59 protein-coding genes (2 of these 59 only partly in view) are annotated in these 56,657 nt (G+C 62.8%); 15 read left to right on the forward strand and 44 right to left on the reverse strand.

The window, feature by feature from the left end:
• The 3 genes in view from T5B8_RS00275 to flgB are tightly spaced (at most 26 nt apart) and all read right to left on the reverse strand, a layout consistent with a single transcriptional unit that may run on beyond the window.
• Positions 1–214, reverse strand: partial view of a flagellar hook assembly protein FlgD gene (locus T5B8_RS00275; protein ID WP_353175204.1) — the beginning only. The gene continues 464 nt to the left of window position 1, outside the view; 214 of the gene's 678 nt are visible here — the first part of the coding sequence; it begins with the start codon at positions 212–214; the stop codon falls past the left edge of the window.
• Between the two features lie 18 nt (positions 215–232).
• Positions 233–637, reverse strand: a complete 405-nt coding sequence (gene flgC, locus T5B8_RS00280) for a flagellar basal body rod protein FlgC (protein WP_353175206.1) — start codon at positions 635–637, stop codon at positions 233–235.
• A gap of 26 nt (positions 638–663) precedes the next feature.
• The gene (gene flgB, locus T5B8_RS00285) at positions 664–1,086 is read right to left on the reverse strand and encodes a flagellar basal body rod protein FlgB (RefSeq protein WP_353175208.1); all 423 of its coding nucleotides are present in this window, start codon (positions 1,084–1,086) and stop codon (positions 664–666) included.
• Positions 1,087–1,267: 181 nt separating this feature from the next.
• On the opposite strand from flgB, the gene flgA reads away from it, so the two are divergent.
• From flgA to T5B8_RS00300, 3 genes are all read left to right on the forward strand, one after another.
• Entirely contained in the window at positions 1,268–1,972 is a 705-nt protein-coding gene (flgA, locus tag T5B8_RS00290; RefSeq protein WP_353175209.1) for a flagellar basal body P-ring formation chaperone FlgA, read from the forward strand.
• Between the two features lie 115 nt (positions 1,973–2,087).
• Entirely contained in the window at positions 2,088–2,363 is a 276-nt protein-coding gene (gene flgM, locus T5B8_RS00295) for a flagellar biosynthesis anti-sigma factor FlgM (protein WP_353175211.1), read from the forward strand.
• Between the two features lie 13 nt (positions 2,364–2,376).
• Positions 2,377–2,838, forward strand: coding sequence for a flagella synthesis protein FlgN (locus T5B8_RS00300; protein ID WP_353175213.1), 462 nt, complete (start codon positions 2,377–2,379; stop codon positions 2,836–2,838).
• Positions 2,839–3,760: 922 nt separating this feature from the next.
• Here the strand turns inward: T5B8_RS00300 and T5B8_RS00305 are convergent.
• The 22 genes from T5B8_RS00305 to T5B8_RS00410 form a co-directional block, all read right to left on the reverse strand.
• On the reverse strand, positions 3,761–4,207 hold the full coding sequence (locus T5B8_RS00305; RefSeq protein ID WP_353175214.1) for a flagellar protein FlhE: 447 nt from the start codon (positions 4,205–4,207) through the stop codon (positions 3,761–3,763).
• 10 nt (positions 4,208–4,217) lie between these two features.
• Positions 4,218–6,302 carry a flagellar biosynthesis protein FlhA gene (flhA, locus tag T5B8_RS00310; RefSeq protein ID WP_353175216.1) on the reverse strand — a complete coding sequence of 695 codons (2,085 nt, stop codon included), beginning with the start codon at positions 6,300–6,302 and terminating at the stop codon, positions 4,218–4,220.
• The gene (gene flhB / locus T5B8_RS00315; protein ID WP_353175218.1) at positions 6,299–7,447 is read right to left on the reverse strand and encodes a flagellar biosynthesis protein FlhB; all 1,149 of its coding nucleotides are present in this window, start codon (positions 7,445–7,447) and stop codon (positions 6,299–6,301) included. The genes flhA and flhB overlap by 4 nt, the downstream gene beginning before the upstream one ends.
• Before the next feature lie 190 nt (positions 7,448–7,637).
• Positions 7,638–8,312, reverse strand: a complete 675-nt coding sequence (gene cheZ / locus T5B8_RS00320) for a protein phosphatase CheZ (protein ID WP_353175220.1) — start codon at positions 8,310–8,312, stop codon at positions 7,638–7,640.
• Between the two features lie 33 nt (positions 8,313–8,345).
• On the reverse strand, positions 8,346–8,735 hold the full coding sequence (gene cheY, locus T5B8_RS00325; RefSeq protein ID WP_293627655.1) for a chemotaxis response regulator CheY: 390 nt from the start codon (positions 8,733–8,735) through the stop codon (positions 8,346–8,348).
• An 80-nt stretch (positions 8,736–8,815) separates the two neighbouring features.
• The gene (locus T5B8_RS00330) at positions 8,816–9,889 is read right to left on the reverse strand and encodes a protein-glutamate methylesterase/protein-glutamine glutaminase (protein ID WP_353175222.1); all 1,074 of its coding nucleotides are present in this window, start codon (positions 9,887–9,889) and stop codon (positions 8,816–8,818) included.
• Entirely contained in the window at positions 9,886–10,542 is a 657-nt protein-coding gene (locus T5B8_RS00335; protein ID WP_353175224.1) for a chemoreceptor glutamine deamidase CheD, read from the reverse strand. Before T5B8_RS00335 ends, T5B8_RS00330 begins: the two co-directional genes overlap by 4 nt.
• Positions 10,539–11,405, reverse strand: a complete 867-nt coding sequence (locus T5B8_RS00340; protein ID WP_353175226.1) for a CheR family methyltransferase — start codon at positions 11,403–11,405, stop codon at positions 10,539–10,541. The genes T5B8_RS00335 and T5B8_RS00340 overlap by 4 nt, the downstream gene beginning before the upstream one ends.
• 522 nt (positions 11,406–11,927) lie before the next feature.
• Complete coding sequence (locus T5B8_RS00345; protein WP_353175228.1) at positions 11,928–12,428, reverse strand: chemotaxis protein CheW; 501 nt, start codon at positions 12,426–12,428, stop codon at positions 11,928–11,930.
• Positions 12,429–12,464: 36 nt separating this feature from the next.
• Positions 12,465–14,564: a chemotaxis protein CheA gene (gene cheA, locus T5B8_RS00350; RefSeq protein WP_353175230.1), complete on the reverse strand. Its 2,100-nt coding sequence runs from the start codon at positions 14,562–14,564 to the stop codon at positions 12,465–12,467.
• 120 nt (positions 14,565–14,684) lie between these two features.
• On the reverse strand, positions 14,685–15,641 hold the full coding sequence (gene motB / locus T5B8_RS00355; RefSeq protein ID WP_353175232.1) for a flagellar motor protein MotB: 957 nt from the start codon (positions 15,639–15,641) through the stop codon (positions 14,685–14,687).
• Positions 15,638–16,519, reverse strand: a complete 882-nt coding sequence (gene motA / locus T5B8_RS00360; RefSeq protein WP_353175233.1) for a flagellar motor stator protein MotA — start codon at positions 16,517–16,519, stop codon at positions 15,638–15,640. Before motA ends, motB begins: the two co-directional genes overlap by 4 nt.
• 125 nt (positions 16,520–16,644) lie before the next feature.
• The gene (gene flhC, locus T5B8_RS00365; protein ID WP_353175235.1) at positions 16,645–17,199 is read right to left on the reverse strand and encodes a flagellar transcriptional regulator FlhC; all 555 of its coding nucleotides are present in this window, start codon (positions 17,197–17,199) and stop codon (positions 16,645–16,647) included.
• 12 nt (positions 17,200–17,211) lie between these two features.
• The gene (flhD, locus tag T5B8_RS00370; RefSeq protein ID WP_353175236.1) at positions 17,212–17,670 is read right to left on the reverse strand and encodes a flagellar transcriptional regulator FlhD; all 459 of its coding nucleotides are present in this window, start codon (positions 17,668–17,670) and stop codon (positions 17,212–17,214) included.
• 360 nt (positions 17,671–18,030) lie between these two features.
• A complete protein-coding gene (locus T5B8_RS00375; protein WP_353175238.1) occupies positions 18,031–18,327 on the reverse strand; it encodes an EscU/YscU/HrcU family type III secretion system export apparatus switch protein in 297 nt (98 codons plus the stop codon).
• Positions 18,324–19,463, reverse strand: a complete 1,140-nt coding sequence (gene fliK / locus T5B8_RS00380) for a flagellar hook-length control protein FliK (RefSeq protein ID WP_353175240.1) — start codon at positions 19,461–19,463, stop codon at positions 18,324–18,326. Before fliK ends, T5B8_RS00375 begins: the two co-directional genes overlap by 4 nt.
• Positions 19,464–19,490: 27 nt before the next feature.
• Positions 19,491–19,832: a flagellar protein FliT gene (gene fliT / locus T5B8_RS00385; RefSeq protein WP_353175242.1), complete on the reverse strand. Its 342-nt coding sequence runs from the start codon at positions 19,830–19,832 to the stop codon at positions 19,491–19,493.
• 5 nt (positions 19,833–19,837) lie between these two features.
• Entirely contained in the window at positions 19,838–20,299 is a 462-nt protein-coding gene (gene fliS / locus T5B8_RS00390; RefSeq protein ID WP_353175244.1) for a flagellar export chaperone FliS, read from the reverse strand.
• A 31-nt stretch (positions 20,300–20,330) separates the two neighbouring features.
• Positions 20,331–21,740 (reverse strand): flagellar filament capping protein FliD, encoded by a 1,410-nt coding sequence (fliD, locus tag T5B8_RS00395; protein ID WP_353175245.1) that lies wholly within the window; start codon positions 21,738–21,740, stop codon positions 20,331–20,333.
• 144 nt (positions 21,741–21,884) lie between these two features.
• On the reverse strand, positions 21,885–22,274 hold the full coding sequence (locus T5B8_RS00400; protein WP_353175247.1) for a hypothetical protein: 390 nt from the start codon (positions 22,272–22,274) through the stop codon (positions 21,885–21,887).
• Between the two features lie 115 nt (positions 22,275–22,389).
• A complete protein-coding gene (locus tag T5B8_RS00405) occupies positions 22,390–22,800 on the reverse strand; it encodes a hypothetical protein (RefSeq protein WP_353175249.1) in 411 nt (136 codons plus the stop codon).
• The gene (locus T5B8_RS00410; protein ID WP_353175251.1) at positions 22,797–23,171 is read right to left on the reverse strand and encodes a hypothetical protein; all 375 of its coding nucleotides are present in this window, start codon (positions 23,169–23,171) and stop codon (positions 22,797–22,799) included. Before T5B8_RS00410 ends, T5B8_RS00405 begins: the two co-directional genes overlap by 4 nt.
• Positions 23,172–23,299: 128 nt before the next feature.
• On the opposite strand from T5B8_RS00410, the gene T5B8_RS00415 reads away from it, so the two are divergent.
• Genes T5B8_RS00415 through T5B8_RS00425 form a run of 3 tightly spaced genes read left to right on the forward strand, consistent with a single transcriptional unit; the run spans position 23,300 to position 25,511 of the window.
• The gene (locus tag T5B8_RS00415) at positions 23,300–24,145 is read left to right on the forward strand and encodes a uroporphyrinogen-III synthase (protein WP_353175252.1); all 846 of its coding nucleotides are present in this window, start codon (positions 23,300–23,302) and stop codon (positions 24,143–24,145) included.
• Positions 24,146–24,184: 39 nt separating this feature from the next.
• Positions 24,185–24,631, forward strand: coding sequence for a DUF3429 domain-containing protein (locus tag T5B8_RS00420; protein ID WP_353175254.1), 447 nt, complete (start codon positions 24,185–24,187; stop codon positions 24,629–24,631).
• Positions 24,624–25,511, forward strand: a complete 888-nt coding sequence (locus tag T5B8_RS00425; protein ID WP_353175256.1) for an alpha/beta fold hydrolase — start codon at positions 24,624–24,626, stop codon at positions 25,509–25,511. Before T5B8_RS00420 ends, T5B8_RS00425 begins: the two co-directional genes overlap by 8 nt.
• A 117-nt stretch (positions 25,512–25,628) precedes the next feature.
• On the opposite strand, the gene T5B8_RS00430 is transcribed toward T5B8_RS00425, so the two are convergent.
• On the reverse strand, positions 25,629–26,993 hold the full coding sequence (locus tag T5B8_RS00430) for a 3-oxoacyl-ACP reductase (RefSeq protein WP_353175258.1): 1,365 nt from the start codon (positions 26,991–26,993) through the stop codon (positions 25,629–25,631).
• A gap of 294 nt (positions 26,994–27,287) precedes the next feature.
• On the opposite strand from T5B8_RS00430, the gene T5B8_RS00435 reads away from it, so the two are divergent.
• Together T5B8_RS00435 and T5B8_RS00440 are read left to right on the forward strand one after the other, a co-directional pair.
• Positions 27,288–27,503, forward strand: a complete 216-nt coding sequence (locus T5B8_RS00435) for a hypothetical protein (protein ID WP_353175260.1) — start codon at positions 27,288–27,290, stop codon at positions 27,501–27,503.
• Positions 27,500–28,618 carry a hypothetical protein gene (locus T5B8_RS00440; RefSeq protein WP_353175262.1) on the forward strand — a complete coding sequence of 373 codons (1,119 nt, stop codon included), beginning with the start codon at positions 27,500–27,502 and terminating at the stop codon, positions 28,616–28,618. The genes T5B8_RS00435 and T5B8_RS00440 overlap by 4 nt, the downstream gene beginning before the upstream one ends.
• Here the strand turns inward: T5B8_RS00440 and T5B8_RS00445 are convergent.
• The 4 genes from T5B8_RS00445 to T5B8_RS00460 are packed head-to-tail and all read right to left on the reverse strand — an operon-like array spanning position 28,615 to position 33,981.
• The gene (locus T5B8_RS00445) at positions 28,615–28,893 is read right to left on the reverse strand and encodes an acyl-CoA-binding protein (RefSeq protein ID WP_353175263.1); all 279 of its coding nucleotides are present in this window, start codon (positions 28,891–28,893) and stop codon (positions 28,615–28,617) included. The two genes, T5B8_RS00440 and T5B8_RS00445, sit on opposite strands and share 4 nt — an antisense overlap.
• Positions 28,894–28,918: 25 nt before the next feature.
• Positions 28,919–30,220 (reverse strand): alpha/beta hydrolase, encoded by a 1,302-nt coding sequence (locus tag T5B8_RS00450; RefSeq protein ID WP_353175264.1) that lies wholly within the window; start codon positions 30,218–30,220, stop codon positions 28,919–28,921.
• A gap of 6 nt (positions 30,221–30,226) precedes the next feature.
• A complete protein-coding gene (locus T5B8_RS00455) occupies positions 30,227–31,486 on the reverse strand; it encodes a serine hydrolase domain-containing protein (protein WP_353175265.1) in 1,260 nt (419 codons plus the stop codon).
• Entirely contained in the window at positions 31,483–33,981 is a 2,499-nt protein-coding gene (locus tag T5B8_RS00460; RefSeq protein ID WP_353175266.1) for an acyl-CoA dehydrogenase, read from the reverse strand. Before T5B8_RS00460 ends, T5B8_RS00455 begins: the two co-directional genes overlap by 4 nt.
• A gap of 145 nt (positions 33,982–34,126) precedes the next feature.
• On the opposite strand from T5B8_RS00460, the gene T5B8_RS00465 reads away from it, so the two are divergent.
• Positions 34,127–34,837, forward strand: coding sequence for a TetR/AcrR family transcriptional regulator (locus tag T5B8_RS00465; RefSeq protein ID WP_353175268.1), 711 nt, complete (start codon positions 34,127–34,129; stop codon positions 34,835–34,837).
• 261 nt (positions 34,838–35,098) lie between these two features.
• On the opposite strand, the gene T5B8_RS00470 is transcribed toward T5B8_RS00465, so the two are convergent.
• The 7 genes from T5B8_RS00470 to T5B8_RS00500 form a co-directional block, all read right to left on the reverse strand.
• Positions 35,099–36,931: a long-chain-acyl-CoA synthetase gene (locus T5B8_RS00470; RefSeq protein ID WP_353175270.1), complete on the reverse strand. Its 1,833-nt coding sequence runs from the start codon at positions 36,929–36,931 to the stop codon at positions 35,099–35,101.
• A 103-nt stretch (positions 36,932–37,034) separates the two neighbouring features.
• A complete protein-coding gene (locus T5B8_RS00475) occupies positions 37,035–37,775 on the reverse strand; it encodes an Abi-alpha family protein (protein ID WP_353175271.1) in 741 nt (246 codons plus the stop codon).
• Between the two features lie 55 nt (positions 37,776–37,830).
• Positions 37,831–39,099 carry a DUF445 domain-containing protein gene (locus T5B8_RS00480; RefSeq protein ID WP_353175273.1) on the reverse strand — a complete coding sequence of 423 codons (1,269 nt, stop codon included), beginning with the start codon at positions 39,097–39,099 and terminating at the stop codon, positions 37,831–37,833.
• A 202-nt stretch (positions 39,100–39,301) separates the two neighbouring features.
• Complete coding sequence (locus T5B8_RS00485; protein ID WP_353175275.1) at positions 39,302–40,729, reverse strand: TolC family outer membrane protein; 1,428 nt, start codon at positions 40,727–40,729, stop codon at positions 39,302–39,304.
• Positions 40,726–43,851: an efflux RND transporter permease subunit gene (locus tag T5B8_RS00490; RefSeq protein ID WP_353175277.1), complete on the reverse strand. Its 3,126-nt coding sequence runs from the start codon at positions 43,849–43,851 to the stop codon at positions 40,726–40,728. The genes T5B8_RS00485 and T5B8_RS00490 overlap by 4 nt, the downstream gene beginning before the upstream one ends.
• Positions 43,848–45,005: an efflux RND transporter periplasmic adaptor subunit gene (locus T5B8_RS00495; RefSeq protein WP_353175279.1), complete on the reverse strand. Its 1,158-nt coding sequence runs from the start codon at positions 45,003–45,005 to the stop codon at positions 43,848–43,850. Before T5B8_RS00495 ends, T5B8_RS00490 begins: the two co-directional genes overlap by 4 nt.
• Entirely contained in the window at positions 45,002–45,487 is a 486-nt protein-coding gene (locus T5B8_RS00500; RefSeq protein WP_353175280.1) for a GbsR/MarR family transcriptional regulator, read from the reverse strand. The genes T5B8_RS00495 and T5B8_RS00500 overlap by 4 nt, the downstream gene beginning before the upstream one ends.
• 151 nt (positions 45,488–45,638) lie before the next feature.
• Here T5B8_RS00500 and T5B8_RS00505 point away from each other — a divergent pair, with 151 nt between their 5' ends.
• Both T5B8_RS00505 and T5B8_RS00510 read left to right on the forward strand, forming a co-directional pair.
• Positions 45,639–46,739 (forward strand): permease, encoded by a 1,101-nt coding sequence (locus T5B8_RS00505; RefSeq protein ID WP_353175282.1) that lies wholly within the window; start codon positions 45,639–45,641, stop codon positions 46,737–46,739.
• A 117-nt stretch (positions 46,740–46,856) separates the two neighbouring features.
• On the forward strand, positions 46,857–47,531 hold the full coding sequence (locus tag T5B8_RS00510) for an HAD-IA family hydrolase (RefSeq protein ID WP_353175283.1): 675 nt from the start codon (positions 46,857–46,859) through the stop codon (positions 47,529–47,531).
• 59 nt (positions 47,532–47,590) lie between these two features.
• Here the strand turns inward: T5B8_RS00510 and T5B8_RS00515 are convergent, their stop codons facing one another.
• Both T5B8_RS00515 and crcB read right to left on the reverse strand, forming a co-directional pair.
• On the reverse strand, positions 47,591–47,884 hold the full coding sequence (locus T5B8_RS00515) for a DUF190 domain-containing protein (protein ID WP_353175284.1): 294 nt from the start codon (positions 47,882–47,884) through the stop codon (positions 47,591–47,593).
• Positions 47,885–47,924: 40 nt separating this feature from the next.
• Positions 47,925–48,320, reverse strand: a complete 396-nt coding sequence (gene crcB, locus T5B8_RS00520) for a fluoride efflux transporter CrcB (RefSeq protein WP_502950757.1) — start codon at positions 48,318–48,320, stop codon at positions 47,925–47,927.
• A 179-nt stretch (positions 48,321–48,499) separates the two neighbouring features.
• Here crcB and T5B8_RS00525 point away from each other — a divergent pair, with 179 nt between their 5' ends.
• Complete coding sequence (locus T5B8_RS00525) at positions 48,500–48,940, forward strand: hypothetical protein (protein WP_353175286.1); 441 nt, start codon at positions 48,500–48,502, stop codon at positions 48,938–48,940.
• A gap of 93 nt (positions 48,941–49,033) precedes the next feature.
• On the opposite strand, the gene cyoD is transcribed toward T5B8_RS00525, so the two are convergent.
• The 5 genes from cyoD to T5B8_RS00550 form a co-directional block, all read right to left on the reverse strand.
• Positions 49,034–49,372 (reverse strand): cytochrome o ubiquinol oxidase subunit IV, encoded by a 339-nt coding sequence (gene cyoD, locus T5B8_RS00530; RefSeq protein ID WP_353175288.1) that lies wholly within the window; start codon positions 49,370–49,372, stop codon positions 49,034–49,036.
• Positions 49,372–49,986: a cytochrome o ubiquinol oxidase subunit III gene (gene cyoC / locus T5B8_RS00535; RefSeq protein WP_353175290.1), complete on the reverse strand. Its 615-nt coding sequence runs from the start codon at positions 49,984–49,986 to the stop codon at positions 49,372–49,374. Before cyoC ends, cyoD begins: the two co-directional genes overlap by 1 nt.
• Positions 49,987–50,020: 34 nt before the next feature.
• Positions 50,021–52,096 (reverse strand): cbb3-type cytochrome c oxidase subunit I, encoded by a 2,076-nt coding sequence (locus T5B8_RS00540; RefSeq protein ID WP_353175292.1) that lies wholly within the window; start codon positions 52,094–52,096, stop codon positions 50,021–50,023.
• A 21-nt stretch (positions 52,097–52,117) separates the two neighbouring features.
• Positions 52,118–53,050: a ubiquinol oxidase subunit II gene (gene cyoA, locus T5B8_RS00545; RefSeq protein WP_353175293.1), complete on the reverse strand. Its 933-nt coding sequence runs from the start codon at positions 53,048–53,050 to the stop codon at positions 52,118–52,120.
• A gap of 227 nt (positions 53,051–53,277) precedes the next feature.
• On the reverse strand, positions 53,278–54,258 hold the full coding sequence (locus T5B8_RS00550) for a YeiH family protein (RefSeq protein ID WP_353175294.1): 981 nt from the start codon (positions 54,256–54,258) through the stop codon (positions 53,278–53,280).
• 173 nt (positions 54,259–54,431) lie between these two features.
• Here T5B8_RS00550 and T5B8_RS00555 point away from each other — a divergent pair, with 173 nt between their 5' ends.
• The 3 genes from T5B8_RS00555 to T5B8_RS00565 all read left to right on the forward strand — a co-directional run.
• Positions 54,432–55,352 (forward strand): LysR substrate-binding domain-containing protein, encoded by a 921-nt coding sequence (locus T5B8_RS00555; RefSeq protein WP_353175295.1) that lies wholly within the window; start codon positions 54,432–54,434, stop codon positions 55,350–55,352.
• A gap of 77 nt (positions 55,353–55,429) precedes the next feature.
• Positions 55,430–56,017: a PRC-barrel domain-containing protein gene (locus tag T5B8_RS00560; protein ID WP_353175297.1), complete on the forward strand. Its 588-nt coding sequence runs from the start codon at positions 55,430–55,432 to the stop codon at positions 56,015–56,017.
• 195 nt (positions 56,018–56,212) lie between these two features.
• Positions 56,213–56,657, forward strand: partial view of a DsbA family protein gene (locus tag T5B8_RS00565; RefSeq protein WP_353175299.1) — the 5' portion only. 269 nt of this gene lie beyond the right edge of the window; the window shows 445 of its 714 coding nt (coding positions 1–445); its start codon is at positions 56,213–56,215; its stop codon lies off the right edge, out of view.

The following is a 56,657-nucleotide window of genomic DNA, read 5'->3' on the forward strand; positions in this document are numbered from 1 at the left end:
TGAGATCGTTGATGCCACTCACGGTGTTGATCTGCGCGATCTGCGAGGTCACCTGAGAGTTGTCCATCGGGTTGAGTGGGTCCTGGTTCTGCATCTGTGCAACCAGCAGGGTCATGAACTGCTCGCTCATGTCCTTGGCACGCGTGCGCGATGCCGCGCCGGTGGCGCTGGCGGCCCCGGCGGCGTTGACGGAACCCAGAATATCGGTAGGCATGACGTTTGAACCTTGTTGTTATTCGCCGAGCGACAACGTACGCAGCGCCAGCTCCTTGCCGGTGTTGAGCACTTCGATGTTCGCCTGGTAGGAACGCGAGGACGAGATCATGTTGATCATCTCGTCGGTGGGATTGACGTTGGGCATTTCGACATAGCCGGCGTCGTCGGCCAGCGCATGCCCCGGGTTGTATTCCTTGCGAAACGGCGCATCGCTTTCCAGGACATTGGATACGCGCACGCCGCCGATGCCCTCGGCCGCGCCGGCCTCGAGCTCGAACCTGACCTGCTTGGCCCGGTACGGCTCGCCGTTCGGACCGGCCACGCTGTCGGCGTTGGCCATGTTGCTGGCCGCGACGTTCATGCGCTGTGCCTGGGCGGTCAGCGCCGAGCCGGCAGTATTGAAAAGATTGGAAATCGACATGCTTATCCCTCGTGGTTAAACGCCAATTAGCGCTCGGGCTGCATCGCAGCGCGCAGTCCCTTGATCTGCGAACCGAGAATCTGGAGATTGGCGCGGTAGTGCACGGCGTTGTTCATGAATTCGACGCGCTCGACGTCCATATCCACCGTGTTGCCATCCAGACTCGGCTGGGCGGCATTGCGATAGGCCAGCTGCGTGCCTTCGAGGCTGCCCGGGCTCGACGCGCCGATATGCCCGGCCGCGGTCGTCTTCAAGGGCACGGCCGGCGTGCCGTTATTACCGGCAGCACCGAGAACACGATCGAGCTCGGCACGAAAATCGAAATCGCGCGCCTTGTACCCGGGCGTATCGGCGTTGGCGATATTCGCGGCCAGCACATCCTGGCGCTTGTCGCGCATGTCCAGCGCCTGCTTGTAGAAACTCAGCGATGCTTCGAGTCGGTCGAGCATGATGACGGCCCCCGTGATGGCCTACAGGTGGTTTTGCGAGGCTCATACTAAGAGCGCCGTACGCCAGCCGATGGACAGAACAGGCACCGATTTGGGCGCTATTTCGGCGGATGGTGCGCGCGCATGCCTCTCTACAATGCGCCAACATCAGCTCCCGAGCGCCTTACGAGCCTGCATACGAATGAACCCGGTCGCCCTTGTCCGCACAGCACGCATCGCGCCACGGCTATTGGCCGCGGTGGTGCTGGTGTGCGTGGCGATAGCGGCGCAGGCCGACGACGCCGACATGCAGCAGTTGATCGGCGACTATCTACGCGCACAGGCGCCCGGCACGGGCGATGTCGAGATTTCGGTGGCCATGCCGAGCGTGTCGATGCCCGTATGCCACGACCCGCGCCCGTTTCTGCCTTCACGTAACCCGCGCATCGCCGGCAATATCACCGTGGGCGTGCAATGCCCGGGGGATCGCCCGGCGACCCGTTATTTTCAGGCGCGCGTGACCGTGATCTCGGATTACTACGTCGCCGCGCGCGATCTGTCACCGGGCGATGTGCTTGGCGCGGCGGATATCCGGCGCGAACAGGGCGACCTGTCGCGCCTGCCGCCCAACGTCGCCACCCGGCCCGATTCACTGATCGGCATGTCGGTGAGCCGACGCGTAGCCGCCGGGCGCCCCCTGGGCGGGGCCATGGTGCGCGAGCCGATTGCGATCAAGCGCGGTGAGCAGGTGCGCGTGGTGGCCGTGGGGCCCGGTTTTTCGATTACCACCGAGGGCAAGGCCCTCAATGCCGCGCCGCTGGGCGGCGATGTGCGCGTCAGCACCCGCGAGGGTTCCATTGTCATCGGTCGGAGCACGAACGAGAATACGGTAACGATCACGCGTTGATCCGTCGCGCGCTAAATCGACGATCGGGATTAAAGAAAAAAAACCGTTCGCCGATGTTTGCGCCATGGCACGCACAATCGTTTCCGAATAAACGGAACGTTCGAGGAATACCGCCGTGAACATCGACCCGACACAAAACACCCCGCGCATCGTCCCGAGCGAAACGCGCGATATCAAAAAGACCGACGAGGCCAAGCCCGGCGCCCAGGCGCCTGCCGCGTCGGCCCGGTTTCAGGCGTCCGGCATTTCGGACGCATCGCAGGATATCGACATGGCCCGCGTCAATGAGATTCGCGACGCGATCAGCCAGGGCAAGCTCGAAATCCGTTCCGACAAGATCGCCGACGGCCTGATTGCCAGCGCCCAGGCATTGGTTTCCGGCAAGTCATAACCAGGACAACAGCATGAACGACCCCTTCGCGCTCAATCTGCAACAGCATCACGACGCCCTGGGCGAGTTCATGACCCTGCTCGAATCCGAGCAGTCGTTGTTCACCGACGCGCCGGTCGCCGTCGACGCGTTGTCGCGGTTGACCGAGCGCAAGGCCGCCCAGGCCAAGGCCCTGGAACAGCTCGATGGCCAACGGCGTGCGCTGCTGGCCGAACGCGGCTATGACACGGATCGCGATGGCGCCCGCCGCCTGGCCGCGACCCTGGATTGCGAAGCGCTCTGGCAGGCACTGCTCACGCGTATCGAAGCCGTGCGCGCGCAAAACCAGATCAACGGGCTGGCGATCGAAACGCGCCTGGACCACACCAACCGCACGCTGGCGTTTCTGCAGCGCGCGACCGGCCAGACGCTCTACGGCCCGAACGGACGCACACGCGCATTCGGCAGCAATCACAGCCTGCGCAGCGGCGTCTAGAAATCGGGGCGGCTCGGGCCGGGGCCGAGGCGCCCGGCCGCTGGCGCGTATGCGCTTGCGCTCGTCACTCTGAATCAACGAAGAACGCCGGCACAGGGCCGGCGTTTATTTTTCGATGACGTTGAAAACAGCTGACCACGTCAGCTGTTTTCGGTGCCCCGATTAATAAAACAGCCGCCAAGCCCTGTCTTGATTATGTACAAAGTTCAGCATGCAGCGTGAACAGCGGACAGCCTGGGCTTAGACCTGACTTGCGCCTTATTCGCGTTTATTTGCGGACTGATTTCTTCACGCGACAGGCAATCAAGGCACAGAAGCTTGTCCGCGAATGAACGCCAATAAACGCGAATAAAGGCAAAAGGCCGGACGAGCGTTTCGCAGATTTCGAAGGCGACGCAAGACTGCAGCGTCGCCCCCGTGCGCCGGAAAACGCGTTCTTCCATTGGCGTGTATTCGCGTTTATTTGCGGACTGATTTCTTCAAACGACAGGCAGCCAAGACAAAGAAGGGCTTGTCCGCGAATGAACGCGAAGACACGCGAATAAGGCGAAAGACAGATCGCTCGAGACCGCGTGCCTCGCTGTTCGCGCCGCATGCGTAACTGTTTGCATAATCAATCGCTGCCTTGCACCTATGTTTATTGGCGCGCATTCGCGGACCGGTTTGCTCGTTTGAAGACGAAAGACCGCGGATGCCGCCGTTTGTGTGACCGACGGCGTCGCGCCAGTTCGCCGACACAGCGACAGGCGCTGATTCGTCGTGCGACCGAGCAGGCATCCTGGTTGCACACGGGCGCAGACAAACGCAGACAAGGCGCCAGGCGATCGCCGAAAACGCGCATGATCTGATGTTCACGCCGCGGGATGACGTCTGTACATAATTCAGCGCACGGCTGGTGCCCGGGCGTCGGATAAAAAAGGGCCTACTCGAAGTTCACCATCAGGCTCAGCCGATCGCCGGCCAGCGGCGTACGCGCGGCCGGCGGGCCGTCGATTCGAAAATAGAATCGAAACGCGGTTGCCACGGGCAAGCCGGAAAAGGCCATAGTCTGGCCATGGGGGCGCGATGCGTCAACGCACCGCCCCCCGCCGCATAGCTGTACCGCCAGTGCGCGCGGGCGCCATCCACGATAGTTGTAACGCCAGTTCACGCGCGTGATCGCCGCACCTGCCAGTGGTGTGTCCCGGCTCGGCAGCAGCGGGCCGAGCGCGTAGCGAAACCCCTGTTGCGAAAGCGTCGGCGCCTGGCTCTCGGCTACCCAGCGGCCGGCTGCCATGGCCGGCTTCGCGAAGCCGGCCAGCGCCTGAGCCAGGATCAGAAGCGCGCCGATCGCGGCGATTCGTACGGCGCTGTGTACAACATCCGCCATCGGCGAACGATTAGCGCCCGCCGATGAGCATGTTCACGCGCACGCTGCGATCGTCGGGGATTTCGTTTTGCGACAGCACCACGAGCTGGCGCATGCGTCGACGCAGAAAACGCGTGAGCAGCGGGCGTAGTTCGTGTTGCACCACCAGCACCGGCGGCAGACCGCGCTCTTCCTGACGGGCGACCGAGTTCTCGACCTGCTGGACGAGCGTATCGGCCAGGCCCGGCTCCATGCCACCGCCATTGTGCAGCGCCTGCATGAGCATCTGTTCGAGCTTGGCGTCGAGGGTCATGACTTCCAGCTGCGGCGCCGCGCCGTACCAGTGCTGCACGATCGAGCGACCCAGTGCCAGACGCACTCCCGCGGTGAGCTCGTTGACGTCCTGGGTATGGCCGGCATTGACCGCCAGCACATCCAGAATCCGGCGCATGTCGCGGATCGAGACATCTTCTTCGAGCAGGTTCTGCAGGATGCTCGTGACCGTGCTCAACGGCACCAGCTTGGGTACCACGTCGTCGACCAGCGCCGGGTTGTCGTTTTTCACCCGGTCCAGCAAGGCCTGGGTTTCGCTGCGGCCGAGCATGTCGCTGGCGTGCTGGGCCAGCAGATGATTGATGTGGGTGGCGATCACGGTCGAGGCATCGACCACGGTAAAGCCCTGCATCTCGGCCTGTTCGCGATGACCTTCCTCGATCCAGACCGCGGGCAGGCCGAAGGCCGGATCGGTGCCGGCCCGGCCTTCGAGCGTGCCGTGCGCCTGGCCGGGGTCGATCGCCAGCCATTGCCCGGGATAGGCTTCGCCGCGACCGATCTCGACGCCGTTGAGCGCGAGGCTGTAACTGTGCGGCTGGAACTCCAGGTTGTCGCGAATATGCACCACCGGCGGCAGAAAGCCGATCTCCTGGGCGAACTTCTTGCGCACACCCTTGATGCGCTTGAGCAGTTCGCCATCCTGATGGGCGTCGACCAGCGGGATCAGCCGATAGCCGACCTCCAGGCTCAAGGGATCGACCAGCTGCACGTCGTCCCAGCTGGCTTCCTTGGTTTCTGCGGTCACCGGCGGTGCCGGCGCTTTTTGCACGGCCTCGGCCTCGGCTTCGCGGGCCTGCTTTTGCAGGTACCAGCCCAGACCGCCCAGCAGCGCGGTGAAGAATAGAAACACCAGATTCGGCATACCCGGCACCAGCCCGAGCATGCCGAGCACGCCGGCCGAAAGAAACAGCACCTGCGGATTGGTGAACAGCTGGGCGAGCATCTGCTGGCCGACGTCCTGATCGGTACTCACCCGCGATACGGTCACGCCGGCCGCGGTGGAGATCACCAGCGCCGGCACCTGGGCGACCAGACCGTCGCCGATGGTCAGCAGGGTATAGGTACGCGCGGCCTCACTGGCCGACAGACCATGCTCGCCCATGCCGATGATCAGCCCGCCGATGAGGTTGATCACCATGATCAGAATGCCGGCGATGGCGTCGCCACGCACGAACTTGCTGGCACCATCCATGGAGCCGAAGAAATCGGCTTCCTGGGCGATTTCCTGGCGGCGTTCCTTGGCCTGCTGTTCGTCGATCAAACCGGCATTGAGATCGGCATCGATGGCCATCTGCTTGCCCGGCATGGCATCCAGGGTGAAGCGCGCGCCCACTTCGGCAATACGTCCCGCGCCCTTGGTGATGACCATGAAGTTGATCACGATCAGAATACCGAACACGACCAGACCGACCGCGAAATTGCCGCCGACCAGGAACTGGCCGAACGCCTCGATCACCTGCCCGGCCGCACCTGCGCCGGAATGCCCGTTCATGAGCACGACACGCGTCGACGCGACGTTGAGCGACAGGCGCAACAACGTGGCAAACAGCAACACGGTGGGAAACGCGGCAAAATCCAGGGGCTTCTGGGTGAACATCGCCACCAGCAGCACCATGATCGACAGCGCGATATTGAAGGTGAAGAACAGATCCAGCACGAACGGCGGCAACGGCAGGATCATCATCGCCATGATCATGATGATCAGTACCGGGCCAGCCAGCATCTTGTACTGGCTGCCACCGTCCGCGCCGAGGCGGCCCAACATCGTGTTTAAAGCGTTCATGCGTTCGTGTCTGGTTCGTCCGGGTCGAGGCCCGGGGGCACGGCGATCGCCGTGGGTTTGACCGGCGCCACGCCGCCGGCTTGTTCATAGCGCTTGAGCTGGAACACCCAGGCCAGCACCTCGGCGACCGCGGTATACAGCGCGGCCGGAATTTCCGTATCGAGATCGCCGTGGCGATAGAGCGCGCGCGCCAGCGGCGGCGCTTCGAGCAGGGGCACGCCCGACTCGGCGCCCAGTTCGCGAATCTTGGCAGCGACATTGTCGGCGCCCTTGGCGACCACGCGCGGCGCGTTCATCTCGCCGTCGCGATACGACAGGGCGACCGCATAGTGGGTCGGGTTGGTCACGATGACGTCAGCGGTGGGCACCTCGCTCATCATACGTCCGCGTGCCATCGCCTGTTGCTGCTGACGAATCTTGGCCTTGAGCTGCGGGTCGCCTTCGGATTCCTTGTGTTCGTCCTTGATCTCCTGACGGCTCATGCGCAGCTTCTTGTGATGGCTCCACAGCTGGTAGGGCACGTCGATGCCGACCACCACGGTAAACGCCAGCAGCATGAACGCACAGCAGGTCACGATCAGCGTCAGCGCATGCAGCAGTGCCCCATTGCCCTGCTCCTTGGCCAGCACCAGCAACTCGTCGAGATGGGTATAGACGAACCAGGCCGCGACCGAGCCGATGAGCACCGACTTCGCGATCGCCTTGACGAGCTCGATAACACCCTGCGACGAGAATATCCGGCCCAGCCCCTTGATGGGATCGAGCTTCTTGGCATCGAACTTGATGGATTTGGGCGAGAACAGCCAGCCGCCGAGCAGCGTCGGCGCCAGCAGTGCCACGGCCACCAGTGGCAGCGTGATCGGCGCGAGCGCGCCGAGCGTGGTCAAGACCTGCGCCCATTGATGATCGAGCAGCCGCGAGCTGTCCATGGCCATGGCCGCGTCGAAACGCATGCTCGCCTGCATGACGGTCATCATCTGGCTGCCCATCCAGCCCGACAGCATCCACAGGCTGGCCAGGCCCACACACAACAGCATGAACGTCGCCAGCTCGCGCGAACGCGGAACCTGGCCATCCTCTCGCGCCTTTTCCAGGCGCCGCGGGGTTGCCGGTTCTGTTTTTTCGGCGTCGCTTTCGTTGGACATGCCTTACCCGATGGGGTGCTGGCCTGATGACACAGCCAGCAGCCGAAGTTTCGAGTAAGCATTATGCAAAGCGTGCACGCGCGCCGATTGCGCGAACAGCGGCGTTAATGGGCGCTTATCATCGGATGAGCACCGCGAAAGCGCCGGTCACCCGGCGTCGCGGCGCGGTGTGACCGGCTTGAAGCAGGCGTTAAAAGCCGAGGCTATCGAGCAAGTCGTCGACCTGGGCCTGGTCGGTCACGATCTCGGTGTTGCCCTCGGTCTGGATCTGCGGACCGTTGAGCAGCGACGAATTCTCGCCCTTTTTCTCACGCAGTTCGGCTTCACGGCCACGCACGCGATCTTCCGGCAGATACTGCAACAGCACGTCGATCAACTGTTTTTCGATATCGCGGATCACGACCACGAGCTTCTTGATCACCTGCCCGGTCAGATCCTGGAAATCCTGCGCCATCATGATGTCGTGCAGCTGGCCCTGGGTGGCCTGGGTTTGCTGTGGCACCCATTGCAGATAACTACGCGTATCGCGGACCAGTTCGCGCGCATCGGCGAGTTCGATCGGTGCATCGAACCACGTTTGCCAGCGCCCATCGAGCTTGACGGCACGGTTTTCGATTTCGGTTTGCAACGGCTGTGCGACTTCGATCGAAGACAACGCGGTTTCGGCCGCCTGTTCGGTCATGCTGGCGATATAGTTGAGCCGGTCGCGCGCGTCGGGGATCGCGTCTGCGGCTTTTTCCACCTCGCGATCCAGGCCGAGTTCGCGCATGCTTTCGTTCAAAGCGCGCGTGAGCTGACCGATACGATCGATCAGTTCTCCTGCCTGCTCGGGTGCGGCCTGATCGGCCGGATTCGTATTTTCCATGATGCTGGCTTCTCCTGCCCGTCGGGCACGCGCTTACATGCCGAGTTTGTCGAAGATACGCTCGAGTTTTTCTTCCAGCGTCGCGGCAGAAAACGGCTTGACCACGTAGCCGCTGGCGCCCGCCTGGGCTGCCGCGACGATGTTTTCCTTCTTCGCTTCGGCGGTGACCATCAGCACGGGTAGATGCTTGAGCGTATCACTTGCCCGAATACGCTTGAGCATTTCCAGCCCGTCCAGATTGGGCATGTTCCAGTCCGATACGACGAACTGGAATTTGCCGGTATTGAGCTTTTCCAATGCCTCGGCGCCGTCTTCGGCTTCTTCGACGTTGTTGTAGCCCAGCTCCTTGAGCAGGTTGCGCACGATCCGGCGCATCGTGGAAAAGTCGTCGACGACGAGGAAATTGAGGTTCTTGTCCGCCATGGCGATATCTCGGTTTTGTTGACTGGCCTGTGGATGAGTGAAGCGTTGTGAATACTGGCCGGGTCGGCGCCCGGCGCCTGTTAGATGCGCAGCGCGCGACTGTCCGGCCCGCCCAGCAGGCCTAGTGCGTGTCTTGCCATGTCGTCGATGGAAACCACCGACTGCGCGGCACCGATGGCGATGGCTTCGCGCGGCATGCCGAATACGACGCAGCTGGCTTCGTCCTGTGCGAGCGTGGCCGCGCCGGCTTCACGCATCTGCAATAGCCCCTGCGCGCCGTCCTTGCCCATGCCGGTCATGAGAATGCCGATTGCATTACGCCCGGCATGCTTGGCGGCCGATTCGAACAGCACATCGACCGACGGCCGATGTCGGTTGACGGGCGGGCCGGCTTCCAGCGCCACGACATAGTTCGCGCCGCTGCGCGACAGCCGCAGATGCTGTTCGCCGCCGGGCGCGATATAGGCCCGTCCGGGCAGTACACGCTCGCCGTGCTCGGCTTCCTTGACCTGGATCCGGCACAGCGAATCCATGCGCCGGGCAAACGAGCCCGTGAAACCGCCCGGCATATGCTGGGTGATCAAAATCGCTGGTGCATCGGCCGGCATGGGTTCGAGAAACTCGCGAATCGCTTCCGTACCGCCGGTCGATGCGCCCACGATGAACAGCTTTTCGCTGGAGACCCGCGGGGCCACCAGCGGCTGGGCACCGGCGGGCCTGGGGGTCGGCCGGCGCAGGGTAGCGCGCGCCGCGCCGCGAATCTTTTCCACGATTTCGTGGCCGCTTTCGATCAGGCCGCGATTGAGATCGAGCTTGGGCTTGGTCACGAAATCGACCGCGCCCAGTTCGAGTGCCTGCAAGGTGATATCCGAGCCGCGCGCGGTCAGCGACGACAGCATGATCACCGGCATCGGCCGCAATCGCATGAGCTTGCCGAGAAAGTCCAGCCCGTCCATGCGCGGCATTTCGACATCGAGCGTGAGCACGTCGGGATTGTGTTTCTTGATCAGCTCGCGGGCCACCAACGGATCGGGCGCACTGGCCACCATTTCCATATCGTCTTCGTTATTGACGATCTCGGTGACGAGTTTGCGAATCAAGGCCGAATCGTCGACACACAACACACGAATCGGTCGTTTGGCCGTCGTATTCACGATGTCGTCTCCTTACCCGTGCTGGCCGAGGTCGTTGTGGCCGACAGCACACCTGCCACCGGCAGTACCGGCGCCAGCTTGTTGGCCAACACGACATCCTGGGCAACCATACGGCGTTCGCCGCCGCGCAAGCGGCGCAGCTGAACCCGACCGGTGGCCGGAAAATAATGCACCTGGCGGGCACAATCGCCCTTGAGTTCCTGCGACAGCACGTCAATGCCGCAGCCGTCGAGGTACGCCAGGATGAAATCGGAATTGGCAATCCCCACCCGCGCGGCCTGCACGCCGCTCATGAGCATCGCGCCGCCAAAGACTTTTGCCTCGATACGCTCGCGACGCGCGCCCTGTCGGTAGAGCGCCTCCAGCAGCGTATCCATCGCATAGTCGCCATAACGCATGGATTGCGCTTCGCTCGGGGCAACATCGGGCCCGGCCGCGGGCAGCATGAAGTGATTGAGCCCACCCACCCCGGCAACCGGGTCGCGCAGGCAGGCCGCCACGCAGGAGCCGAGTACGGTGGTCAGCACTACGTCTTCACGGGTGATCGCGTATTCATTGGGCAGTACGCGAATGGCATCCATGCCATGGCGCTGATCGAAATAGGTATGGGTCGAGCCGTTCTGAATCGACCGGGCGCCGTCACGCATGCTCATGCCGACACCTTGCCCGTACGCGTGCCCTTGCCCGCGACGCGCTCGTAGACGGTGTGGCTACGCAGACGAAATGACTGGGTGATGTTGGAAAAATTCTCCGAATGGCCGGCGAACAACAGGCCGTCTTCGCGCAGCAGACCGGCGAAGCGCTCCAGCAGACGCGCTTGGGTGGCCTTGTCGAAATAGATCATCAGATTGCGACAGAAGATCACATCGAGCGGGCCTTCGATATCCCAGCTGGCGTCCAGCAGGTTGAGCGCCCGGAAGGTGATGTTCTGGGAAAGGCTCGGCTGCACACGCACCATGCCTGCGCGCTCGCCGGTGCCCTTCAAGAAAAAGCGTTGTAGCCGCTCCGGGGGCATCTTGCTGACATCGTTCATCGAATAGATGCCGCGGCGCGCGACTTCGATGGCACGGGTATCGATATCGGTGGCCAGAATACTGGCCGGCGCGCGGCCCGGGGCCTGGGCTTCCGCCAGGGTGATCGCGATCGAATACGGCTCTTCGCCCGTCGAGGCCGCGCAGGTCCAGACCTTGAGCGGCGCGCTGCGCGCCTTGGCGTGGGCCGCGAGCAGCGGAAAATGATGGGCTTCGCGAAAGAACGAGGTGAGGTTGGTCGTCAACGCATTGACGAACTCTTCCCATTCCGGATGGTTGGCATCGGCCTGCAGCATGGCCAGATAATCGTGAAAGCGCGTATGCCCGAGTACGCGGATACGCTTGGCCAGGCGGCTATAGACCATCTCCGTTTTGTGCGGCGCCAACGAGATGCCGGCGCGCGCATGAATCATGCGCCGTACGCACTCGAAGTCTTCCGACGTCAGTAATAGATCACGTTCGTTTCGAACAGCCAGCACGGGCAAGCCCTCCTAGAAGATGGCGAGGCCCGTGCCATGAACCAGCGCTGCAATGCGGCTGGATTGAGGCAGAAATTCGGACCTGTAGCTAGGATCGACCGACCGCGTTTTTTCTTTAATACGTCGTTTTTTCAGACCCTTAGGGGCTATTGCTGTTTCCCGTGAGTTCGCGCCGAGCGCTGCTGGCGGCCAGAGGAAATGTCGTGCCCTTGTACAGCGATTCCGCGTAACGGCGCTAGACCCCTGTATTGCCGACATATCTTCACATTAACCGGCGCTCGCCGCGACGGTCGGGGCCGCGCCTGGAAGCATTGACGCAGGGCGCCCTACGCGTTGCGCGTCCGGGGCGCGGCGCGACGACACAGGGACGCGCGCGTTGCAGGGGCTACGTTGGTGCCCCCACAACGGCGCGCGCATGGCGTCGACAGCCGCTGGAACAAAAAACGCCGCACCGTACGCGGCGCAGCGTTGTCCGGCATCGTTTCGGATGTGTTCTGGCACGGCGTCGAACCGTGCCACGGCTCAGGTTCAGGCGACCGCCTCGACCTCGTCCACGAGCGCGAGCTCGCGGCTGCTCATCATGCGATCGATATCCACCAGGATGAGCATGCGATCGTCGACGCTGCCCAGGCCCAGTACGTGTTCCGTGGCGGCACTCACGCCGAAATCCGGCGCCGGCTTGATCTGTTCGGGCGTGAGCGTGAGTACGTCGGAGACGCTGTCCACGACCACGCCGACAACGCGTTCGCCCACGTTGAGCACGATCACGACTGTATGCTGGTCGTAGGCCGCATTTTCCAGACCGAACTTGATCCGGGCGTCGATGATGGGAACGATGCTGCCGCGCAGGTTGGTTACGCCCTTGACGAAATCCGGCACGTTGGCAATACGCGTGACCTGATTGTAGCCGCGGATTTCCTGGACCTTGAGGATATCCACGCCGTACTCTTCGCCGCCGAGCGCGAATACCAGTACTTCCATATCCGCGGTGGCATCGCGCGGGGCTTCGTTAGCAATGACTTCAGCCATGTCGTTTACTCCGTGTAACGTCCATGTAGAAAGGAATCAGACCGGCGCTACCTGCCGTGCCTGGGTTTCGCTCTGACGGCCTGCGCGTGACAGCGCAACCACGTCGAGAATCAGCGCGACGCTGCCGTCGCCGAGGATCGTGGCCGCGGAAATACCCACGACCTTGCGATAGTTGGTTTCCAGGTTCTTGACCACGACCTGGCGTTGACCGAGCAACTCGTCGACGAGCACGGCGTAATGCCGGCCCTCGCTTTCGATCACCATGACGATGCCGCGCAGCACATCGGTCTGCGCGCCATCGATATCGAATACGCGATGCATTTCGACCAGCGGCAGATATTCGCCGCGCACATAGACCAGCTGCGTATCCTGCGACACGCGCTTGAGCTGGTCGGATTGAACCTGCATCGATTCCTTGATCGCGCCCAGCGGCATGATGAACACCTCTTCGCCCACGCGAATGAGCATGCCGTCCATGATCGCCAGCGTCAGCGGCAGCACGATCCGAATGGTCGTCCCCTCGCCGGCCGCGGAACGAATATCCACGTGGCCGCCAAGCTCCTGGATGTTGCGCTTGACCACATCCATGCCCACGCCGCGCCCGGACACGTCGGTGACCGCTTCCGCGGTGGAGAAACCGGGCGCGAAGATCAGCTGCCAGACTTCGTCATCGCTCATCGAATCGCTGACCGCGAGGCCGTTCTGGCGCGCCTTGGCCAGAATGCGTTCGCGATTGAGACCGGCGCCGTCGTCGGAAATATCGATGAGAATACTGCCGCCCTGATGCTGGGCCGCCAGGGTCAGCGTGCCGGCCGCGGGCTTGCCGGCCGCCTTGCGGCGTTCCGGTGTTTCGATACCGTGATCCAGGCTGTTGCGCACCAGATGGGTCATCGGGTCCATGATGCGTTCGATCAGCCCCTTGTCGAGTTCGGTCGATTCGCCCTCGGTGACCAGGTTGATTTCCTTGCCCAGCTTGCCGCTGAGATCACGCACCAAACGCGGGAAGCGGTTGAAGGCGTAGTCCATGGGCATCATGCGCACCGACATCACCGCTTCCTGCAGGTCGCGGGCATTGCGTTGCAGTTGGTTCAGACCTTCAAGCAGCGCGCCGTGCGCTTCGCTGTCGAGTCCGCCGATGGTCTGTTCCAGCATCGACTGGGTAATGACCAGTTCGCCAACGAGGTTGATGATTTCGTCGACCTTCTCGGTCGATACGCGCAGGGAACTGGATTCGCTCGACGACTTGCCCGACGCCTTGGACTTGGCCGCGGGCGCGGCTTTCTTGTCTTCCGGTGCGGATGCCGCCTCTTGCGTGTTCTGGGCTGCCGCGGCCGCTTGCGTGCCGGGTGTGCGTTCTGCCGCCACCGCTTCACTGGCCGCCTGGGCGACCGCAGTTTCGGCCTGCTCGGTATCGGTGTCCTGGGCCGGCGCGGTGGTGTCGCTATCGGCCGTCGCCGCACCAGCGAAATGCAGCTGGTCCTCGTCGACAACGAAACACAGCACCGACGAGATATCCGCTGCCTCGGCCGGCTGTGCGAGGGTGACGGTCAGCGTATCGCCTTCGAAGGTCTGGCTTTCGATATCGCCGAACAGCCCAAGCTCTTCGACGAGCGTGGCGGACTGGCTTTCTTCGATACCGCTGATCGCCACAACGCGCACCGAACCGGCCGGCGCTTGCTGTGCGTCCGGCTCGGCATCGGTCGGCGCCGCGCTGGCAGCCGACTCGCCTGTGGCCAGCGCCGCACTGCCCTTTTCGTCGAGCGTGCGCAGGCGCTGGGCGATGTCTTCGTAGGCCTGTTGATCGGGTTCGCTGGACGCGCGGTAGGCATCGATCTGCCCGGCGAGCACATCGCGGCATTCGAGAAACAGATCTACCGCCGTACGATCGAGCACGAGTTCGCCGTGACGGGCGCGATCGAGCAGGTTTTCCAGCAGGTGGGTGGTTTCCTGCAGATGCGTGAAACCGAACGTGCCGGCACCGCCCTTGATCGAATGCGCGGCCCGGAAGATCGCGTTCAGATCTTCGCTATCCGGCGTATCGATATCCAGGTTGATGAGCAGGCGCTCCATTTCGTCGAGCAGTTCGTCTGCCTCGTCGAAGAAGGTCTGGTAGAACTCGGCGATATCTAGTGTCATGCCTGGTTATTCCGCTGTCGCTCGTGGTCGGACTCAAAAAACCGATGTCTCAAGACATATCGTTCAATCGGCGCGTTGCTTTAGTGTTCGACCGAACATGAATTACGCTTACCCGCCCGTTTAGCCGGACTGGGCGTCTTTTTCCGAATCTTTGACCTTGACCATGGTTGTAGCGTCGCCGCTTTCGCTGCCCGACTGCGGCGCGGCGTCAGCCTCGGCTTCCGCAGACAGGGTTGTGGTCGGCGGCGCGCTTTCCTGCTCTATACGATGTTGTGCGTTTTCGTTGAGCACGAGAATGCTGATACGCCGGTTTGCCGGGGCGGCCGACGACTCGACGCCTGCCCGGCTCGCGGTCGCCGCCGCGCCGATGACGCGCAAGAGTTTGTCGGGCTGCATGCCGCCCTGAATGAGCGCACGCCGCGCCGCATTGGCGCGATCGGCCGATAACTCCCAGTTGCTGTAGCGCCGATCGCCGGTGGCAAAGCGCAGATCGTCGGTATGCCCGGTCAGCGTAATGGGGTTGGGAAATTCGTTGAGTTTGGGCCCGACCTTGGACAACACATCGCGAATATACGGGGCCAGCTCGGAACTGCCGAGCGCGAACATGGGCCGTTTATTGCTGTCGCTGATCTGAATGAGCAGGCCGTCTTCGACCACCTTGAGACTCAGCTGGGAGCTGAGCTCGTCAAGCGCCGGGTCGGCATGAATCATCGACTCCAGGCTGCGCTGCAGATCACGCAGCGGACGGTGGCTGGGCCGGTAATTGGTGGCATTGGGCGAGGTCAGTGATACCTCGCCTTCCGAATGCATGGGATCGTCGCCGCCGCCGGGAATAGCGCTGTTGCTGGCCGAGGCCTTGTCCCCGCCCATCATCGCGACCTTGAGCGGGGTCCGAAAGTACTCGCCGACTTCTTCGCGTTCGGCTGCACTCAAGCCCGACAACAGCCACATGACCAGAAAGAACGCCATCATTGCGGTCATGAAGTCGGCATAGGCGATCTTCCACGCCCCATGAGTGCCGTGATTCGCCGCCTTCTTGCGGCGGATGACGATCGGGCGTTTGTGTGCCTCGCTCACGAGGACGCCTGGGCGGTCCCGCCGGATTTCACGCTGCGTACGTGTTCTTCGAGCTCATTGAAGGACGGACGCTCGGACGAGAACAGCGCCTTGCGGCCGAACTCGATCGACAGCGGCGGCGCATAGCCATTGAGATTGGCCAGCAGCGTGACCTTCACGCTCTGCATGATCTTGACGACTTCCTCGACCTGCGAGCGCACGCGTGCAGCCAGCGGACTGACGAAACCGTAGGCCAACAGAATGCCCAGGAAGGTACCCACCATGGCATGGGCGATCAGCGGGCCGATTTCCGACGGGTCGAGTGCGGCCGAGCCCAGCGCGTGGACCACGCCCATGACCGCTGCGACGATACCGAAGGCCGGCAACGAGTCGCCCATCGCCGCCAGACCGTGGGCCGGCACTTCCGCTTCGTGCTGGAAGGTTTCGATCTCGTGGTCCATCAACGCCTCGATCTCGAAGGCGTCCATGTTGCCGCTGATCATCAGGCGCAGATAATCGGTAAGAAAATCCATGATCAGCTTGTCTTCGACCAGCTTCGGATAGGCGGAGAACAGCGTGCTTTCGCGCGGATTCTCGATATCCTGCTCGAGCGACATCATGCCCGACTGGCGTGCCTTGGCCAGCAGCAGGTAGAGCAGCGTCATCAGATCGACACAGATTTCCTTGGAATACTGCGAGCCGCGCAGCAGCTTGGGCAACACACGCACCGTGGCGCCGATTCCCTTGCCATTGTTCGCGGCCACGAACGCGCCGATACCCGCGCCGAAGATGATCACCAGTTCCGCCGGCTGGTACAGCGCGCCCATATGCCCGCCGACCATGGCATAGCCGCCAAGCACGGACCCGATGACGATGACGTAACCCAAGAATATAAGCACTGTCGCCTTCCCTGATGGAGTGGCCGTAAAAACACGTAAACCCGCAATCTCTAGGAAGGGTTAGCGGCCGACAGGGCCAGAGCTTGAATGAATCGCTGGCGCCGGAAGGCGCAGACAGCGCGCGCTTATGCTTTCTTCTTGCGCTTTTTCGCGTTCTTGAGCGTCTTGCCGGCACGCGAGGGCGGCTGGCAGATTCCGCACACGAAATCCTGATCGAGGCTGTATGCACGATTGACGAACTTGCCGTGGCAGCGGTTGCATACCGACAGCGTCATCATGTCGCTTTCGAAAAAGCGCACCAGCATCCACGCCCGGGTCAGGCTGAGCACCGGCTTGCCGTCATCCTGCAATGGCGTCTGCTCGTTATACAGACGATAGGCGTTGACCACCGCTTCCATGCGGCTGCGCTCCTTGCGCCGGCGCAGGTAGCAGTAGGTGTTGTAGAACAGCGACGAATGGATGTTGGGCAGCCAGGTGACATACCAGTCGGTCGAAAACGGCAGCATGCCCTTGGGCGGCGAGACACCGTGGATTTCCTTGTACAGATTGATTAACCGACGACGACTGATATCGGTTTCGGTCTGCAGTACCTGCAGGCGTGCGCCGAGCTCGATGAGCTCGATGGCCAGCCCGATCTGCTTGGCCTCGTCTATAACGCTTTTGTTCGTCGTTGGACTCATGCGGCTCGTCGATTACCCTTCGCCGCTACCGTTTTTACGCTGCGCCTCGCGGTCGGCCTCGCGACGCGGCTGACCACGACGTGCCGGGGCATCGGCCTCGTCCGGACCGTCCGTGCTACGCCGGTCGCCGGCCGCGCGTCGTTCACCGGTACGACGATCGCTCTTTCGCTTGTTCTGCGACGACAGCAGAATCCCGGCATGCAGGCGGCGCATATCGTCGTCACGCGGCGCATCGATCAGCGCGAACAGCTGGTCGGCGCTATCGAGTGAAAAATGGCATAGCAACTGGTTGCAACGGGCCAGCTTCGCGAGATCGGCTACCGGGATCTGGCTGAGCAGGTCGGCCATGTCCTCGTCGATCTTCAGGCGAAACATCGCCAGCTCGCGATCGGTATTGATCAGCCGCTGCATCAGAATCAGATAGGACAGATTCAGATCGCGGACGTCATCGAGTAGATGATCAACACTCATTTTATCTCCCCTACCAAAACGCCCGTCGCTAACAAGCGTACCGTGAAACGGGCAGCAGACGTCGCGAAAGCCTGCCGTGAAACGACAGCGTTACCCGTACTGACGGCGCGTCACCCTCGTGCGCCGGCCGGGCAGGCCCGAACCGCTGTAAGCCTGTGTTTTCCGTCTCGAAAGAATGCCCGCCTCTCGGTGCCTTTTCTGAAACGCCGTATCTTTAAAAATGCAACAGCGCGTGGGAAAAAGCAAAGACACAGCGTATCGCACTGTCGTCGATTAACGACATTCCTTTATTCTATATTGGATTGTGCGCGATTGATACGAACGAAATGTGAACGTTACGCCGCAGTGTTGCGCTCGATTCTACGATTTCGCGTCAGCAGCGTTTTCCAGCCGGTAGACCCATGCCAGCAGTTCCGCCACGGCCACATAGAGTTCGGGGGGAATACGATCGTCCAGATCGACACGCATGAGCAGACGGACCAGCTCGGGCGAGCGGTGTACGTGCAGGCCGTGTTTTTCGGCCCGATCCATGATGGATTGCGCGATATCGCCATAACCCTTGGCGACCACGCGTGGCGCGTCATCCTGTTCGGCATAGCGCAGGGCGACGACGCTGGCGCGTTCGTCGCGGGACTGAGAGCGATCGACAGCACTCATTCGACCGCTTCCTCGATAAGTTCGACATGGGCACGATCGAAACCGGCCTGTTCGAACCGCGCCTTCAGTTCGCCGGTGGCGGGCGCGAGTGTGGCCGCGCCCTGCGCGCTCGAAGCAAAGGCATAAACCTCGATCGCCCCACCGGCGAGATTGAGCGCGATCTCCACCGGCCCGAGACGCGGCAACTCCAGACGCAGGCGGGTCGAAAACGACGCCTCGCCTTGCTCGTCCTGGCCGCGTCGCGGCGTACCGTCATCGCCGTGCTCATGGATCTCCCATTGCATGTCGACGCCGGGCCAGGCATCACCGTGCCAGCGAAAGACCGAATTGCTCAGCACATCCAGCTGCTGGCGAACCACCGATAGCAGACGCTCGTCGACGACATCGCCGCGCGCACCTTCACCGCGCGCCTGGGCGGCCGCCGTATCGAACGTACCCGGGGCCAGCAACGCGTTGGCGCTGGCATTCGCCAAACTCTGGCGCGTGTTCGTGGCAGGCGCATGGGTCGACGACGCCCGCGCATCGCCCTGCGAGGCCGGATTGTGCGACTTCTGATTCTGCGGCTCCTGCAGCAGTTCGGCGAGCGGTCGCTGGCCATCGAACCACTTGCTCAGATGGGATTCGTAGAACAACCCGCTGTGTGCGACCTGCTGACCGAGAATAGCCGCCAGAATGGGCGTGGCCGGCACCCGGGCGGCACCGAAAAGCGCGGCTGCATGCGCAGGCGTGGTATGGGCCACCGGCGCCGGGCGACGTGCGAGCAGCGACGCAATCAAGCCGCCCTCGCGGCTGAACTGGGCGCGGGCGGACTCGGCATGAGGCCCCGCCGGCGGCTGCTTGGCCGCCGGCAGATAACGCGTGCCGGTCGCGATCTCGCGCGCGCCGGGCTGTTCGCCCGTACGACGCGCGCCGCCGCCCTGGGTGGACAGATCGGCCTCACCCGAGCCGCGTGCACGCGTGGCATCGGCCCCGGTGCCCGGCGTCGGCCGATCGAAGCCGTCGGTGCGTACGCTGACCACCGGATCCACCGGCCCGAGCGGGATATTGACCCGCGCACCGGTAAAACGCGCCATGTCCGCACGGCGCCCTAACACCTGCGGCAACAGCGTATCGAGCATCGGCGTGATCGTGCTCACGGTCGCCTATCTATCTTTAAATGCTGACTAGCAGACCGCGTTCTTTTCATACGCGTTTTTGACCCGCCGCTGGGAACGCGCCTGAGAAAGCGCGCCCGACAACTCGTCCATACGCTGCTGGAGCCGTTCGCGCAGTTCCTGTTCGCTGGCCGCGATCTGGATCAGTACGGCGCGCTTGGCTTCACGAAACGCATCGTTGACGGCCACGTCGTATTCGATATTCATCAGCGCTTCCACCTGACACAGGTGTTCGCTTTTCATTTCGACCAGATTTTCCCACTCGCCTGCAACCGCGATCTCGATCATCTTCTTGTTGAGATCGAGAAGCGCACAATAGCCGGCGACGATATCCTGCTGCTGCTGGTTCATGTCCCTCAAGCCTGTTGTAGTGCGTAAGCCGAAGCGGTCGCGGCCGTGGGCGCGGCACTGGCCGTCGCCGGGGCGGCACCGTTACCGATCTGTTTCCAGGCCGAACCAATGTCGTCGAGCAGCGTATCCACGTGCGCGATCAGCGCGGTATCGCTCTTGATGTTGGCCCGGATCAGGGTACGGGTCATGTAATCGTATAGCGAATCCAGCCGTTCGGCGATCTCGCCGCCGCGCTCGATATCGAGCGCGGCACGCAGGCCGAGTTCGATGATATCGATCGCCTTGGACAACGCCTGGCCCTTGCCAGCGGAATCGCCTTGCGAAATAGCCCACTGGGCCCGCCCGAGGGCGCTGCGCGCGCCGTCGAACAGCAGCACGATCAATTGATGCGGGCTCGCGCTCATTGCGGCGGTTTCGACGCCGAGAGTCTTGTAAGCGCTTGCGGCACGGTTTGCGTAAGAAGCCATGAGCGTTCCTTGCCTTTAGTGTCTGTTTTGACTAATCGCCCTGATTGCTGAGCGACTTGAATTGCTGAGTGAGGTAATTACTGGTCGAGTTGATCGACGCCATCAGCGAGTCGAGCTGGACGAACTGCTTCTGATAGCGTGCGATGGTCGCGTCGATCGACTCCTGCTCGCGCTCCATGCGGTCGCCGAGCCTGTCGATACGCTGTTTCATGCCATCGCTGGCGGACTGCAACAGGCCGTTGTCACCGGCCACGGCATCGAGCGTGGATACCAGCACCTGCGACAGGCCGTCATTGCCGTCACTGCCGGCCATCAGCTGCCCGACATCGGCGAGATTGTTCGCCAGCGCCTCGTCGAGCGCTTCGTCGTCGATTTCCATGGTGCCGTCGCGCTGCAGACTGATGCCGATTTCGGCCAGCCCCGAGAACGTGCCGCCACTGATCGGCGTGTTCAGCGCACCGCGCACGCGTGTTTCGGCGGTACGCGCCGTCGAGTCGCCCAGCAGCACGCCGCTGATTTCTTTTTCCGCATCGAAGGCAGTGAGCTTGTCCGAAATCGAGTTGACGCTGTTGTAGGCCTTGACGAACTTCTGCAGCGCCGACTTCACGGCATCGGTGTCGCGCGTGGCGGTCAGCGATTGCGGCTCGGTGGTGGTTTTGGACAGCGTCAGGGTGACCCCGGCAATGGCCTCTTCCACACGGTTGGTCTGGCTGACGACGGCAATCCCGTTGACCGAGAGCTGGGCGTCGCGCGCGGCGACAGTTTCACTCATCGCGCCGCTGCCCGCGGCGCTGTCGTAATCGAGCAGATCCGCCAGCGGCGTGGAGCCGTCGTCATTGTTTTCTGCCACGCTCACCGAAATCTGCGAGTCGGTACCGGTGGTATTGGAAGACAACACCAGCCGGTAGGGCGTGCCGCTGCCATCATTGACGATCGAGGCATTAACGCCGATATCGGCAGCGTTGATCGCATCGCGAATGCCGGACAGGCTGCTGTCGGCGGCGTCGAGCTCGATATCCACGGTTTCGCTGACGTTACCGGCGCTATTGCCCAGCGACAGCGTGATCGTGCCGCCGTTGCCGATCTGCTCGTCTACGCTGGCCTGGCCGGCGCTGACCAGCGACTGGCTGCGGGCCAGCTGATCGACTTCGATGCTGTAGCTGCCCGGGTCGGCCTTTTCGCTGGCCACGGCGCTAAACGCGTCGCCCTCGACGCTGGTCTTGACGCCTTCGTAAAGACTGGCCTTGCCCAGCGCTTCGGCCGCGGACTGAAAATTGGCGAAGCTGCTTTGCAGCGTGCCATAGGCCGAGAACTTGGTGTTATAGCTACTGGCCTGTTTTTGCAGCGGAACCAGACGCTGCTGCTCGGACGTACGAAGCCCGTCCAGCAGCGAGCTCAGATCCAGTCCCGAGCCAATTCCTAGTGACGATGTAAGTGCCATGGCATACCTGCGAATAACGCCTGCTCGATACAACGAGCGTGGTTGCAGTGCCTATCGGCGCCGGGTCACGAATCCTTTAATGCATAAGCCAGGAAAAGAAAACTTTTTTCGGCCCGTTTTTCGCGAGCCTTGCCACGACGATGTTTACGGTGCCGTGGACCAGCTGCGTCCCGGCTTTTCGGCCTGCTGGCCATCGGGGCATTCGATCGTACGCGTGGCATAGGTACGCCCGCTTTCGCCGCTACACACGGTGGCACGATCCGGTTCGCCGTCGTAGCCATGCAGCCGATAGTTGTCGGGCAGATAATTCGACGGCCAGCGCTCGTTTTCCGGCGCCATGTAGATCTCGAGTTCGGGCGCTGGATAGCCGTACCCGTGGCGAGACGGCGCATGATGCGTGCCCTGGCCGGCGTGATTCGTGCCTGCATCAGGCGGTGGCGCGCCTGCGGCCTGGGCCCAGACCGGCGGGACGGCCATCGCTATGACGAATATCAGCGCGCCCGCGCCGGCCAGAGTGGGATTGATGCGTTTCATCCTGGATTTAACGGCCGCGACATTCCGATTCTTGAGCACAGCCGGCGTAGCCCAGGATCGACAGCCTGCATGCCATGGGCGCACGAAACGGGGCCGTGCGCAGGCACCTAAGCGCTCAACGCTTGTCGCGCGGCGTGTCCGAGTCCTGTTGTTCACGCCACTCCTCGAGGCTTTCGCTGTGTTTCTTCGGCCCGGGAGCGAACAGCCCGGAAACCGTACGCCCCAGATTGCGGTTGAATGCGCGCACGTTGTTGTAAAAGCCTTCGCCGGTTTGCTGCTTGCCGAACCAGCTGGAGATCGTACGATGCGCGGTCTGCAGGCCCACGGTGCCGGTATCCACGGCCTGTTCCACGCTTTCCTGGCGGCGCCGGAAGCGCTGGCGCGCACCCACCAGCAGGCCGGCATCGCCGTAGCCGGCGGCGAGCACACGAAAACGCTCGCCCGCGTCAGTAACGGCCATGTTCAGCCGGACCGCTGCCACGAGCACGGCCACGAACGCAACGATAACGGCGGCGATGACGATCATGAGCCGGTGGGGTGGAAGATATCCAGGTGCGCTTCGACACCCTGCTCGGCAAGCTGCTGCTTCATCTCGCGGGCGACGATTTCATAGACACGGCGACGAATCATGCGCGGTGCGACACCCACCAGAGCCGCGCCCCAGCGCGAACGCGCGCGTGCCAGGGTCATGGGGTTGATGACCTCCACGATGATGCGACTGCCGCTGACCTCGCTGAGCGCACCGGCCAGCTCTTCGTTGGCGTGCTCGAGATCATGGGCGAGCTGATCGATCTGGCCATTGAGCGCATCCAGCCGACGGTATGCACGCCAGAGCAGATAGCTCACCACGGCCAGGGCAAGCGCGAAAACAATACTGATACCGACTGCAAGCGTCATGGACTGTCTTCCGGACCGTGCCAATACTCGATGTCAGTGTGACGTGATCCGGCGCGCGATAGCAACTGTCAGGTGCGTGCTCACTCGCTACACTGGGTGCATTGGCTTGCCAGACGCTCTGAGCCCCGATGACGACTGCACCTGAAGTTCGAGACCTCGAAGGCCGCCGGATCGGCGTACCGGAATCGCGCCAGCTCGACCTGTTCGCCGACATGATCGAGCGCCGCGGCGCGGTCGCGCTACGCTGCCCGTTGGTGGATATCCGCGATACACCCGATCACGCGCATGTCCAGCGCTGGCTAAACGATGTTATCGACCACGGCCTGGACGACATGATCTGGCTGACCGGCGAAGGCCTGCGCCGGCTGCGCGACTTCGCCGAGCGCGACAGCCCCGAGCGCCTCACGCAGTTCATCGCGCGCCTCGACGCTGCCCGCACGATCACGCGCGGACCCAAGCCGGTACGCGAATTACGCGCACTCAAACTGCGCAGCGATGTCGCCGCTACCCAGCCGACGACCCAGGGCGTGATCGAAGCGCTGGCCGATATCGACCTGGCCGGGCATCGCGTGGGCGTACAGCTCTACGGCGAAGACCCCAACACGCCGCTAATGGATTTCCTTGCGCGCAAACAGGCCCATGTACAGGCGGTCGCGCCTTATGTCTACGCCGACGAGGCCGAAACGCCGCAGGTGCTGGATTTCATCGCGCGTATCGTGGCCGGCGAACTCGACGCGGTGGCTTTCACCAGTTCCCCACAGATCAAGCGCCTGTACAAGGTCGCCCGCGCCAACGAACGCGATGAAGCCCTTACCGCGGCCCTGAACGGGCTGTGTGTGGCCGCAGTGGGCCCACTGGTGGCCGAACGCCTCGAAGCCGAGGGTGTACAGGTCACGCTCATGCCCGACAGCAACTATTTCATGAAGCCACTGGTGCGCACGATGGTCGCACACTTCAACGCGGGCTCGGCGTGAGCGGGTAAGATCGCGTTTTCCTTGTATTGATTGTTCGACATGGCCAAGAAACGCTCTGCCCTGCCTGTGGCCTGTGCGCTCGGTTTGCTGGCACTCGTGCCGTTTGCGGCGGGCGTGTATTACGCCTATAGCGGCTATGCACTGGATGCACGCACCGCGCTGCGCTGGCTGTTGCCCTATCTGGCCACGATCGTGGCCTTCATCGGCGGCGTGCAATGGGGACGCATGCTCGCGGCCGGGCGCGCGGCGGGCCTGGACATGGCGCTGGCCGTGGTGCCGGCCATCGTCGCCTGGGGCGCGTTGCTCACGGCCGCGCCCTGGCGGGCCATTCTGCTGATCGCAGCGCTGTTGGCCGCCTGGCTGATCGACGAACACGGCGCACGGCGCGGCTGGCAAAGCCGTGGTTTTCTGCAGCTGCGCCGGCTACTCACCCTGGTGGTGACCCTGTGTATCGTGGCCATTGCCTGGCGGGTGAGCCGTGGCTGACGATCACGCAGACGCCGCGCTGACGGTCGAAACCCAGACGGTCACCGGTGCCGACGGCGGCTGTTGCCAGATAACCCATGTGCTCGCCGAGGCGGTCAACGCCCGCGCACCCGTGCTACTGGTCCCCGGCATGTTCACCGGGCGGCGCTTCTGGTTATCGGACAAGCAGATCGGCCTGGCCGCTTATCTGGCGCGACGCGGTTACCCGGGCGTGATCGTGCAACGCCGCGGGCTATCCGACTCGCCGGCCAGCCCCGGGCGCGCGGGGCTGATCGAGCACGTCAAATACGACCTGCCGGCCGTGCAACGCCACCTCCAGGCGCAGGACCCGCGGCCAGCCTTCTGGATCGGGCATTCATTCGGCGGCGTAATGAGCGCGCTGGCCTGTGCACGCTATCTGGAAGCCGAGGCGGTCGCGGGGCTGGTGCTGTTCGCCAGTCAATTCGAAGTCGGCAAACGTATGCTCGACTGGCCGGCCAATCGCCTCACCCGGGGTCTGGCTCGCCTGTTGGGGTATTTCCCCGCGCGTGCGGCCGGACTGGGCCCGGAAAACGAACCCACGGCTGCCATGATGGACGCGACCCATTGGGTGGAAACCGGTCGCCGCCAGGATTACCTGCGCGCCACGCTGGCCCGCGTGACCCAGCCGGTACTCGCCCTATCCGGCGCGGCCGACCGGGTCGACCCGAGCGCGGGCTGCGAACGTTTTATCGGCCATTTTTCCAGTACCGATACGCAATTCGAGCGCGCCGGCATCAGCCACGGCTACAGCGTGGATTTCGATCATCCGGGCATCGTGGTCAGCAAGCCCGCGCAGGCCGAGATCTGGCCGCGGGTCGCCGACTGGCTCGATACGCACACGTCATCCAGCCAGGCATGAAAAAGCCGGCCCGAAAACGGGCCGGCTCGTTATGGCTAACGCATTCAACCCGGCATGAAGCGTTTCATGCCGGGTTGGTCATCGCCCGGCGTAGGGCCTATCTCGCGACGACAGGCCCTAGGCGCCAATCAACGACTGGCCGCACACACGCAGTACATTGCCGGAGATACCGCCTGCGCCCGGGGTCGAGAGGAAGGTGATCGCCTCGGCCACATCGCGCGGCGTACCGCCCTGTGACAGCGACGACAGTCGGCGACCGCCCTCGCGTACGCCAAACGGCATTTCCGCGGTCATACGGGTTTCGATGAAGCCCGGCGCGACCGCGTTGACGGTCACCCCACGCTCGCGATCGCTGGTACCACGGCGTTCGACAAACCCGATCAGCCCGGCCTTGGTGGCGCCGTAGTTAGTCTGGCCGCGGTTGCCGGCGATACCGCCGATCGAACACAGACAGATCACACGGCCGTGCTCATTGATGATGTTCTCGCTATCGAGCACCTCGTCGACCTGGATGATCGCCTTGAGGTTGATGCTCATCACCATGTCCCAGTAATGATCGGGCATGTTGGCCAGCGTCTTGTCGCGGGTCACGCCGGCGTTATGAACAACGATATCCACACCGCCGAACTTGTCCTTGAAGAAATCCGCGATCTGGCGCGGCGCGTCGTCGGCCGTGATATCCAGCGGTAACGCGGTGCCGCCGAAACCGGCCACCGTTTCCTCCAGGGTGTCCTGATCCTGGGGAATATCCAGGCACACCACGGTGGCGCCTTCGCGGGCCAGTCGCTCCGCCGTGGCGGCACCGATGCCACGTGCGCCACCGGTGACCAGGGCCACCTTGTCCTTGAGGGGCTGGGTCGCCGGCAGCGTTTCCGGGATGTTGCCGGCCTTGGTGACGGTCAACGGCTGACCATCGACGAAGGTGCTGTAATCGGACAACAGAAAACGCAGCGGCGCGGTCACGCGCTCTTCGGCGCCCGGCTCGACATAGAGCATGTTGGCGGTCGAACCCAGCTGGCCGATTTCCTTGGCCAGCGAACGCACGAAGCCTTCCACAGCGCGCGCCGCGGCCGCCGCGGATACGGTTTCCATAGCCGAGGGCGGGCTCGACAGCACCACGATCCGCGCGTTGCGGGTGAGCTTGCGCGCTACCGGGTGAAAGAAGTCGTAGAGGCTATCGAGCTCGCCGACATCGGCCATGTTGGTGGCATCGAAAACCAGCGCGTCGAATTTTTCGTCGTCGGCAGGCGTGGGTTTGTCTGCACGCTGCACGTTCGCACCCGCCGCTTCGAGCGTGGTGCCGATATTCGCGATCACGCTCGCATTGGCGCTCGCGCCGATCAGAATCTTTTCGTCGTCGAGAAAGCGCTCCTGATAGGCGCCCTCATCGCGGGCGAGTTCGGTCGGGGTCGGCAGACCCAGCGTCTTGATGACATTGCGAACCGTCGAATTCGACGATGCCCGGACTAGATAATCACTCATGTGAACTCCTCGATTGAATGGCAGCGAGTCGGCCTGCGACCGCTCATCGTGCACTGCAACATGATTAAGTTTAGAGTAGCGCCTTGTCAAAGCAAGGCTCGTAACGCCCTATTTTTGGCAAATATCTTTAAACCGAACTGCTTGTCTGCGCGCATGACAGGCTGTATCGGACCAGTATCTGATGTGGCCTGCGGGCCCGCGCGCCTTGCTGTAGCATCATGCGAACAAGGTGTTTTCAAACGCCAGACTGGCTTTCGCAAGGCGCTGGCGCACGGCGTAGGAGGCAATAACGATATGACACGTGACGAGGATCACCTGCCCCTGGATTCGCGAACCCAGGCCGTGATCGACGGCCTGCCGCCGGACGAACGCGAACACCTGCACGGCTTGATGAAAAAGGCGGCTCGCCATCAACGCAGCATGCTCGAAACCGCGCTCGACGAGGCGGTGAGCATGGTGCCGGCGCCGCTGAGAAAACGCGTACAAAAACTATTCCTGGGTTCGGCATGAGGCATCCGGCGATTCAGGCGGAGCTGGTCAAGCTCGCACGCGTGCTCCAGACCGAGGTAGCCGAACTCGAACATCTGGACTACCTCGAAGCCGAGCGCCTGCGCGCCATGCGTGAAGGCATCACCGAAGCGCTTTTCGAAAAATTTCGTGCTTCATTCACCGGTTTTGCGCGACTGTCTTCGATTTTGCCGCTGGCGCTGAGCGCGCGCATCTCCGAACGCGTGCTCGGGCCGACGCTTTCGGGCCGTATCGCCGGCGAAATGCCGCCGCGCAAGGCGATCGATCTGTCGGCACGATTGTCGGACGACTTTCTTGCCGATACCTGCCTGCATATCGACCCGGTACGGGCCAAACCGATCATCGCCGGCTTTCCGGTCGAGCGCGCGATCGCGATTACGCGCCTGCTGCTGGCACGCGGCGAGATGATCACCATGGGTCGCTTCGTGGACGTGCTGCCGCGACAAACGCTGCTGGCGGCCACCGATGCCATCGAGCAGGAAAGCGATCTGCTGGAAATCGGTTTCTTCGTCGAGAGCAGCGACCAGCTCGACACGGTGATCGAGCATCTGGATACCGAGCGACGCAAGGCCATCGTGGCGGCTGCCGCCGCCGAAGGGTTATGGCCGGAAGTGATCGCCATGCTGCTGCGTATCGGCAAGGCATCGCGCCTGGCCATGGCCGAACTGGCCATGGCCCAGGACGCGACCATACTGGATTCGCTCATCCAGGCCGCGACCGAGGACGACCTCTGGCCGGCACTGCTACAGATCGCCGACGAGATGCCCGGCAGCATGATCGGCACATTGGCCCAGGAGCCGGCTTTTGCCGACGCGGCGGTGATACGCAGCGTGATCGACTCGGTCATCGCCAACGACCTGTGGGCGCGCTTTCGCAACCAGACACCGTCGATGGGCGCCGCCCAGGTTGCACGCGTGCTGGAAGTCGCCGCCGAGCAACGCAAACCGTTCCTCTGGGAACTCGATCGCCGTTTGCAGGAACAGGACAGCGATCTGGCGGTGCTACGCGAAGCCAGTGCCCAGCTTGCGCCCGATGTGCGCCTGCGCGCACAACAGGCATGCGCCGGTGGCCTGCTCGCTGACACGCTGGCCGCCTAGCCGTACTCGGCTTCGACCTTGTCTACCTCGGCGATGTATTCCTGCATCGCATCTTCGCTGCTCTTGCCCTTCATATCGGCCCAGGCCTGCCATTTGTAGCGCGCGATCGGGTTGAGCATGCCGGGCTTTTTGCCTTGTACATCCCCGTCGACGGCCTGACGATAGAGCGCGTACATCTTGAGCTTGTATTCATTGGACGGTTTGAAACCGCCGTCCTCGGGCGCGTTACGAACTTTTTCGACCGCTTCCTGAAAACGGCTTTCCAGATCGGACATAGCCAAAAGACTCCCGTGTCGGTGGTTAATGAGCGGCTGACGTCAGTCGCGGCGCCAGCCATTCGGCGATTGCGGCATACACATCGTCGTGGTGCACGAGCGCAAAATGATTCATGCCATAGAAGATCCGGCCATCCTGATCGCGCGCGCGCAGGCGCCGAGCCGGCGTGTCGGCATGGCCCACCGCGCTGGTCACGGGCACCAGCAGATCGCCGAACCAGCGGCCAAGCGGGTCGTCGCCGCGGCGCCCGAGCGTGGCTGCCACCAGAAAATGGCCGACATGATCGGGGCTGGCGAGTGCCTCGGCCGGCGTGGGTTTCACGCCGGTATCCTGCTGCCAGTCCTCATCACGCAGGTGACCGTGACTGAGATCCTTGACCCCGGCGCTGCGTATTTCGCCGATCACGGACAGCGGCTGCGTATAGGGCAGGCGCGTGAGCATATGCGTGACCTGACGGCCCAGGCGTTCCAGCGGCGCGCCCAGATGCGGCGAGCCCAGCAGCACCATGTCCGACAGCGCGCGCAGCCAGTCCTGGCCCGCCTGTTCGCCGTAGTGACACGCGCTTCGCGCCACCAGCCCGCCCATGCTGTGGCCAACCAGCGTCAGGCGTTCGATCGCGACCGGGTAATTCGTATACAGCGTCTGCAGCAAGGCGGCGAGATCGCGGCCATTCTGGGAAATATGCCGACCACTGTTGTAGCGCAGGCGTAACGGCGTATAGCCGAAGTCGCGTGCCAGACGCTGCCCGAAGTCGGCGCGATCCGACTGGCGCCATTGCTGGTCGTTCATCCCCAGGCCGTGGATAAGTATCACCACCCGCGGACTCGGACTGGCCAGCGCACCGCGCAGGCCGTCGGCACTGGTATCGAGCGCGCGCCCGGCCTCATCCACAAGGGTCATGGACAAGGCGAGCTCGTTGTCGCTGCGCTCGAGATAGTCGCCGAATGCGCCATTAAGCGCACTGTGCACGCCCAGCGCCAGCCGCTGCGGCATATCGCGCTTGCGTTCGGGCACCAGGGTTTCCGCCAGGCCTGCGGCCTGACGAACGCCGAAAAAGCTCAATCGGCCGATATCGCGCACCCGGCCGTAGATGAAATCGCTGCCGCGCCCGATCGGTCGGGCAGGCGGCGCAAGACGCCCGACCGTGCGGGTAACCGCCTGGTGGATGCCGTTGACGATATTCACCGAGCCCACGAACGCGTCGGCGGCCATGGATAGGCCGCCGCGCAACCACACGCCGCGGGCGGCGACCGTGGGCGCGACCTGCGATCTTGGCACGAGTGCATGCGATGACTTGTCGGTCGACGTTGTTCTGGAATCAGACATAACGATTCAGCTTCGACATTGCCAGGACAGCGTACTCAACAACTGGCCCAGGGCGAGCAGATGCCCGCCGAGAATCGCCTTGCCGGTCACCATCAGCGACGCGGCGATATCGCGGTCGGGATCGGCCCAGCCGAGAATATTCATGAAGCCCAGATGCCCATAGGCATGCCCGGTCATCGGCCCGTACAGACCGAACGGATTCACGCCCAGCATCAGACCTTCGCTATAGCGCATGGGGATCTTGAGCGTATGGTCGTAGCGCAGCCGCACCGCCGGTCGCACCGCACGCCGAATGGTCGCGGGCGCCAGCACCTGGTGGCCTTCGTAGGCGCCGCCGTCGAGCATCATCTGATAGAAGCGCGACAATTCCTCGGCGGTGGCATACAGATTGCCGGCCGGCACCACCGCGTCCATGAAATAGTCGCGGTTGGATACATCGACCACTTCGGAAAAATGGGCCGACAAAGCCTGCTTGGCCAGCAGGGAAATCGGGAAACGCACCGGCTGACCGGCCACATAATTGGTAGCTACGCGCGCCCGCTCGGATTTCTCCAAACCGAACGTGAAATAACGCATGCCCAGCGGCTGACGAAAGCGGCTGTCCAAATAATCGGTGAACGCCATGCCGGTCACACGCTGGATCACCTCGGCAAGAATGAACCCGCCGGTGATCGCATGATAAGCCAGCCGCTTACCGCCCTTTTCAGCCGGCGCGGCACAGATCAGCTCGATGCAGCGATCCCAGTCGAGCAGGGTCTCCGGCCCGTCGGCGGCATCGACATCGAACATGGGAAAACCACCCTGATGCGACAGCACCTGGGCGATGGTGGTGCGATCCTTGCCGCCGCCGGTGAACTCCGGCAAGTAATGGGAGACCCGATTATCCAGATCGATCCCGCCCTCTTCGGCGAGCTTGTGCACCAGCATGGCGGTAATCGCCTTGCTCGCCGAAAACAGGCATATCGGCGTATCCGGCTCGGCCAGACGCGCATGCGCGCCGCGACTTTCGCCCGGGCCGCCGCCATGGGCATAGCCGATCGAGCGATTGAGCACGATCTGCCCGCGTCGACGCAGGCAGAACGTAACCGCCGGATAGGCGCCCGTACGATAGAGCGCCTCCACACTCGACCAGATCGAGTCGACCGCGCCCGCGGTCAGCCCGGCCTCGTGTGGCGACGCCTCCGCAGCAGCATCCACGCCGGTAATTCCGGCGAGGTTGCCGTCACCAACGTCGACCAGTCGTGCGCCGAGCAGGTTCCGGGTCATGACGCGATTCGCAGATCCGCGGGCCGGCCTTCAGCGCGACGTGCCTCCTCCGACAGCGGATTGACCAGATATTCCTTGCTGAAGTCGTCGGTCAGCAGCACGTCGTAGCGCAGCCGATCGTACTCGCGAATCTGATCGGCCTGGTCGGCGCTGAGCAACTGCTTGGACAACGCGTCCTGCAGTTGATCTTCCACGGTTTCGCCTTCGATCTCGCCATGCTTCACGCCACGCAGGAAATCGCTGTAGAAGCTATCGACCTGCTGGAGTTTTTCGAAGGCGTTCATCAGACGACCGGTGGGGTCGTTCTCGCCGCGACCGATATAGAGGTCGTAGCTCATGCGCTTGCCGAACTCCGAATCCAGTTTCATACCCAGCATCATGTCGCAAACGGCGGCGTTCTGGCGATCGGTCGGGCCCGAGAAGCGACGCCCGCGTGGCAGCGCGATGAGCTTGAGCACCGGGCGCGCCGCCTTGACCGGGTAATTGCGCACGAACTCGTGGAAGGCGTTTTCGATCGCGTGCAGGTGATACTCCAGCGCCCAGGTGGCATGCACCTTGTCTTCGTCGGTGCCGCCGTTGACTTCGAAGCCCTTGAGCGTGGCCGAGGCCATATACAAGTGACTCAGCACATCACCCAGACGCGCGGACGTCGACTCCTTGAGCTTGAGCGCACCACCGAGCGTGCCCATCGACAGATCGGCACAGAATGCCAACGCCGCCGAGAAGCGCTCCAGGTGCTGGTAATAGCCGGACATGGCGTTGTCGACCGGCGCCTTGGCCAGGCGCGCACCGGTAATACCCAGCGTGAACGCGCGCACCGCCCGGTTCACCGAATAGCCGATATGCGAGAACAGCAGACGGTCGAACTCCTGCAGGCCGGCGTTGAAATCCGGATTGTGCGCGGCTTCCATCTCGCTATAGACATAGGGATGGCAGCGAATCGCACCCTGGCCGAACACCATCAGGCTGCGCGTCATGATATTCGCGCCTTCGACGGTAATCGCAACGGGCAGGGCCTGATAGGCCGCGGCCAGATAGTTGCGCGGGCCCATGATGATGCCGCGCCCGGAATGAATATCCATCGAATGAGTGATGACCGTGCGCATCATCTCGGTGGCGTGGTACTTGATCATTGCCGTGACCACACTCGGCGTGCAGTGATCCACGCCCGAGGCGGTGAGGTTACGCACGTTCTCGAGAATATAGGCATAGCCGCCGATCACGCCCAGGCCTTCCTGAACGCCTTCGAAGTTGCCGATTTCGGTACCGAACTGACGACGGATCCGCGAATAGGCCGCAGTGATACCGTACATGCCCTTGCCGGTGGCCGTGGACAGCGCCGGCAGCGAAATACCGCGCCCGGCCGACAGGCATTCCACCAGCATGCGCCAACCCTTGCCGGCCTTGTCCGGTCCACCGATGATCGCATCGATCGGCACGAACACGTCCTCGCCCTGGATCGGGCCGTTCATGAACGTTGCACCCGGGAAGTGACGACGGCCGATCTTCACGCCGGGCGTGTCGGTGGCCAGCAGCGCGCAGGTAATACCGTAGTCAACCGTATCCGGGTCGCCGAGCAGGCCATCCGGGTCCTTGAGCTTGAAGGCCAGCCCCATCATCGTCGCGACCGGCGCGAGGGTGATATAGCGCTTGTTGAAGTTCAGCGACAGACCCAGCACTTCCTCGCCGTCGATGGTGCGCTTACACACGATGCCGGTATCGGGCATCTTGGTGGCATCCGAGCCGACTTCCACGCCGGTGAGCGCGAAACAGGGCAACTCCTTGCCCGAGGCCAGACCCGGCAGCCATTTTTCCTGTTGTTCCTTGGTGCCGTAGTGGGTGAGCAGTTCGCCCGGCCCCAGGGAGTTCGGCACCATCACGGTGACCGCCGCGGTCAGCGAACGTGTGGCGATCTTGGCCACCACGCAGGACTGGCCATAGGCCGAAAAACCGAGGCCGCCGTGCTCTTTGGGAATGAGCATGGCAAAGAAGCCGTTGCTACGGATGTAGTCCCAGACGTCTTCGGGCAGGTCCTTGAGCTCGAAGTTGACCTGCCAGTCGTCGATCATCGCGCATAGCTTTTCGGTCTCGTTATCGAGGAACGACTGCTCTTCGGCGGTCAGTTGGGTCAGCTGGAAATCGTGCAGTTGCTTCCAGTCAGGCCGGCCGCGAAACATCTCGGCTTCCCACCAGACATCGCCGGCTTCCAGGGCTTCCTTTTCGGTCGGGCCCATTTCCGGAAGAATCTTGCGGAACACGCCATACAAACGTTTAGTCATCAATGCGCGCCGCAGCGGCACGATATTGAAGATGGCCAACGGCACGCCGATCAACACAGCAACGACAGCCACACCGGTCGGCCCAAGTACGCCAACAGCCCATAGCGCAGCCACGACAGCGACCGTTACCCCGGTGAATACCGGCAGCGATACACCGCGGTAGAGCAACGTCCAATACAGGCTAACCAGTACTAGTGCGACAATAGTTGCTGTCATGACTATAGGTTTCCGTCTTTGAACGGGTTGTCATCGCCGCCGATGCCCTCATCTCATGGAGGCATGACGGTACGTCCCGTTTTCGAAAAAGAATGGTTTTCAGATAATAGCAAGACGACTCTGCTCGTCAAGCAGGCATAAGCACGTGAAAGAAACAGATCCGAAGTCATCCACTCGCAAGCCGCGCCGTCGCGGTTATCGCGGACTTAGCGCTGAACAGCTCAGAACGCAGCGCTATCAGCGGCTTATAGCCGCCGGCACTGATTTGTTCGGCGAACGCGGATATGCCGCCACACCGATCGAGGCCGTGTGTTCGCATGCCAAGGTTTCGACGCGCCACTTCTATGAGCAGTTCGAAGGCCGCGAATCGATTCTGCATGCCGTGCACGCTGAGCTGGTGCAACGCATGGACCAGATCGTGCGCGCGTCGTTGACCGAAACGCGCACGCCGCTGACCCAGCGTGTCGCCGACACCATCGAAGCCGCTGTCTATTTCCTGCTCGATGATCCGCGCCGCGGGCGCATTCTGTGTATCGAGGCGGTGGGCGTATCCGAGGTCATGGAGAAAAAGCGCCGCGAGACCACACACCAGCTGGCCGAAATCATCCGCCGCTATGCCGAACTCATGGCCGAAAACGGTGTGCTGCCCGCGCGTGACTACCACCTGCCCTCAGTCGCACTGGTGGGCATGTTCAACGAACTCATCGCCGAGTGGTTGACCGAAGACACCGGCCTGACCGCGGCCGAAATGGCGCGCGAAGCCAAGATCATGTTCCGCGCCATGATCTTTGGCGCCCAGCATTACGAAGCCACCGAATCCGACGAAGACCCGCTGGACAAGGCGGCCTCGGAATAAGGGGGCCGCTTGATTGTGTACGAGACGCACTTGGCTGCGCTCAGGGCAGGCAGGTTATCCGCCAATGAACGCGAAAACGCGCGAATAAGGCAAGACACCGATCGCGTGAAGCCTAGCGGGCCAATGTTCACGCCGCGTGCTGAACTTCGTACATAATCCAAAGCGGGCTTGAGCCGGGCGGTGTCTACACACCGCCCGGCTCGATTCAGTCTTGCGCAGCCCGGCGCTGGCCGGGGTTTTCCCGGCCGCGACGGTCTGGCGCTAGAGCTGGATATCGCCGTCGGCGAGCGCCTCCCGCGTTTCGCCGTCGATCGGCTCGTAACGATCGGCGCCTGATTTGAGCATATAGACGGGTTCGTCGCCTTCAGGGCTATAGCCCTGCTTCTTGAGATCGACCTTGCGGTATTTCATCGTGCCGGTGACTTCCTGCTCGGGGCGCAGGCGAATGAACACCGGCACGGCATAGTCGGGCAGTTCGTCACGCAGATGGCTGACCAGCGCGCCCCAGTCGATATCCTCCAGGTCGCGCACCGGCGTAATCGCGGCCATACCGGCGCGGCCGTCGCTGTGGGGGACCTCCACCCCGTAGACCACCGATTCCTCGATCTGGCTGAAGGCGTTGAGTGCGTTCTCCACCTGCGTGGTCGCCACGTTTTCGCCTTTCCAGCGGAAGGTATCGCCCAACCGGTCGACAAAGGCGATATGACGCATGCCCTGTCGGCGTACGAGATCGCCGGTATTGAAATAGCAATCGTCTTTCTTGAACACGCCGCGAAAGAGCTTCTTCTCGCTGGCTTCCGGGTCGGTATAGCCTTCGAAGGGCGCGAAATCGGTCACCTTGTTGAGCAACAGGCCGACTTCCCCCTTGTCGACCTCTTTCATCCGCCCCTTGTCGTCGGTCACCGGCTCCTCGGTTTCCGGATCGTATTCGACCACCGCGAACGGCAACGGGCAGAAACCGGCGGTGCGATCCATGTTGAAGCCGTTGACGAAGATGAGATTACCTTCGCTGGCGCCATAGAACTCGCAAATGCGATCGATGCCGAAACGGTCCTTGAACTCGTCCCAGATATCCGGGCGCAGACCGTTGCCGATCACCGCACGTACATGATGGTTGCGATCGTTTTCGTCGGGATCGGCCTGCAGCAGATAACGACACAACTCGCCGATATAGCAGAACACCGTGGCCTTGTGATGGCGCACATCCGGCCAGAAACCACTCACACTGAACTTGGGCGCGAGCGCGAAGGTCGCCCCGGCACACAGTACCGACGACCACGACACCGTCAGGGCGTTGTTGTGATACAGCGGCAACGGGCAATAAAAACGATCTTCCGGCGTCAGGCGCAACCCGGCCATGCCCAGACCGGCCCCGCCGCGCAGCCATCGCACATGGCTCATGCGCGATGCCTTGGGCATGCCCGTGGTGCCCGAGGTGAAGATATAGAAGCAGGTGTCCTTGGACGACACGTCAGCCGCGTCGTCGAGGTTACCGGTCGGCTCATTGGCCGCCTCGGCCAGGAAATCGGTCCAGCCGTCGGGCGCCGGGGCGGCCGCGGCACGGCTGCTGTCGGGCACCAGCCAGAGCGGGTTCAGATCGGCGATGCCGGACTCGCCGCGAATCTCTTCGAAGGCATCGAACAGTTCGTCGCCCACAAGCATGGCCTTGGGCTTGACCGTACCCAGGCTGTGCGCAAGCACGTCGCCGCGCTGTTTGGTATTGCACATCGCCGCGGCCGCACCGAGCTTGGCAAGCGCGGCCACGATGAACAGCGTTTCCGGGCGGTTGCCCAGCAACACACCCACCACATCGCCTTTTTCGATCCCGCCAGCCTTGAGCACGCGCGCATAGCGATTGGCATTGGCGTTGAGCTGGGCGTAGGTATAACGCTGATTTTCGTAGGTGATCGCGTCGTGCTGGGGACGACGCCCGGCATGGTCTTCGATCAGGGTCGCGATCGTGATGTTGTCGCGAAAGCGCGACTTGAGCAGGATGCCCGCGCCCTTGAGCACCCGATCGACGCCGCTGAGCTTGTCGGCGGTGGGTTTCAATACGTCCCAGACATTCAGGGTGTCGCGCTCGGATTCACTCATTGGCCGGTCTCCTCGTGCCGTATGATTTCTGTATAGCGAAACGATGCCTTTTCGGCTTTTTTAGCTTAACAGCCCGATACGCACTCGGGCAGACCCCGGCGCATTAGCCCCCTTCGATCACCGTACCGGCCGCGCCGTCGACCGGCCGGCAATCCTGCCAAAGCGCCTTGCCGTAATCGCTCATATGGACGCTAAAGCGCTGAAGCCGCGGATAAAGCTTCATTTCGCGGCGCACGCGATCCATGGTCTTGCGTAATTGGGTGTCGGCCATTAGCAATTCGTACTGATCCGCCAGACGATCATCTTCCGGGCCCGCCTCGAACACACCCAGCGCAAGTAGTTCGCTCATGTACTGGGGGACGTAGTCGCGCAGCAGCACCCCGGCATCACGTCCCAGCGAGCTGGCATTGGACAATACCACCACGCTCACCGGCCCCGCCGGCAGCCGCCCGGCGGCGACATGACACAGCGGCGCGATCTCACGATCGGCCAGCAGGGCCATCATCGCCACCTGGTCGGGCACGAGACGCGAAAGCGTCTGGCGATACAGCCAGGTGCGTGCGGCCTCGGGATCCACGCCGCGCGACTGCACGATCAAGCGCGCCATCATCTCGCGCGGCGCCGGACCGTCCACGGGCTCGGCGCGGCGCCGGCCGCGCTCGGGCGGCTCGTCGGACATGGCATCCAGACGTTGCTTGAGTTCGGCCATGGCCCAGGTTTCGGCATCCTGGAAGCGGCGCACCGCCGAACCGGCCACCGGCCACTCCTCGGCCGCGCGCGCGGCCTGGCGTAGAAACTGGAACGCCCGCGGGGTTCGTACAGTCAGGTTTTTCTTGCCGGCCATCGTCTTTTCTCCAAATCGAGTCGCCCGCACCAATGTGCGCAGGCCATTACCGCTGTCAGCTCAAACCGGGAATGCCGCCGAAACGCTCCATGAAAACGCTTGAGAACAGCGCGATCAACTGGAACCAGCCCACGGCCAGCCCGAGCGCGGCGCCGACTGCGATCAATATCCATTCGTCTTCCTCGAAGGCCGGGCGCAGCATGCCTTCGAACTGATGCGGGGTGAGGTTCTGCAAGCGGGTGACCAGCGTATGCTGAATGGCCATCGCATCTTCGGCGTAATCGGTCATGTGCGACAGCGTTTCCGGCATACGCGCCACCACTTCGGCGACCGCATCGGCCTTGATCTGTTCGTATTCCTGACTGCCCAGGGTCCAGCTCACGAACGGGCGAGCCACACTGGCGCTGGAATCGATCGCACGCTGCACCTCGGTCTGGACCAGCGCGAACAGCTTGTCGGCATAGGGGCCGCTGAGAATTTCTTCGAGGATATTGGCCGGCGTGAGGATCTGGGTCGCCACCAGACTGCCGTAGTCGGCCGCGACCTCCTGCTGGCGCTTGAAGAACAGCCCCTGAATGGTGATGCCGGCGATCCGGTACGGACGTTTCGGGTTGAAGATCATCTTCAACGCCAGCCAGTTGGTCGCCCAGCCCACCAGCAGGCCGAACAGCGGCAACAGCCACCAGGCCTGGAAGAACACCCAGATGAGCATCTGCACCAGGCCGAAGGCGAAGCCGAAATAGGCGCCGGAGCGGCCGATGAAGATGAACTCGTTGCGCCCGGTTTCCAGAAAGATCCGGTTGAGCAGATTCTTCTCGCGCACCAGTACGCGCGTAATCATGCCCTTGAGGTCGAACATGTAACGCACGTTGGTACGCACGTCGTTCATCAACTCGCGGATGATGGTGGGCGCCTGCGAGCGCACGCGGCGCTTGATCTGGCTGCGTACCACCAGCGGCATCGCCTCCCAGAGCGTGGGGTGATGCCGGTGCATGACCGTATCGGTGATTTCGTCGGTGAGCTCGATCATCGGACCTTCGAGCTCATCGGCAACGCGATCGGGATCGAGCCGGCCGAAGATCTCGGCTTCGGTAATCAGCGACTCGGTTATCGTGTCCACCGAAATACCGGTCATTTTCGACGCCTTGCGCGGCACGATGCCCTGCCAGCCGAGCCAGGGTTTATACAGGCCAACGAACTCGATGGGGTGGAACATCATCTTGATCGCAACGACGTTGGTCACATAGCCGACCGCCGCGCTGATCACCGGCATGGAAATATATTTCCATGTATCCAGACTCAAATAGAGAAAACTGCCGTCCATGCATCGCTGCGGCGCCTGTCACGGGAAAGGCCGCCATGCTCCTCGTACTTGCCGTCGTTGTATTTATCGTCGTTGTTTGGCGCACGGTGGTAATGCGCCTATCGCGCCAGCGTATCAGTCGCCGCTAACATCGAGCGATGTCGATGATAGCAGCCGCACACCTTGGCACCGGCAACCGCTGCAGACAAATAACGACCCGGACTCAACCGGGCGTCCCGGCCTCGGGCGCACCGCGTAGCCGGGCATTGATACGGGCCAGCTCATCGAAATCGAGCACGCCGGCGGCTTTGCGCAGGCGCAGGCGCGCCAACGCGTGGTCATACCAGGCCTGTTTGCGATCGGCACGCCGGTTGACCAGCGTGATCTGGGCCTCGATGACATCGAGGATGGTGCGATTACCCAGCCGATAGCCGGCCTGCGCGGCCTCGAGCGCGGTTTCGCCCGAGGTGATCGCCCGATCGAGCGCGGCCAGCCGGCGCTGGCTGGTTTCGACATTGCGATAGGCCTCGTTGATGTCGATGAGCAACTGGCGGCGCGCGGAAATCGCATCCAGACGCGCCTGCTCGGCGTTATATTCGGCCTCCGATACCGCCGCGCTGGTCGCGCCACCGGAAAACAGCGGCATCTTGAGTTCGACGCCGATAGAACGGGTTTCGTCGATGAGATTGGCCTGCCCGCCCGCGCTGATCGGAAACAACTGTTCCTGACGCCCCACGCGCCCGACCAGATCGACCGTCGGCAAATGCCCGCCCCGTTCGGCCCCAACATCTTGGCGCGCGGCACGCCAGGCGGCCTCCGAGGCCGCCACCTGGGGCGAACGTTCGAGCGCGAGCGCCAGCCAGGCGTCGTGATCGCGCGCGGCGCTATCGACCGCGCTGGCGGGCATCGGCTCGTCGACCGCGATGCCCGAGAGGTCCTGGGGCGCGCGTCCGGTCAGCGCGATCAACGCATCGCGGACCTTGGCAAGCTGATTTTCGGCATCGATGGCATCGACCATCGCACTATCCAGGCTCGACTGCGCCTCCTGCTGATCGGTGACCGGGTCCAGCCCGGCCTCGAATGCCGCTTCGGCGCGATCGAGCTGGCGCTGGATCGAGCGTTGCTGTTCGCGCGCCGCATTCAGTGCATCGCGCGCGGCCAGCACATCGAAATAGGCCTCGGTCACCCGCACGATCAGTCCCTGCTCGGCATCGGATAACGACAACACCGCCTGATCGCGGCGGGCATCGGCCGCATTCTTGTTCTGCCAGGCGCCCCAGTTGAACAACGGCTGGGTCAGATCGAGCGAATAGGATTGCTGATCGGAACTGGTCGCGCCGTCATTGCCGCCGAAAAAACCCAGCCCGCCGCCGGCGCCATCGCCGTTGTCGGGGGATTCGAAGGTCTGCTCCTGCTCGACGCGCGTATAGCTCGCACTGGCTGACAGCGAGGGCAGAAGCTGGCCACGCGCCTGGCGATAGCGTGCATCGGCCGCGCCGGACTCGGCCCGGGCAGTCAACAGTTCGGTATCGTTACGCAGCGCCTGATCGTACGTATCGAGCAGGTTCTGGCCGGCCCAGGCCGGCAGTGTCAGCACACTTAGCACGACGACCGCGAGCGGCCGCCGCAGCGGGCATAGGCGTCGTATCATGCATCACCTCCGTGCAATCGTTCGCGGCGCTCGGCCACCCGCGCGCCGAGCACGAGCAGGCAGGGCGTAAGCACCAGCGTCAGCAGGGTCGAAAACAGCAGCCCACCCACGATCGCGGTGGCCAGCTGGGTCCACCACTGGGTCGAGGGTGCACCGAAGGTGATCGATCGGCCGATGATATCGACGTTCATCTGTAACACCATCGGCAACAGGCCGAGAATGGTAGTCACCGTGGTCAATACCACCGGACGCAAGCGTTCGGCGCCGGTCTGAATGACCGCATCCCAGCCATTGAGCCCGGCCGCGCGGTTCACGTTGTAGGTGTCGATGAGCACGATATTGTTATTGACCACGATACCCGCGAGCGCGATCACGCCGATACCGCTCATCACCACGCCGAACGGCTGGCCAGCAATCAGCAGGCCCAGCAACACACCGATGGTGGAAAACATCACGGCCGAGAGAATCAGAAACGACTGATAGAAGCTGTTGAACTGGGTCAACAGAATCACGCCGATGAGCGCGATGGCCACGCCAAAGGCCTTGGACAGAAACGCCTCGGCGTCGCGCAGGTCTTCGTCCTCACCCTTGAAGGCGATATCCACCCGGGGATTGAGACCGGCCTCGGCCACATGCGCGCCGATCCAGTCGCGCAACGCACGCAGCTGATCGGCTACAAGCCGACCGTCGGCCACGCCGGACTCGACCGTGACCGTGCGCTGGCTGTCGGTACGCTCGATATTCTCGACCTTGGGCGCGGCCACGCGGGTCACGAAATTGGACACCGGCACCTGGCCATCGCTGGTTTTCAGGCGCAGGTTGTCCAGCGCTTCGAGATTACGAGAATCCTCGGGGAACCGTACCCGGATATCGATTTCGTCGGTGGCATCGTCGGGGCGGTATTCGCCCACCTTGATGCCCTGGGTGACCAGCTGAATTGCCTGGCCGATCGACGCCACGTTGGCGCCGTAGCGGCTGGCCTCGGCGCGATCCACGTCGATGCGCCATTCCAGGCCCTGGGTCGAGCGCGTGTCCTGAATATCGGTAAACCCGCCGACTTTGGCCATGCCGCGGCGCACGAAATCGGTGGCTTTATCGAGCGCGTCCATGTCCGGCCCGGAAATCTGCAGCTCGATCGGCTTGGCCTGGGTCGGGCCCTGGGCCTGCTCCTGGACCTCGGTACGAATGCCGGGAATGCCGGCGATACGCTTGCGCACATCGGCCATGATCTCGTCGGCCGGCCGACGTACGCCCCAGGGCTCGAACTCGAGCTGGATCTGGCCGATCACGTCGTCGGCCGTGCCCTGGCGAAACGATTGCTGGCCTGCACCCGTGCGCGTATAGACCGACTCGAAACCGGGCATGGCCAGCACCCGATCCTCGACCTGGCGTACCAGTCGATCGGCCTCGGCGACCGACTGCTGGCCACGGGCATGAATCTGGATCACGGCATTGTCGGGCGCGATATCGGGAAAGAACTCCACGCCCTTGCCAAAGCCGGCATAGGCAAATATGGCCACGAAGAACAGCAGCACCGCGCCGATCACGGTCTTGCCGGCATGCCGGGCGAAAAACGACAACGTGGCCACATAGGCGCCGGTGGCACCGCGCAGCTTCTGGCCTGGCTGCCAGACCGCCTCGGCACCACCGGGCGCGGAGCCGCCGATAACCGCGCCGAGCGTGGGCACGAAAATCAGTGCCATCAAAAGCGAGGCACTCAGCACCGCGATCAAGGTGATCGGCATATAGCGCATGAACTCGCCCACCACGCCCGGCCAGAACAGCAACGGCGCAAACGCAGCCAGCGTGGTCGCGGTCGAGGAGATGATCGGCCAGGCCATGCGCTGGGCGGCATGCATATAGGCCGACGTGCGGGTCTCGCCCTCGGCCAGAAAGCGATCCGCCAGCTCGACCACCACGATCGCCCCGTCCACCAGCAGCCCGAGCGCGAGGATGAGCGCGAACAGCACGACGATATTCACCGACAGCCCGAGCGCGGCCAGGGTGAGAATGCCCAGCAGAAACGAACCGGGAATGGACACGCCCACCAGCGTGCCGGCGCGCAGACCGAGAATACCCACGATCACGATCATCACCAGCAGGATGCCGCTGACCACGTTGTTCTGCAGGTCGCCCAGCAGCTGGGTGACGTCTTCGGATTCATCCTGCGAGAAATTGACCTTGATCGCCGCCGGCCAGTCCTGCTGCATGCGTTCGACGACCGCCCGTACCGCCTGATTGGTATCGATGATGTTGGCACCGATACGCTTGGTGATTTCCAGCGCCAGCGTGGGCTGACCGTTGAGGCGGGCAAAGCTTTCACGATCGGCAAACGCGCGCCGCACGCTGGCCACATCGGCCACGGTGACCACCTGATCGTCGGCGCGCTTGACCGCGGTATTGCGCAGCGCGTCGAGATTGTCGATCACGCCCGGCACCTTGATCGAAAACCGGCCACTGCCGGATTCCAGCGCCCCGGCCGGCACCAGCTGGTTGTTCTGCTGAACCGAGTCGAACACCTCCTGCAACGACAGCCCGTAGGACTCCAGCTTGAGCGGGTCGATATTGATTTCGATCTGCTCTTCGCGATCGCCGGCAATATCAGCCTCGAGCACGCCGGGGATGGACTCCACCTCGTCCTGCACGTCCTCGGCCAGGGCCACCAGCACGCGCTCGGAGACATCGCCATAGAGATTGACCACCAGCACCGGAAACAGCGCGACATTGACCTCGTTGACCGTCGGCTCGTCGGTTTCGTCGGGCAGATCGGCCTTGGCGATATCCACCTGGTTGCGTACGTCGTCGAGCGCGTCATCCGGGTCGAAACCGGCCTCGAACTCGAGAATCACGCTGGCATGGCCTTCCGAGGCGGTCGCACTCATTTCCTTGAGGCCTTCGATGGAGCGCAGTTCCTGCTCCATGGGCTTGACCAGCAACCGCTCGGCATCTTCGGGCGAAATGCCCTGATGCGTCATCGACACATAAATCGTGGGAATGGTGATATCCGGCGACGATTCCTTGGGAATATCGCGATAGGCGACGCTGCCGGCGATCAGAATCACGATCAGACCGAGCACCACCGTGCGCGGCCGCGAAAAAGCGGCAGCGATCAGGGCATTCATGAACGATCGTCGGCTTCGTTTACGCCGGCCTCTTGCGCGCGCTCGGCGGTGCTCGCCTGGGCGCCACCGGCCGCGTCATCGCCGTCCTCGACGACCCGGACCGGATCACCCGCGCGTACGAAACCCTGGCCGGTCGTGATCAGCCGCACGCGCGCCGGCAGTCCGCCCAGCCACAGCCGCTCGTCGCTGCTTTTGACGATATCGGCGCGATGAAAGGCCACACGGCCATCGTCGCCGATCGTCTTGATGCCCATGTCGCCGGCTTCATCGAGGGTGAGCAGATCGGCGGCCACCTCATGGGCCTGGACCTGTTCCAGCGGCAGGATCAACTTGGCCGAGGCCCCGGCGACAAGCCGCCCGCCCGGATTGTCGACTTCCAGTTCCACCGGATAGGTGCGCGTGGCCTCGTCGGCTTCGGTGGCCACATAGCGCACCGTGCCGTCGACCGTGCGTCCATCAATCAGGCGCGCACGGCCTGTCTGGCCCGGTTCGACGAAGGCCACATCCTTTTCTGCCAGGTCGCCGGCCACCACGAACGGGTTCTGCTGGATGACGCGCGCGATTTCGTCGCCCACGCCAACATAGTCGCCCACCTCGACCGGGCGCGTTTCCAGCACCCCGGCAAACGGCGCACGAATGACCGTGTTATCGATATCCTGCTGGATCTCGGCGAGCTGGGCCTGGGCGGCTTCGAGGTCGGATTTCGCCTGGGCCAGATCGGTACGCGTCTGGTAGCCCTTTTCCGACATCTTGCGCACCGCCTCATACTGCAGACGGCGCTGTTCGACCACCGCGCGGGCTTCGTTGCGCGATGCGCTGCGATCGTCGATAGCGATGCGCGCGATCACCTCGTTGGCCTCTACGCGCGCGCCGCGCCGGGCCTGGACCGACTGGATTCGCCCGGCCGTCTGGGCGCGCAGGGTCACCGCACGGTCGGGCGCCGTACGGCCGTTGAGTTCGACCTCGCGCCACACCGTTTGTGCCTGTGATGTCCGCACGGCCACGCTCACCGGCTCGGCCTGCTCGGCCTTGGGCGCGGCCTCAGCCGCCGGCTTGTCGTGACCGCCTACCATGCCGGACGCCAACCAGGCCGCGAGCGCGACCACGATGACCAGCACGATCCAGATCGGGCGAATCGTCGGCAGCCGGCTCATGAGCGGCCCTTGGTCGAGGCCTTATCGCCACGCCGGGCCAGGCGTTCGATGAGCTTGCGCGTATTGTCGCGTGCGGTATCGATGAAGTGGTGCATATCGGCCAGCCGCGCCTGCGCACCTGCCCAGTCGGCAGGCAGCTCGCGTTCGGCCTGGGCGAGCGAGGCGCTCATCGTGCCCATGCGCTCGACATGGCCTTCGAGCAGGCGCAGATAATGGCGCTCGACCAGCTGATAATAATCCTGGCGATCGCCGGGCATGGCCGTGGCTTCGAGCACGCCGAGATTACGCAAAATACGGGCATTGGTACTGACGCTGGCCCGTGACACCTGCAGCGATTGCGCCAGTTCGGCCAGGCTCGCGGGCCCGCCATGAATGATGAAATAGCCCAGCATGCGCCCGGCGATGCGCGGCATGCCGTCGCTTTGCGCGGCCAGGCCCATGCGTTCGATGAAGGCGCTGATCGCCTGTTGTGCGTCGCTCATAGCCACAAAGCCTACGGCCTTCGAATCATTCAATCAATACTGAACAAACAAAATGCTGCGAACACACTTGCAGCCGTACCCGACTACGGGGCTAACGTGAGCCGCATTCGACGCGCACCGCGGCGAACGCGGCGCAAACGAGGGATTGTTTATGAATTGGCTTTCGATGCTCGGCGAAACGCTGTACACGATCGCTGGCATGGGCTGGAAGATGCTCTGGGCACTGGTGTTGGGCTTCGCCATATCCGGCGCGGTACAGGCATTCGTGCCCAAACGGCGCATGGCCCGGGTCATGGGCGACCACGGGCCGGCCTCGCTGGCCCGTGCCGGCTTTTTCGGCGCCCTCAGCTCGTCCTGCTCCTATGCGGCGGCCGCGATGAGCCGCAGCGTATTCCTGCGCGGCGCGCATATCACCGCAGCCGTGGCGTTCATGATCGCGGCCACCAATCTGGTGATCGAACTGGGCTTCGTTCTATGGTCGCTCATGGGCTGGCAGTTCGTGGTCGCCGAATTCGCCGGCGGCGTATTGTTGATCGCGATCGTGGCGGTACTGATGAAGGCCTTCGGCCCGATCGCGGCGTTCGAGCGCGTGCGCGAGGCGGAATCCGAAAACGCCGCGGATGGTGACGACAACGTGCCCAGTCTTTTCAGCCTGGACGGCTGGCGCATGGCCGCTTCGCGCTTCGCCATGGACTGGTCGATGATCTGGAAGGATATCGTCATCGGTATCGTGGTCGCCGGTACGGTCGTGGTGTGGGTGCCACAAAGTTTCTGGCAGACGGTATTCCTGTCGTCCGGCGATACGGTGAGCTGGCTGCAGATGATCGAAAACGCCCTGGTCGGCCCGCTGGTGGCCGTGTTCAGCTTTGTATGCTCGGTGGGCAACGTGCCCATGGCGGCAGCCCTGTTCAATGGTGGTATTTCCTTTGGCGGCGCGCTGGCGTTCATCTATGGCGATTTGATCGTGATTCCAATGCTGCTGGTCTATCGCCAGTACTACGGCACCAAACTCGCGCTGCAACTCGGCCTGATTCTGTATATCGCCATGGCGCTGACCGGGTTTGTCATCGACGTCGTGTTCACCGCATCCGGGTTGACGCCCGAGGCCACGGCCACCGCGGTCGGCGCGATGGAGTTTTTCAAGCTTGATTACACCTTCTGGCTGAACCTGGTGTTCATCGTGGTGGGCCTGGGCCTGTGGCGATTGTCGAAACAGGCCGCCGAGCCCGCGCACTGCTGCCATCATCACTAGCCGCGGCACAGGGCCTGGCCCCGATTTTCGATCGGCGGGTTTTAGCAGCGCACTTCGTCCCCATCGTCGAGCGGGCGTCGCCTGCAATCGCAGGCGCCCCGCAACCGAGGTCTGTCGATGAATGATTCCGCCGCCAAGCCCCCGATCGAGGCCGTGATCTACGATTGCGACGGCACGCTCGTGGATAGCGAACTGCTCAACGCCAAGGGCGTGGCCGAAATGTTCGCCACCGATCATGGCATCGAACTCGATGCCCGCGCGATCGAGTCGGAATTTCGCGGCGGCCAGTTCGAGCAGATGATCGATACGCTGGCCGAACGCTATGGCGTGACCCTGGCCGATGATTTCACGCCGCGCTATCGCCAACAGATGATCGACCTATTCTATCGCGAACTACAGCCCATGCCCGGCGTCGCCGCGGCGATCGAGGCCATCGACCTGCCGCGTTGCGTGGCCTCGAGCGGGCCCGAGAAGAAACTGGCCGCCGCGCTCGACGCGACCGACCTGGCCCGTTATTTCGGCGATTACGTATTCAGCGCCTACACCATCGGGGTGTGGAAACCCGAACCGGATTTGTTTCTGACCGCGGCGGCCGCGCTCGATGTAGCCCCGCGAAACTGCGCGGTCATCGAAGACAGCGACGCCGGGGTACTGGCCGGCCACCGCGCCGGCATGCAGGTCTTCGGTTACGACCCGCAGGGCGCCATCGGCGCACACCCGGACATCGCCATCACCCGTTTCACCCACTTCGACCAGCTACCGGCGCTGATCGACCAGCGCCGTAGCGGCTGACAGCCCGGCTGAGCGCGCGCGGCGCATTCAAGCGCGATCGGCCCGGCCGGGTCGCGCGATCAATCCTCGCCGAACTGCCAGTATTCGATCGCCCGGCGCACACAGAACACCGGCACGGCCTGTTCGTCCACGCTGCGAACCAGCGCATCGGCCTGGCCGCCGTCGAGTACGAACATCAGCTCTTCGGGCTCGTCGGCCTGCTCGAAGAAATGCGCGGAGTGGGTATGCCCGCTCACGCCCGTGCCTTCGGCATCCACCCGCCGGGTGCTGCGTTCGATGCCCTGTTCCCTGGCCAGACGGGCGACCACGTCCAGTACCGGCTTGCCCTGGTGGCGACGCGATCGTGGCGCCATGAATATTAGCTCGAAGCCTTTCATAATCATTCGCTCCTGTTCAGCGTCCCATTTGGCGTAGCAGCGCTACCGCGCCCATGCCCAGGCCGGTCATGACCAGCGAACCGACGACATGCGCTGCAATGCCCAGAAACGCCCAGCCCAATCGCCCGGCCTGAAGCTGGGTAACGATTTCCGCCGAGAAGGTGGAAAAGGTGGTCAACGCCCCGAGAAAGCCGGTCACGATCGCCAGTTTCCAGAACGGCGACAGTTCGGGCAGAGCCGCAAAAGTGGCGATGGCCATGCCGATCAAGCCCGCGCCGAGCAGATTGGCCACGAGCGTGCCGGGCGGTAGGGCCGGGAATAGCGCGTTAAGCCCCAGGCCGAGCAACCAACGCAGATTGGCCCCGCAGGCCGCGCCGACCGCAATGGCCAGAACCGAGACGAGAATGGACATCCGTTGTTTTACAACATGAATCGAGCGTCCAAGAGTACAAGCAGGAACCATGCCCTGTCCCGGGCTTGCCGGCGAAATGCAAGGCCGCGGCATTAACCGCCGATTCAGTCGCCACGGCTGACAGTGTCTTCACGCAAGGCGATGAGCGTCTGCGAACTTCACTGACCGAGGAGATATCAATGTACAAACATCTAACGATCGCTGCGGCTACCGCCATCGCCATGGCCAGCGGTGGCGCAATCGCCGCGACAAACGCCGACACCAATGCCGCCGCCGATGCCAACGCGGGCGTGGACACCGGGCTGGGTGTGAACGCGGACGTGGGTACGTCGGCTGGCGCCGATGCCGGCACTGATACCGCCGAGAACCGCGCCAATAGCCAAAGCGCGCTCAATACCGACACCGAAGCCGATCTCGATACCTCGGCAGATGTCGATAGCAACGCCCAGGGCGGTATGAACAGCGACAGCGAATCGAGCGTGGATACCGACACCGGTATGGACGCCGATACCGACATGGACACCGACACTGACATGGATACGGGCATGAGCTCGGACACCGCCGCCGATGTCGATGCCAATGCCCAGGGCGAAGCCAACGGCAAGGTCGGCGACGAATAAATCACCGGCCGATTACGCAAAAAAAACCCCGCGTCGGGACACCGACGCGGGGTTTTTTTATGGCCGCAAGCGGGCCGGCGAAACAGCTAGGACCTAGCCGTGACCCACCATCATGTGGCGGACATACAGGCTGTAGAACAGCCACATGGTGCCGCCGACCATCACCACCATGATCAACAACGAAAACAGGATGGAAATCGTGTTCCAGCGTTGCTCGTTGGACATGTCCAGATGCAAAAACCAGCGTAGATGGACACCCAGCTGCAGCACGGCCGCGATCGCAATCACGATCAGCGTCGCCCCCTGCGACAGCAGCCCGAAGGCGACCAGACCGAAGGGGATCAGGGTGAGTACGAGCGCCAGCACGAAGCCGGTGATATAGCCGCGCGCGGTCGGCGCGTGGCCGGGAGTCGCGTCGGTGGAATGACTCATTACGCGCCTCCTTGCAAGATACCGGGCAGATAGACCGTCGAGAACACACAGATCCAGACCAGATCCAGAAAATGCCAGAACAGGCTCAGCCGTGCCAGGCGCGAAGCCACCGGCGCGGTCAGACCGTAGATCTGTAGCTGGACCACCATGACCGTAAGCCACACCAGACCGAAGAACACGTGGGCACCGTGCGTGCCCACCAGCCCGAAGAAGGCCGACAGGAAACCGCTACGCGTGAACGACGCGCCTTCGTTGATCAGATGCACGAACTCGCTGAGCTCGTGCCCCAGAAAGAAGGCGCCGAGCACGAAGGTCACGCCGAGCCACATCATCACCCGGCTCTTCTGGCCCTGATGCAGATTCACCATCGCCATGCCGAAGGTCAGACTCGACAGCAACAGCGCCATGGTTTCGAGGAACACGCCGCGCAACTCGAATACTTCCGATGCCGTCGGCCCGCCCGCAAAACGCTGGGACAGGTCGACGTACATCAGAAACAGCATCGAGAAGATGATCACGTCGCTCATCAGATAGATCCAGAAACCGAAGTTGACTTCGGTATCGGCGCGAGCGGCGGCGCGAACGCTGTTGAGATCGTTGGCGCTAGACGTCATGGGCACGGCCTCGGTTGTGCTTGCAAGTCGATTGTCATAACGGCGGGCCCTTCTCGGTGGTCGCCGGCTCGGCGGTATCGGCATATTCCGACCGCTCGTCGCCATACGACTCGATATGCTTCATGCGCTCGAAGGCGCCATCCTTTTCGAGATTGGCATGGAAGGCGTTTTCGATACGCTCGACCTCTTCGGCCGGGATGACGAATTCCGGCTCCGGGTTGAAGCTGCGCGCGATCACCGCGCCCACGATACCCGTCAGGCACAGCGCGGCCAGCCACCAGATATGCCAGACGTAGGCAAAGCCGAAGAAGAAGGCCATCGCCGCGATGAAGATCGCCACCGGGGTGGACTTGGGCATATGAATGTCTTCGTAGCGTTCGGGACGCTCATAAGCCGTGTTGTGCACCTTCTTGTGCATGAAGGCGTCGCGATCCTCCACCGTCGGGATCACCGCGAAGTTGTATTCCGGCGGCGGTGACGCGATCGACCATTCCAGCGTACGGCCGCCCCAGGGGTCGCCCGACAGATCGCGGTTCTTCTCGCGATCCCGGAAGCTGACATAGATTTGCATGAACATCGAGAAGATGCCGTAGGCAACGATGATCGCGCCGATGGCGGCTATCACCAGCCAGAAATGCCAGACCGGGTTGTCATAGGTGACCATGCGCCGGGGCATGCCCATCATGCCGAGCATGTACAGGGGCACGAAGGCCACATAGAAGCCCACGAGCCAGCCCCAGAACGAATGCCGACCCCATTTCTCGTCGAGTTTGAAGCCGAAGGATTTGGGGAACCAGTAGTAGAAACCGGCGAGCAGCCCGAACATCGTGCCCGGAATCAGCACGTTATGAAAATGCGCGACCAGGAACAGGCTGTTGTGCATCTTGTAGTCGGCGCCGGGAATGGCCAACAGCACACCACTCATGCCACCCATGGTGAAGGTGATGATGAAGCCCAGCGTCCACAGCATCGGCAGCTTGAACTCGATACGCCCACGGAACATGGTCCAGATCCAGTCGTAGATCTTCACGCCCGTGGGAATAGCGATAATCATGGTGGCGATCCCGAATGCGGCGTTACGCAACGGATCCTGGCCCATGGTGAAAAAGTGGTGCACCCACACCGTGAACGACAGGAATGCGATCGCCATCGTCGCCCATACCATCGACGTGTAGCCGAACAGGCGTTTGTTGCAATAGGTGGTGACCACTTCCGAGAAGACACCGAACGCCGGCAACACGAGGATATACACCTCGGGATGGCCCCAGACCCAGAACATGTTGATGTACATCATCTGGTCGCCGCCCATGGTGCTGGTGAAGAAATGGGTCCCCACGGAGCGATCCAGCGCCAGCAGCGCCAGGGCGACGGTCAGCGCCGGAAACGCCAGCACGATCAGAATGGTGGTGCACAGCGTTGTCCAGGTGAACATCGGCATGTGCATGAAGGTCATGCCCGGCGCACGCTTTTTGAGAATGGTCACCAGGAAGTTGACCCCGGTCAGCGTGGTACTGATACCGGATATCTGTAATGCCCATATCCAGTAGTCCACGCCGGAGCTCGGACTGTGATCCAATCCGGAGAACGGCGTATACCCGGACCAGCCGGCTTCCGAGAACTGGCCAATCAGCAGCGAGATCATCACCAGCGCACCAGCCGCTGCGGTCAGCCACAGGCTGATGGCGTTGAGCAACGGATAGGACACGTCGCGCGCGCCGATCTGCAGCGGGATGGCGATATTCATCAAGCCCACCAGAAACGGCATGGCCATGAAGAAGATCATCATCGTGCCGTGGCCGGTAAACAGCTCGGCGAAGTGGTGCGGCTCCAGATAGCCCGCCCCGCCCGAACCGGCGGTGGCCTGTTGCGCGCGCACCATGGACGCATCGATAAAGCCACGTAACAGGAAGATCAGCGCGATCGTGATGTACATGATCCCGATCTTCTTGTGATCCACCGTGGTGAACCACTCGCGGTAGAGATAGCCCCACTTGCGGTAATACGTCAGCAGGGCGACAACCAGCACACCGGTTCCGACCATGATCACGTTCGCGAAAACGATGATCAGGCTCGAATGAGTGAACGCGTCTAGAGTGAGTTTTCCGAACATCGTGTCCTCGATGCGCTGAAGCTAGCGATCCGTCAGGCGCTCGGGCGGCGGCACCGACCCATCGCCTTCCTGAAAGCGCTTGATGACATAGTCGAACAGGCCGTCGTAAACCGACGAGTAATAGGTCGGCTCGACCTTTTTACTGGGCTGCACCAGTTCGCGGTAGGCTGACAGATCGAGCGGTTTCGACGCGGACCGGGCCTTGGCGACCCACTGCTCGAACTCCGCTGGCTTCACCGCATGGACCTGGAAGTTCATGTTGGCGAAACCGTCGCCGCTGTACTGATAATTCTTGCCGAAGTACTCGCCTTGCTGATCGGCCATCAGATGCAGGCGCGTACGCATGCCCGACATCGCCATGATCTGGCTACCCAGCCGCGGGATCATGAAGGCATTCATGACACTGGCCGAGGTCAGGTCAATCTGCACCGGCGTATCCAGCGGCATGGCCAGTTCGTTGACCACCGCGATGTTGTAGTCGGGGTAGATGAACAGCCATTTCCAGTCCATGGCGATGGCCTGGACTTCGATCGGCGGCTTGTCGGACTCCAACGGCTTGTACGGATCCAGATCATGCGTACTCACCCAGGTCAGCACCGCCAGAATCACGATGATCACGGCCGGCCCGCCCCAGAGAAACCCTTCGAGCAACGTCGAGTGATACCAGTCGGCGGTATAGGTGTTTTTGCGGTTCGACGCGCGATAGTGCCACGCGAACCAGAGCGTAAAGCCCACCACCGGCACCAGCACGAACAGCATTACCGTGAAGGTGAACAGCATGACGTTGCGCTCGTAGGCGGCCACCGGGCCCGCCGTGAAGAACGTCACCAGCTCGTTGAGGTAGAAGGTATCGACGAACCACTGCGCACCGCAGCCGCTTAGCAACAAGGGGAGCGCGACGATCAACGGAACCCGCAGGCCACGCATCGTTCTTGCAAGTGTTTTGATAGACATTACAGGCATTCCAACGGGTGATCGCGCTTGACGTAGCCAACCATAGCCCACGCTACGATCTTTGCTACGTCAGTTCCACCAGATTCGTTGCACACAATGGGATGAAACCCACGGTCATTGTGCAGTGCAACTAATGGTAACGCCTTCCCCGCCAAAACGACAGTAAACGCAACGGCTATTATTAGACCCGACTGCGACGAATTCGGATACAAGCCGCCGATTCCGGCCTAGCCGATCAAAAGCGCCCCACCCAGCGCGACCGCGCTGATCCAGACCGCGAGCGCCAGCCCGAGCGCAAGCGCACGCCACCCCAGACCGAGCACCGACGCCAGCCGGGTCTGCAAGCCCATCGCGACCATCGCGGCGCTCAGCAGGGCAGCATCCAGGCCTATGAGCCCGTCATGCAGCGCACTCGGCATTGGCGTTGCCGAATTGAGCACCACCATGAGCACGAAACCCACCACGAACCACGGAAAGGGCGCGCTGCGAAAGTCGCGATCGCCTTCCTGCGCGCGCCGACGCCACCACAGCGCCAGTACGGCACATACCGGCACCAGCAGGGCGACGCGTGAAAGCTTGTACAGGCTGGCCTGTACACCCGCCGCCGGGTCGAACGCGAAACCGGCCGCCAGCGCCTGGGCAACTTCGTGAATGGAACTGCCCGCCCAGGCGGAATAGGCCGACTCGCTCAATCCCATATGCGCGGCGAGGCTGGGGTAGGCAAACATGGCGGCCGTGCCGAAAACCGTAACCATAGCAATTGCACAGGCCACATCCTGTTCGCGCGCACGAATGACGCCATCGACCGCCACCACCGCCGAGGCGCCGCAGATACCGGTCCCGCAACCAACCAGCACACTCAGCGTATCGGGCAGTTTGAGCAGCCGCCCGAGCACGACCGACAACACGATGGTGCTCGTCACCGCGACCGCCACCAGCGCCAGACCACCCATACCCACCGACAGCAAATCCTGAGCAACGACGCGAAACCCCAGCAATACGATGCCGGCGCGCAATAGATAATGCAGCGTCCAGCGCACGCCCGGCTCGCAGGCTGTCGGCAACGGCACGCACAGGCGTACAACCACGCCGACGAGAATACCGACCGTCAAGGCACTCAGTGGCACCACCGTGTTGAGTGCCGGCCAGGCGGCGATCCCATAGGACAGCGCCGCCAAGCCCAGGCATAGCAGTAGGCCTGGCAGCACGGTCGCGATCCGGCCTGCTCTCTGAGCAACCGGCAGCCGTGCCCACACCACATTCGACAAGCGCATCCGCAGAACTCCGAACGAAAACCATGGAAGAAATCCTGCGCCTGCTTGTCATTCAATAAAATCTAATTAAAATTAAATTACCATTCGGCTTTACCGAATAATTCGTAATGATTACACGCCTACGCTTTACCCTGCGGCAACTGGAGATATTCTCTGCGGTCGCCCGCACCGGGCAGGTCCGCCGCGCGGCCGATACGCTGTATTTGAGCCAGGCGGCGGTGAGCCAGGCTATCTCGGAACTGGCCGAAGCCCTGGGCGTCACCCTGTTCGAACGCCACGGTCGTCAGATCGTGCCCACCCCCGCCGCCCGTCAGCTGCTGGCACTGAGCGCCGACCCCATGAACGCCCTCGCCGCCTTGCCCGAACATCTCGCGCCTGGCGACGATGGCGCGGCGGTGTTGACGGGCAGTATCCGCCTGGCCGCGTCGAGCACGATCGCGCGCTACGTGCTACCGGTCGCGTTAGCGACGCTGCGTAGCCGCCACCCACAACTGCAGATCCAGATATTTTCCGGCAACAGCGCCCGCGCCGAAGCGCGCGTGGCCAATCTCGAGGCCGACATCGGCCTCATCGAAGGCCCGCCGCAACGCGACGATCTCGATATCGCCCACTGGCGTACGGACACGCTGCAGGTCATCGCACCGCCCGGCTATGCCACCGACACGATCGAACTCGCGCATCTGGATCGGCACCACTGGGTCGCACGCGAGCCCGGCTCGGGCACCCGCGCGGTGTTCGAACAAAGCCTGGCCCTGGCCGGCTATACCGTGCCCGCAGCCCAGCTGCAGATCGACGATAGCGGCGCGATCGTACGCGCGGTCGCCCATGGCGCGGGCCTGGCGTGCGTCAGCCGCCTCGCCGCCGAGCAGGCCAGTGCGGCGCATCCGATCGAGTTCGTCGTACTCGACGGACTGTCCCTGGCCCGGCCGCTCTGGCGTGTTCGACGCATGGCGATGGCCAGCCAGGCCCCGTTACTGCACCGCTTCGAAGCCGAGCTGAACGCCGCACTCGATCCATCACGAAAATGAAATACGGATTTTCAGTTCTCGTTCAGCCACACGGCCTACCATCGCAACCGATATTTACCAGTAATCGAGGACATCCCATGGCAGTACGTAAAACGAGTGCCATTGCGCTGACCGGTATCACGCTGGCCGCCACCAGTACCTTCGCACTGGCCCAGCAAAAACCCGAAGGCCTGTATTCGGCCGACCAGCTGCTCGACGCCGAAGTCTATGCTCAGGGCTCCGACAAGCAGGTCGGCGAGATCGAGGACGTCATCCTCGACAACAACATGACAATCAAGTCGTTCATCGTCGAAACCGAGAGCGATTTCGGTCTGGACGGCAAATCCTATGTCGTGGCCCCCGATCAGCTCAGCGTGCAAACCATGCAGGGCGACAAGGCCACCGAGCCGCAGTACCGCATCAATCTGATGGCCGATGGTCAGACGCTCAGCAGCTATCCGGTCTATAACGACTCCTGGTGGAACAACACCCAGAGCCAGGCCGCCGATGCCTGGGAACAGACCAAGCAGTCCGCCAGCAGCGCCTGGACGCGAATCAAGGACGGCACCACCGACCTGATCGACGATACGCGTGATGCCTTCGACGGCGCGGCCGACGAAACCGGCGATGCCGCCGAAAACACGGCTGACAAGACCGAAGAAGCGGCGGATAACGCCAGCAACTAGCGGCCGGCCAACGCTGTCCGTATGAAAGGAGGGGCGATTCGCCCCTCCTTTTTTTATGCGCGGGTTTTATGCACGGGCTGCCCGCCCGACACGCGGCCGAACCTGCACCGCGATGCATCACGTGCCTGACCTGTCGCGACGCACACGGTATGATCCGGGGCTTGTCGCCCACCTGTCGGCCCAAGGAGTCGTCGTATGAGCCCACAGAACACCGGCCGTTCCAGCCTGTTTGGCGCCCTGTTCGTTCCTGCCCTGATTCTGGGCGTACTGATCATCCTGGCGATTCTGGTAATCAGCTTTCGTGGCGGCGACGGCCCGTCGGGCGCGGGCAACGACAACGTACGCACGCTGGCCGCCGACACGATGACCGCGTTCGACAACGAATACGATGCCCTCGGCGAGGCCGTCGGCAGCGCGGATGCGCCGATCACCATTCGCGAATTCGCCGATTATCAGTGCCCGGCCTGTGGCGCGTTCGCGCCTACCGCGCGCCGGATCCGTGACGAACTGGTGGAATCCGGCAAGGCGCGTTTCATATTCTTCGACTTCCCGTTGCCGATGCATGCCCACGCCCAGCAGGCCGCCGTGGCGGCCCGCTGTGCCGCACGCCAGGACAAGTTCTGGCCCTACCACGACCGCC

This window comes from Salinisphaera sp. T5B8, assembly GCF_040361255.1.
Lineage (GTDB): Bacteria > Pseudomonadota > Gammaproteobacteria > Nevskiales > Salinisphaeraceae > Salinisphaera.

Coding starts and splice junctions, on each gene's coding strand:
- T5B8_RS00300 (WP_353175213.1), top strand. CDS start 2,377: ATGAACGACCCCTTCGCGCTCAATCTGCAACAGCATCACGACGCCCTG.
- flhC (WP_353175235.1), bottom strand. CDS start 17,199: ATGAGTCCAACGACGAACAAAAGCGTTATAGACGAGGCCAAGCAGATC.
- T5B8_RS00505 (WP_353175282.1), top strand. CDS start 45,639: ATGAATTGGCTTTCGATGCTCGGCGAAACGCTGTACACGATCGCTGGC.
- T5B8_RS00335 (WP_353175224.1), bottom strand. CDS start 10,542: ATGAGCATGCGTGACGGCGCCCGGTCGATTCAGAACGGCTCGACCCAT.
- T5B8_RS00540 (WP_353175292.1), bottom strand. CDS start 52,096: ATGTTCGGAAAACTCACTCTAGACGCGTTCACTCATTCGAGCCTGATC.
- T5B8_RS00420 (WP_353175254.1), top strand. CDS start 24,185: ATGGCCAAGAAACGCTCTGCCCTGCCTGTGGCCTGTGCGCTCGGTTTG.
- T5B8_RS00460 (WP_353175266.1), bottom strand. CDS start 33,981: ATGACAGCAACTATTGTCGCACTAGTACTGGTTAGCCTGTATTGGACG.
- T5B8_RS00405 (WP_353175249.1), bottom strand. CDS start 22,800: ATGATCGTCATCGCCGCCGTTATCGTTGCGTTCGTGGCCGTGCTCGTG.
- T5B8_RS00475 (WP_353175271.1), bottom strand. CDS start 37,775: ATGGCCGGCAAGAAAAACCTGACTGTACGAACCCCGCGGGCGTTCCAG.
- T5B8_RS00500 (WP_353175280.1), bottom strand. CDS start 45,487: ATGAGCGACGCACAACAGGCGATCAGCGCCTTCATCGAACGCATGGGC.
- T5B8_RS00515 (WP_353175284.1), bottom strand. CDS start 47,884: ATGGCGCCACGATCGCGTCGCCACCAGGGCAAGCCGGTACTGGACGTG.
- T5B8_RS00445 (WP_353175263.1), bottom strand. CDS start 28,893: ATGTCCGATCTGGAAAGCCGTTTTCAGGAAGCGGTCGAAAAAGTTCGT.
- T5B8_RS00345 (WP_353175228.1), bottom strand. CDS start 12,428: ATGGCTGAAGTCATTGCTAACGAAGCCCCGCGCGATGCCACCGCGGAT.
- flhD (WP_353175236.1), bottom strand. CDS start 17,670: ATGAGTGTTGATCATCTACTCGATGACGTCCGCGATCTGAATCTGTCC.
- cheA (WP_353175230.1), bottom strand. CDS start 14,564: ATGACACTAGATATCGCCGAGTTCTACCAGACCTTCTTCGACGAGGCA.
- T5B8_RS00480 (WP_353175273.1), bottom strand. CDS start 39,099: ATGGACGGCAGTTTTCTCTATTTGAGTCTGGATACATGGAAATATATT.
- T5B8_RS00435 (WP_353175260.1), top strand. CDS start 27,288: ATGACACGTGACGAGGATCACCTGCCCCTGGATTCGCGAACCCAGGCC.
- T5B8_RS00430 (WP_353175258.1), bottom strand. CDS start 26,993: ATGAGTGATTATCTAGTCCGGGCATCGTCGAATTCGACGGTTCGCAAT.
- T5B8_RS00510 (WP_353175283.1), top strand. CDS start 46,857: ATGAATGATTCCGCCGCCAAGCCCCCGATCGAGGCCGTGATCTACGAT.
- cyoD (WP_353175288.1), bottom strand. CDS start 49,372: ATGAGTCATTCCACCGACGCGACTCCCGGCCACGCGCCGACCGCGCGC.
- flgB (WP_353175208.1), bottom strand. CDS start 1,086: ATGCTCGACCGACTCGAAGCATCGCTGAGTTTCTACAAGCAGGCGCTG.
- fliT (WP_353175242.1), bottom strand. CDS start 19,832: ATGAACCAGCAGCAGCAGGATATCGTCGCCGGCTATTGTGCGCTTCTC.
- T5B8_RS00470 (WP_353175270.1), bottom strand. CDS start 36,931: ATGAGTGAATCCGAGCGCGACACCCTGAATGTCTGGGACGTATTGAAA.
- T5B8_RS00400 (WP_353175247.1), bottom strand. CDS start 22,274: ATGAAACGCATCAATCCCACTCTGGCCGGCGCGGGCGCGCTGATATTC.
- T5B8_RS00490 (WP_353175277.1), bottom strand. CDS start 43,851: ATGAATGCCCTGATCGCTGCCGCTTTTTCGCGGCCGCGCACGGTGGTG.
- fliD (WP_353175245.1), bottom strand. CDS start 21,740: ATGGCACTTACATCGTCACTAGGAATTGGCTCGGGACTGGATCTGAGC.
- T5B8_RS00555 (WP_353175295.1), top strand. CDS start 54,432: ATGATTACACGCCTACGCTTTACCCTGCGGCAACTGGAGATATTCTCT.
- cheZ (WP_353175220.1), bottom strand. CDS start 8,312: ATGGAAAATACGAATCCGGCCGATCAGGCCGCACCCGAGCAGGCAGGA.
- flgC (WP_353175206.1), bottom strand. CDS start 637: ATGTCGATTTCCAATCTTTTCAATACTGCCGGCTCGGCGCTGACCGCC.
- T5B8_RS00560 (WP_353175297.1), top strand. CDS start 55,430: ATGGCAGTACGTAAAACGAGTGCCATTGCGCTGACCGGTATCACGCTG.
- T5B8_RS00415 (WP_353175252.1), top strand. CDS start 23,300: ATGACGACTGCACCTGAAGTTCGAGACCTCGAAGGCCGCCGGATCGGC.
- cheY (WP_293627655.1), bottom strand. CDS start 8,735: ATGGCGGACAAGAACCTCAATTTCCTCGTCGTCGACGACTTTTCCACG.
- T5B8_RS00485 (WP_353175275.1), bottom strand. CDS start 40,729: ATGATACGACGCCTATGCCCGCTGCGGCGGCCGCTCGCGGTCGTCGTG.
- cyoA (WP_353175293.1), bottom strand. CDS start 53,050: ATGTCTATCAAAACACTTGCAAGAACGATGCGTGGCCTGCGGGTTCCG.
- T5B8_RS00450 (WP_353175264.1), bottom strand. CDS start 30,220: ATGTCTGATTCCAGAACAACGTCGACCGACAAGTCATCGCATGCACTC.
- fliS (WP_353175244.1), bottom strand. CDS start 20,299: ATGGCTTCTTACGCAAACCGTGCCGCAAGCGCTTACAAGACTCTCGGC.
- T5B8_RS00305 (WP_353175214.1), bottom strand. CDS start 4,207: ATGGCGGATGTTGTACACAGCGCCGTACGAATCGCCGCGATCGGCGCG.
- T5B8_RS00455 (WP_353175265.1), bottom strand. CDS start 31,486: ATGACCCGGAACCTGCTCGGCGCACGACTGGTCGACGTTGGTGACGGC.
- flhA (WP_353175216.1), bottom strand. CDS start 6,302: ATGAACGCTTTAAACACGATGTTGGGCCGCCTCGGCGCGGACGGTGGC.
- T5B8_RS00495 (WP_353175279.1), bottom strand. CDS start 45,005: ATGAGCCGGCTGCCGACGATTCGCCCGATCTGGATCGTGCTGGTCATC.
- cyoC (WP_353175290.1), bottom strand. CDS start 49,986: ATGACGTCTAGCGCCAACGATCTCAACAGCGTTCGCGCCGCCGCTCGC.
- T5B8_RS00525 (WP_353175286.1), top strand. CDS start 48,500: ATGTACAAACATCTAACGATCGCTGCGGCTACCGCCATCGCCATGGCC.
- flhB (WP_353175218.1), bottom strand. CDS start 7,447: ATGTCCAACGAAAGCGACGCCGAAAAAACAGAACCGGCAACCCCGCGG.
- T5B8_RS00440 (WP_353175262.1), top strand. CDS start 27,500: ATGAGGCATCCGGCGATTCAGGCGGAGCTGGTCAAGCTCGCACGCGTG.
- T5B8_RS00410 (WP_353175251.1), bottom strand. CDS start 23,171: ATGACGCTTGCAGTCGGTATCAGTATTGTTTTCGCGCTTGCCCTGGCC.
- crcB (WP_502950757.1), bottom strand. CDS start 48,320: ATGTCCATTCTCGTCTCGGTTCTGGCCATTGCGGTCGGCGCGGCCTGC.
- T5B8_RS00375 (WP_353175238.1), bottom strand. CDS start 18,327: ATGAGTGCTGTCGATCGCTCTCAGTCCCGCGACGAACGCGCCAGCGTC.
- flgA (WP_353175209.1), top strand. CDS start 1,268: ATGAACCCGGTCGCCCTTGTCCGCACAGCACGCATCGCGCCACGGCTA.